The 40,834-nt window shown below is 63.3% G+C and carries 34 protein-coding genes, 1 tRNA gene and 2 pseudogenes; 12 read left to right on the top strand and 25 right to left on the bottom strand.

Annotated elements, in window-relative coordinates; translation table 11 throughout:
- Positions 1-68 precede the first annotated feature (68 nt).
- A tRNA-Met gene (locus AC1DIN_RS28100) sits at positions 69-145 on the top strand.
- Here the strand turns inward: AC1DIN_RS28100 and AC1DIN_RS28095 are convergent.
- The 4 genes from AC1DIN_RS28095 to AC1DIN_RS28080 form a co-directional block, all read right to left on the bottom strand.
- Positions 102-1,826 carry a recombinase family protein gene (locus AC1DIN_RS28095; RefSeq protein WP_476812145.1) on the bottom strand — a complete coding sequence of 575 codons (1,725 nt, stop codon included), beginning with the start codon at positions 1,824-1,826 and terminating at the stop codon, positions 102-104. The two genes, AC1DIN_RS28100 and AC1DIN_RS28095, sit on opposite strands and share 44 nt — an antisense overlap.
- Before the next feature lie 398 nt (positions 1,827-2,224).
- Entirely contained in the window at positions 2,225-2,695 is a 471-nt protein-coding gene (locus AC1DIN_RS28090; protein WP_476812142.1) for a hypothetical protein, read from the bottom strand.
- A gap of 97 nt (positions 2,696-2,792) precedes the next feature.
- On the bottom strand, positions 2,793-4,544 hold the full coding sequence (locus AC1DIN_RS28085; protein ID WP_476812141.1) for a hypothetical protein: 1,752 nt from the start codon (positions 4,542-4,544) through the stop codon (positions 2,793-2,795).
- Positions 4,545-4,648: 104 nt separating this feature from the next.
- Positions 4,649-5,149, bottom strand: a complete 501-nt coding sequence (locus tag AC1DIN_RS28080) for an RraA family protein (RefSeq protein ID WP_476812140.1) — start codon at positions 5,147-5,149, stop codon at positions 4,649-4,651.
- 320 nt (positions 5,150-5,469) lie between these two features.
- Between AC1DIN_RS28080 and AC1DIN_RS28075 the strand changes: the two genes are divergently transcribed.
- On the top strand, positions 5,470-5,682 hold the full coding sequence (locus AC1DIN_RS28075; protein ID WP_476812139.1) for a hypothetical protein: 213 nt from the start codon (positions 5,470-5,472) through the stop codon (positions 5,680-5,682).
- Positions 5,683-6,191: 509 nt separating this feature from the next.
- Positions 6,192-6,923: a hypothetical protein gene (locus AC1DIN_RS28070; RefSeq protein ID WP_476812138.1), complete on the top strand. Its 732-nt coding sequence runs from the start codon at positions 6,192-6,194 to the stop codon at positions 6,921-6,923.
- Between the two features lie 378 nt (positions 6,924-7,301).
- Here the strand turns inward: AC1DIN_RS28070 and AC1DIN_RS28065 are convergent, their stop codons facing one another.
- The 11 genes from AC1DIN_RS28065 to gabT all read right to left on the bottom strand — a co-directional run bounded on the left by AC1DIN_RS28065 (position 7,302) and on the right by gabT (position 19,409).
- Positions 7,302-8,201 (bottom strand): hypothetical protein, encoded by a 900-nt coding sequence (locus AC1DIN_RS28065; RefSeq protein ID WP_476812137.1) that lies wholly within the window; start codon positions 8,199-8,201, stop codon positions 7,302-7,304.
- Between the two features lie 53 nt (positions 8,202-8,254).
- Positions 8,255-9,199, bottom strand: coding sequence for an AAA family ATPase (locus AC1DIN_RS28060; RefSeq protein WP_476812136.1), 945 nt, complete (start codon positions 9,197-9,199; stop codon positions 8,255-8,257).
- A gap of 278 nt (positions 9,200-9,477) precedes the next feature.
- The gene (locus AC1DIN_RS28055; protein WP_476812135.1) at positions 9,478-10,419 is read right to left on the bottom strand and encodes a hypothetical protein; all 942 of its coding nucleotides are present in this window, start codon (positions 10,417-10,419) and stop codon (positions 9,478-9,480) included.
- A 122-nt stretch (positions 10,420-10,541) separates the two neighbouring features.
- Positions 10,542-11,492, bottom strand: a complete 951-nt coding sequence (locus tag AC1DIN_RS28050; RefSeq protein ID WP_476812134.1) for a hypothetical protein — start codon at positions 11,490-11,492, stop codon at positions 10,542-10,544.
- A gap of 177 nt (positions 11,493-11,669) precedes the next feature.
- Positions 11,670-11,897, bottom strand: a complete 228-nt coding sequence (locus AC1DIN_RS28045; RefSeq protein ID WP_476812133.1) for a helix-turn-helix domain-containing protein — start codon at positions 11,895-11,897, stop codon at positions 11,670-11,672.
- Positions 11,898-12,034: 137 nt separating this feature from the next.
- Positions 12,035-13,051, bottom strand: a complete 1,017-nt coding sequence (locus AC1DIN_RS28040; RefSeq protein WP_476812132.1) for a hypothetical protein — start codon at positions 13,049-13,051, stop codon at positions 12,035-12,037.
- A gap of 115 nt (positions 13,052-13,166) precedes the next feature.
- On the bottom strand, positions 13,167-14,168 hold the full coding sequence (locus tag AC1DIN_RS28035) for a hypothetical protein (RefSeq protein ID WP_476812131.1): 1,002 nt from the start codon (positions 14,166-14,168) through the stop codon (positions 13,167-13,169).
- A 122-nt stretch (positions 14,169-14,290) separates the two neighbouring features.
- Complete coding sequence (locus tag AC1DIN_RS28030; protein WP_476812130.1) at positions 14,291-15,697, bottom strand: exonuclease domain-containing protein; 1,407 nt, start codon at positions 15,695-15,697, stop codon at positions 14,291-14,293.
- Between the two features lie 13 nt (positions 15,698-15,710).
- Positions 15,711-16,172, bottom strand: coding sequence for a hypothetical protein (locus AC1DIN_RS28025; protein WP_476812129.1), 462 nt, complete (start codon positions 16,170-16,172; stop codon positions 15,711-15,713).
- Positions 16,173-16,562: 390 nt separating this feature from the next.
- A complete protein-coding gene (locus tag AC1DIN_RS28020) occupies positions 16,563-18,092 on the bottom strand; it encodes a malonate--CoA ligase (RefSeq protein ID WP_476812128.1) in 1,530 nt (509 codons plus the stop codon).
- Positions 18,093-18,131: 39 nt separating this feature from the next.
- Positions 18,132-19,409 (bottom strand): 4-aminobutyrate--2-oxoglutarate transaminase, encoded by a 1,278-nt coding sequence (gene gabT, locus AC1DIN_RS28015; RefSeq protein ID WP_476812127.1) that lies wholly within the window; start codon positions 19,407-19,409, stop codon positions 18,132-18,134.
- Positions 19,410-19,778: 369 nt separating this feature from the next.
- Here gabT and AC1DIN_RS28010 point away from each other — a divergent pair, with 369 nt between their 5' ends.
- Positions 19,779-20,975, top strand: coding sequence for a CaiB/BaiF CoA transferase family protein (locus AC1DIN_RS28010; RefSeq protein WP_476812126.1), 1,197 nt, complete (start codon positions 19,779-19,781; stop codon positions 20,973-20,975).
- A gap of 102 nt (positions 20,976-21,077) precedes the next feature.
- Here the strand turns inward: AC1DIN_RS28010 and AC1DIN_RS28005 are convergent, their stop codons facing one another.
- The 8 genes from AC1DIN_RS28005 to AC1DIN_RS27970 all read right to left on the bottom strand — a co-directional run bounded on the left by AC1DIN_RS28005 (position 21,078) and on the right by AC1DIN_RS27970 (position 28,686).
- Positions 21,078-21,878: an enoyl-CoA hydratase gene (locus AC1DIN_RS28005; protein ID WP_476812125.1), complete on the bottom strand. Its 801-nt coding sequence runs from the start codon at positions 21,876-21,878 to the stop codon at positions 21,078-21,080.
- Between the two features lie 36 nt (positions 21,879-21,914).
- On the bottom strand, positions 21,915-22,979 hold the full coding sequence (locus AC1DIN_RS28000) for an ABC transporter ATP-binding protein (protein WP_476812124.1): 1,065 nt from the start codon (positions 22,977-22,979) through the stop codon (positions 21,915-21,917).
- Complete coding sequence (locus AC1DIN_RS27995) at positions 22,976-24,667, bottom strand: ABC transporter permease (protein ID WP_476812123.1); 1,692 nt, start codon at positions 24,665-24,667, stop codon at positions 22,976-22,978. Before AC1DIN_RS27995 ends, AC1DIN_RS28000 begins: the two co-directional genes overlap by 4 nt.
- 172 nt (positions 24,668-24,839) lie before the next feature.
- Entirely contained in the window at positions 24,840-25,871 is a 1,032-nt protein-coding gene (locus AC1DIN_RS27990) for an ABC transporter substrate-binding protein (protein WP_476812122.1), read from the bottom strand.
- 49 nt (positions 25,872-25,920) lie between these two features.
- Positions 25,921-26,676, bottom strand: coding sequence for an SDR family oxidoreductase (locus AC1DIN_RS27985; RefSeq protein ID WP_476812121.1), 756 nt, complete (start codon positions 26,674-26,676; stop codon positions 25,921-25,923).
- Positions 26,673-27,125, bottom strand: coding sequence for a MaoC/PaaZ C-terminal domain-containing protein (locus AC1DIN_RS27980; protein WP_476812120.1), 453 nt, complete (start codon positions 27,123-27,125; stop codon positions 26,673-26,675). Before AC1DIN_RS27980 ends, AC1DIN_RS27985 begins: the two co-directional genes overlap by 4 nt.
- A 2-nt stretch (positions 27,126-27,127) precedes the next feature.
- Positions 27,128-27,526: a Zn-ribbon domain-containing OB-fold protein gene (locus AC1DIN_RS27975; RefSeq protein ID WP_476812119.1), complete on the bottom strand. Its 399-nt coding sequence runs from the start codon at positions 27,524-27,526 to the stop codon at positions 27,128-27,130.
- A gap of 8 nt (positions 27,527-27,534) precedes the next feature.
- On the bottom strand, positions 27,535-28,686 hold the full coding sequence (locus tag AC1DIN_RS27970; protein ID WP_476812144.1) for an acetyl-CoA acetyltransferase: 1,152 nt from the start codon (positions 28,684-28,686) through the stop codon (positions 27,535-27,537).
- Between the two features lie 141 nt (positions 28,687-28,827).
- On the opposite strand from AC1DIN_RS27970, the gene AC1DIN_RS27965 reads away from it, so the two are divergent.
- Together AC1DIN_RS27965 and AC1DIN_RS27960 are read left to right on the top strand one after the other, a co-directional pair.
- Positions 28,828-29,799, top strand: a complete 972-nt coding sequence (locus AC1DIN_RS27965) for a LysR family transcriptional regulator (RefSeq protein WP_476812118.1) — start codon at positions 28,828-28,830, stop codon at positions 29,797-29,799.
- A gap of 62 nt (positions 29,800-29,861) precedes the next feature.
- Positions 29,862-30,287, top strand: coding sequence for an acyl-CoA thioesterase (locus tag AC1DIN_RS27960; protein ID WP_476812117.1), 426 nt, complete (start codon positions 29,862-29,864; stop codon positions 30,285-30,287).
- A 1,058-nt stretch (positions 30,288-31,345) separates the two neighbouring features.
- On the opposite strand, the pseudogene AC1DIN_RS27955 reads toward AC1DIN_RS27960, so the two are convergent.
- Together AC1DIN_RS27955 and AC1DIN_RS27950 are read right to left on the bottom strand one after the other, a co-directional pair.
- A pseudogene (locus tag AC1DIN_RS27955) lies at positions 31,346-31,738 on the bottom strand (transposase); the annotation flags it as partial.
- Positions 31,666-32,175, bottom strand: a complete 510-nt coding sequence (locus AC1DIN_RS27950) for a tyrosine-type recombinase/integrase (RefSeq protein WP_476812143.1) — start codon at positions 32,173-32,175, stop codon at positions 31,666-31,668. The gene AC1DIN_RS27950 and the pseudogene AC1DIN_RS27955, both read right to left, overlap by 73 nt.
- 498 nt (positions 32,176-32,673) lie before the next feature.
- Between AC1DIN_RS27950 and AC1DIN_RS27945 the strand changes: the two genes are divergently transcribed.
- The 6 genes and pseudogenes from AC1DIN_RS27945 to AC1DIN_RS27920 form a co-directional block, all read left to right on the top strand.
- Complete coding sequence (locus AC1DIN_RS27945; protein ID WP_476812116.1) at positions 32,674-33,567, top strand: hypothetical protein; 894 nt, start codon at positions 32,674-32,676, stop codon at positions 33,565-33,567.
- A gap of 45 nt (positions 33,568-33,612) precedes the next feature.
- Positions 33,613-35,331, top strand: coding sequence for a DUF4236 domain-containing protein (locus AC1DIN_RS27940; protein ID WP_476812115.1), 1,719 nt, complete (start codon positions 33,613-33,615; stop codon positions 35,329-35,331).
- Between the two features lie 15 nt (positions 35,332-35,346).
- On the top strand, positions 35,347-37,059 hold the full coding sequence (locus AC1DIN_RS27935; RefSeq protein ID WP_476812114.1) for an ATP-dependent nuclease: 1,713 nt from the start codon (positions 35,347-35,349) through the stop codon (positions 37,057-37,059).
- On the top strand, positions 37,052-38,467 hold the full coding sequence (locus AC1DIN_RS27930) for a UvrD-helicase domain-containing protein (protein ID WP_476812113.1): 1,416 nt from the start codon (positions 37,052-37,054) through the stop codon (positions 38,465-38,467). The genes AC1DIN_RS27935 and AC1DIN_RS27930 overlap by 8 nt, the downstream gene beginning before the upstream one ends.
- Positions 38,468-38,479: 12 nt before the next feature.
- A complete protein-coding gene (locus AC1DIN_RS27925; protein WP_476812112.1) occupies positions 38,480-39,127 on the top strand; it encodes a hypothetical protein in 648 nt (215 codons plus the stop codon).
- Between the two features lie 332 nt (positions 39,128-39,459).
- Positions 39,460-40,680 (top strand): annotated as a pseudogene (locus AC1DIN_RS27920) (IS1182 family transposase); the annotation flags it as partial.
- Between the last annotated feature and the right edge of the window lie 154 nt (positions 40,681-40,834).

Genomic DNA, 40,834 nt, shown 5'->3' with positions numbered 1-40,834 from the left:
TTTAAAGCCCAAATCGTCCCTGGAAACGCCTCACCGCAAACCCAGGACGCCTAAGGCCCAATCGTTGACGCGGGGTGGAGCAGCCCGGTAGCTCGTCAGGCTCATAACCTGAAGGTCGTCAGTTCAAATCTGGCCCCCGCAACCACTGATGCAGACACTCCCGCGAGCCCAGCTTCGGGAGTGTTTGTGTTTTTACCGCCAAGGCCTTGGCGGGCGGTCCATTCCATGATGGTCGCCAGCTCGCCGTGCAGGGTCGCGAACACCTCGCCGCGGCCAAGACCGGGCACCAGCACGATCTTCTCGATCAGCAGGCGCAGCGCCTGCGCGGCCTCTGGGCGCTCCTCCGGCCGGTTCAGCGCTTCTGCCAGCCGCTCGACCTTCTGGGCATAGATCGCGGCCGCGTTGGGCAGCAGATCCAGCTTGTCATCAGGCACGTCCGCCAAGAGCCTTACCAGCTCGGTCTTGCGGCTCTCGAGACCGGTCATCTTGTCCTTCATCGAGGCGTGATACATGCCATCAGTGATTGCCTCGACAATCTGCGCGATCTGCTTTTCGATCCTGACGAGTTCAACGTTCCAGCCGTCGGCATTAGAGTGTCTTTCCCGGTTCAGGCGGTTGGTCTCCAGGGCGTAGGCCCGCATGGCTTCCTCGACCACATCAGGTGCCATCAGCCGGTCCTTGAGCCCTGCCAGGACGCGGGCTTCGAGATTGGCCCTGGGGATGGTCCGTGCGTTATTGCAAGTGCCCTTGCCGACATGGTTCCCGCAGGCGAAGCGGTCGGCCCCGCGCAGCGCGTACGGGCCACCGCAGCACCCGCAGGTGATCAGGCCCGAAAGCAGTGACCTCGGCCGCCTGGCGCGGTTGAGGCGATTCCGACGGTGATGCTCGCGCACCCCGGCCGTAACATTGGCAAACTTGGCAGCGATCTCCGCTTGCCTGGTGCGGACGGCTTGACAGAGCTCGTCGTCGACGATGCGCAGGTCAGGGACCTGCTTGACGATCCAGTCCGTCTCGGGGTTGAGGCGGGAGACCCGCATGCCGGTCGACGGGTCCTTCACATAGCGCAGCCGGTTCCAGATGAGGACGCCGGCGTAGAGCTCGTTGTTGACGATGCCTGTACCCCGCTTCACATGGCCACGAATGGTGGTGTCGCCCCAAGGCTTGCCGCCGGGACCGGGGACGCCCTCTTCGTTCAGCGTGCGCGCTATGGTGCGGGGAGCGACCCCGGCCGCGAACAACCGGAAGATGCGGCGCACCGTCTCGGCTTCCTTCGCATCAATCGTTCGATCCCCTCTGACGGGCTGTCCGTGACCATCAAACTGCTTCACGACCTTGTAACCGTAGCAGAGGCCGCCGCCGGACTTCCCCGCCTGTACGCGCCCGCTCATACCCCGCCGGGTCTTCTCGGCGATGGCCTTCAGGGCAAGCTCGTTCATCGTGCCGGTCAAGCCGACATGCAGTTCGCTGATTTGCCCCTCAGATAACGTGACGATCGGAACGCCGGCGAACTTGAGGCGCTTGTAGAGCGCGGCGACATCGGCTTGGTCGCGCGAGATGCGGTCCAGTGCTTCGGACAGCACGAGATCGAACATTCCGGACTGCGCATCTTGCAGAAGGATCTGGATGCCAGGTCGCAGGATCATGCTCGCCCCGGAAATCGCGGCATCCTTGTAGGTGCCGACGACGTTCCAACCCTCGCGCTCGGCTCGCTCCCTGCAGATCCGGAACTGGTCGTCGATCGAGGCCGCACGCTGATGATCCGACGAATAGCGGGCGTAGATCACCACGCGCGGGGTTGGGACAGCTTTGTCCGGGTTCTTGGTCATCATCTGGTCTCTGGGGTCATCCAACATCTCAGCGCAATCGGAGCGTCAACTAGGTTCCTTCTTCTGGTCCTTCGGCATCTGCTCGCGCGCGATCTGGCGGCCGACCAAGCGGGCAATCTGGTTCACCGACGCGGCGACGTTGTGTCTGTCGCCTGGAGCTCTACTCCCTCGGCCTGTGCCAGATCCGCCGCGACGTGGCACCTCTGTATCCCGAGCGACGCGAGATTCGTCGGGCACGTGCGCAGGTTCAGGTGCACAAGGGCTTCCGCCCACAGGGTTGGAGACAGTCGGATCGCGATGATGCTTCGGCCGTTTGGCCATGGTGGCCTCCATGTGGGAGGCCAACCAAGTTCACCAGAATGCTGCCAGAATCCACAAATGGAATCGGGGCATCGCAGTTAGTGCGGCATCGGAAGGCCCGACGATAGAGTCGGCGGGGTGACCAGAGGGAGCGGAATTTCGACGGTTCTGACGACGATGTCGTAGTAGTCGCGCATTGCCGCCGCTGCGGCGGCGTCCTGCTCCGGCGAGATCTGAAGGCGGAGCCGTCCGCCCTGCTGCGGGAATACGTGCTTGGGCTCGAATCCGATAACTCGCCAACCCGTATTGGAACGGCGCAAGGTCACGATGCTGCCGTTGACCGCAAACCCATAGGCCCGTGCGGCTGGGCCCTTGATGGTATGGGTGGCGATAACGCCCTTGCGCTTGCCCTTCGGCATGCATATCCGGTCCAGCCTCCTCTCCGCGACGTCGGCGAGGTCAGCGACCTGATCGGTGCTGTGCGTCCACTTCCCGGTCAGGGACGAAGTGACCTCGAGCAGCGCATCTCGATTGGTAACGGCGACATTCAGCGTTCTCGGTTTTGGCATTGATCACTCCATTGGACGGTGGGATGACGACGGTCAGGAGCGTGGTGAGGTAAAACCCAAAATACCACCGATTGAATCGGGTCAAACGGTCCAAGCGTTAGAATAGGAGGATCGGGGTTTCCACCTCGAAGGCGCGCTCACCCTTAAGCGGTTCGACGTGGAACATCGCGCTCGCTGTCGCCTGGCGCGAAACGATCATGGCGTAGCTGCCAGCCATCGCTCCAGCGCAGAGGCCGGCCAGATCGTTATAGGCATGCTCGAACTCATCGCCAGCATCGAGGCTTGAAGCCAGTATGGCATCGAACACCATCCAGCCGGCATCGATGCTGCGGCCCATCCTCCTCTCACGGTCGACGAGGATGAACTCCTGCGCCATCAAGAGGGAGATGATCATCTTGCCAGTCCGAGCCCAATCGCCGATGGCAACTAACCATTGGTGCATCAGGGTCTGGTGAGCCTTGTCTCTCCAGATCTTGGCTGGATTCGTGCGACCGAGCACCGCCAGCATGAAACGGTCAACTTCATCGACCTGATGGCTCTCGCCAATGCTCGGGTTAGGAACACCATCGATGGTTTGATTGATCGTCCCACGCTTCAGAGGACGAGGGTTGCCCGTGTAGAGAGCTTTGTGAAGCTTTCGAAGATTGGGAGTCTGTCGGTCCGCGAGGTCGAGGGCCTTGAAGGCGGCCTTGATGAGATGGAAGAGAAAGGCCTCGCGTTGAGCGAATGTCGGCTTCTCGCAGCCAAATTTCAGGGAGGCGCAGGAATTAAACAAGGTGTCCGGAATGGCCTTGTTCCAGAATCCATTGCTGCAGGTCAAAAGCCATCGTCGGGTATCGATCCAGTTTTGAAATGACCTTGGTGAGCCCGGCCAATGGCCGTTGCTACCTTTGTCTTTCAACCTCTTATCTTCCGCGATGCTATGGCCAGAGCGGCGCTGGTCGTCGATCAGCGCTTCCTTTTCGACGTGATCGAAGAGCCGAAGAAGGAGATGAGTTAGGGCGAACTCATGAAGGCTTAGACCAGGCCTGCCAGCTTCTCGCGGAATGGAGACGATCTGGATATCTAGGTTACCCGGCTGCTCCGGAGATACGGGCTCTGGAGCGGTAGCGAATTGGTCGACGTTATTGGCACGGACGACGACCCGTCCATCCTCCACGGTCGTGGCATGAACCGCCAGAGGCAGATACAGGTTAGCGCGAGGATCCAGGCCTTTGGTTATACCGCTCAGGCTCACCGCCGGCCTGACCATCCTCGGCGGCTTTTTGCGGATTTTCTTTCCTTTGGTTGGCTGTGCGTTATTTGTTGGCTCATCCAGAACGGCTTCGGAAGGATCTTTGATGACATACGACTGCTTGATGTAGTGCGGCGACGGTATCGTCGCCGCGAACGCAGGCTGCCCATTCGGCATAGTGCCGTACTTTCGGAAAATATACTGGCCGATGTGGATTGCGTTATCATGGGGGATAACGACGCAATCCAGATGGTTCATGCCGGCTGAACTTGCGGCATGCAGGAGGTCGCAACCTGCAACCAAAATATATGCGCCGTTCTTGGTCGGGTGAGTAACGACGAGGGGATGGGGTCGGTAGCGACCCTGGCGATTTTCCTTGGACCACCACTGATATTGGAGAAATTCGGGCACCTCCACGGCGTCAAGTGCGAGATTCTCTAGGGCTTCGCCCATCAGCTTCTTGCCAGTTGCGATCCCCTCGTTCAGAGCGCTGTCGATGTCGCAGAGGCGCACCACCTCCGAGCCGACCCAGCCTAATTCCGCAAAATTGGCAGGGTGGTATTCGGCGGCCTTGGAAACCGCAGGCTGACGTGACTTCGGGATCTGGCAGCTCATGTGACGACGCTCTCGTTCGAATCAGTTGTTCGAACAAAGGGTGAACTGCATTCCGTTTGCCGCAACTGGAGTCATCAGTGATAGTTAATGGATGGCCAGCAGGGCTACTTCACCGCCATTTTCTCCTGATACCTTGCACGCTCGACTACGACGGCTCCGTCGGCATCCCCGACGATATAATGCTCACGCGTGATCCATCCGCACTCGCTGTCAACCGCGGCGGCACGCGCGGTACCCTCTGACGCCGGGAGAAGGAAAGGCGTCGTGCCACGGGCCATGATGGGGTAGGTTTCTTTTCGAAGCTCGGCCGATTGCGCGACCAAGCCCAGAATGATCACGGCTCGAGCACCCCCAGCCCTGGCGCTGGCGGCCTCATCACGGCCGAACACAGCGTAGTTGCCATGGTGAATCCCGTCGATCACCACGACATGGCCCTTTGCCTCGCGCTGGAGCATCTGGTTGAGTTCCTGTCGTCCGGCCTCCGCGATCAGGGGCAGAACGGGACCTTCGAACCGGTCGTGGTTGGGATAATGGCCGACCGAGGACAGAAACCTGGCATGCATGCCTAGTTTCGCACAAACGGCGTAGGCGCGGGGAGCGGGCATCGTGACCTCCGATGATGAGCCGGCCAGCGCGGTGGTGGGCCGGAGCTGTTGTGAAGGTCAACTGACTGATCGCATCGCGGCACGAAACACCACAGATAGAATCGGGGCAAAGCAACTTTTTTGGCTACGGGGGGTGAGACCCAGCTTCGTATCCCGCTAATTGGCGCTTACGTTATCCGTGCGCCGATCTCGGCAGAATCCGCCCGTAGAAACCCTGTCCTCGACATTTGAAGTTGACGGGCGTCGTGCGCGAGGCAGGATTGGTGACTGAATCGTGGATTATGATCTCGGCGATCCGCACAAGCTGATCGGCGTCGCGCATGCCCGATGACGAAAACCTTGTGCAGGCTCACGAAGAGACGCTTCGCGACGCCCGGCAAACGACTGGCAACCGCTGGATTGCGGTGATCCTGGCCGCAGCCACAGGCATGGATGAAGACAAGCTGGCCCGCCACATAGTGCGCCAGGACGGCGGCCTGCGAAACGGCGTCACACTGAAGGGACAAAAGCTCTTCCCCGCCGACCTGCGGTGACTATACCTCCCTTCGCCGGCTGACCACGCCGCTGCCGTCGGGCACGATATACGTACCTGGAGCCATCTTGCTGTGCTTATTTCCTTGCGGCCCAACAACATGTTTCGTCGTTAACTTCTTTTCAATCTGTTCGTGAGGAGTGAGGCATTCCGCGCCTCGCGTTTCTCTTCCCCTTTGACCTAAAGGTACTCTACGACCCGTTAGGGTCGTCAGCACATCCGTCTTGATTTGAGTTTCCGTCCAAGCCCGCGCTTACCAATCACACGATCATATCTACGCTGAAGGCTCGAGCGAAGGCGGAGGGTCGTAGGGCAGGCATAGTGCCATATATCAGTAGAGCGAATATTTTATACATAATGTCATTTAATAATAAAAATTTCAGTATTTGCTTCCCTTCATAAAGCGTCACGCGCGGGGCGGGTTAATATTAGTGTGCTTAGCGAATCGAACATCTCCCAAGCAAGGTGTTGGCATCATTGATGCGGCGATGGGTAAGCTTGGGAGATGATATGGAAAGAGAATTCTCTGCTCGTGTCACTATGAAGGACGTTCGCGACAGCTTCACCGTCAGAGAGCGCCTCTTCCTAGGGTTGGCAGCATTAGAATGCGAGGTCCGTTCGACACGGGATTTCGCCGTGTCGATCTACCTTGCCTTATCCACCAGCGATTATCTGCTGGGAGAGGCTCGTAAATTGAGCATCATCCCTGCCGTGCTCTCCTCGAAGGTCGGCACTCTCTCAATGCCGACCGGGCGGCTGCTCCTGAAAGTGCTTCGCGATATTTCTGGCACTCACACGAGCGATCTTGCCTACAAGGGCGGATTTCAGGACGTGCTGCGCCTTCACGGCCTCCTTGATGTTCCCGAGCAGGCCTCTATCGGACTGGCGGTCGTCCGCCTTCCGAACGGCGACGTCGTAGAGTCTGCGCTGGATCGGAGAACCTATCGCCTCGCCCTGTCTCGCACCTCGCCGTTCGACATAATGGGTGCGAGTTCTCAAGTCTTCAGCATCGCGCGAGAGGCATTGGAGGGAACAGCGCCGCCGAGCAAAATGAAGCACATGAACATCCTGCTGCACTTAATTGCAGCGGAGAATGAACTGCTCCTTCTTCGGCTTGAAGAAGGAGACCGCGACTTCCGGGTTATTCCACTCGATGAGAGAGCCCTCCGCTACGACCTGGTAGAGGGTGTCGAACGCCGGTACTTTATCGAGGGAGTCAACGCTCCCCTGTTTAACAAGTGACCTGACGCAGTTTGCGTCAGAGGCGGCACGTGAGTTCCCCGGGCGTCGCCTCGGCCACACCGTACCGCAGCGTGACACAGCACTCGAACATGGCGTTGGGGATAGCCTATTCCAGAATTTGTTGCTGCAGGCGAAGAGGTCCTTTCGCGTCTCGTCCCAGATCTGGAACGAGCGAGGCGAGCCGGCCAATGACCGTTACGCCTCCTGTCCTGAGCAATACTGACCCGGCCCGGCACCGGTCATGGGTCGGGGCCAGCATCCTGAGGTGCTGAAGCCAAGCGCCGGCGCGGGAAGCGCCGGCCTTGGCCCTGGAGGTCACCCAGTGATCGCATCGTGGCCGAAAAGACCATCGATGGAATGGGGACAGGAGCCGATTTTCTACGCCACCGGGCGGAACGCCTGCCCGTAGCCTTGCGCCCTGGACTTCCAGCTCGCGGTGACGGGGGCCCTCCGGTTAACGACATGGTCGTGGACGATGCGCTCGGCGATGCGGATGAGGCGGTCGGCATCGAAGCCCTTCGGCCGGAAGACGTAGAACTCCTGCGCCCGGCTGGGGCGCATGATCGCGCCGAAGCCGTAGGCCGTGGCGCGCATGGCCTCCTGCGGCGCGATCCCGAGCAGGGCGCAGTGGGCTCGCCCGGCCGGGCTCTGGAGCCAGGGATTGAGCGCGGCGTTGCGCATCTGGTGGTGCAGGCGCTTGTCGAACTCGCGGATTGAGAGGTCGTGCGGCAGGCGGACCGCGAGGCAGCGCTCGGCGAGCGCGACCGGCGAACCCTCGAGCGGCTTGTCGTTCGGCAGGATGTGCTGCGCCATCCAGTTGTCGTAGCCGAGATCGGAACAGGGCAAGCCGTCCGTGCTGGTGGTCAGCGCGCCGTAGTGGTCGGCATTCAGCTCGCGCAGCCGATCACGCAGATTCACCTGCGCGGTGACCGAGACCTTGTGGATCGGCATCCTCAGTCGTCGGGCGAGACCGAGGAGACCGGTCGCGACCGTCGGACTGCTGTGGTCCTCGCCGCAGCCGGCGACGTAGATGAAGACCAGCCGCCCCGATCGATAGGTCCTGGTGAAGAGCTCGTCGGTGAAGTCGTCGTCCGCCAGGGGCAGGAGCGCCTTGCCGCCGACGCGGGGCCAGCGCGTCGGGAACCAGTGTGTCACGGCGCCGGCGGAGCCCTCCGGCAGCAGCGCGCTGCCGATCAGGCGGTTCGGTCCGGTGGCAGGCCCGGTGCCGGTGGTCTTGTTGTTGGGGGTCTTGGTGTCTGTGGTGGCTTCCGTCTTCATGGTCTTGCTCTTTCTGTCGTGTCGGGTTTCCGGGGGCATTCCCGTTCTCACCCTCACTCTCGTCTCCTTTCTTTGGTTGCGACCGATCGGATGAACCCGATCGGTTCCCTCGCGCCCTGCTTGCCGGCCACGGCCTCCGCATCGGCGACGTCGTCGACGGTGAGATGACGCCGCCCGGCCTGCGCCGCGAATCCGAGCGCCAGGGCGACGAGCCGCCGAATGCCGCGCGGATTGGAGCTGGCGAGGCGTGCGATGACCGCGGCGTCCGGCTGCGCAAAGGCATCGCCATGCACCGCAAGGATCTCGGCGGCGATGTGGTCGGCAATCGCGCGCAGCGTGGCGCCGTCTGGCGGTGTCACCGCGACGACGAGAAAGCGGTCCTGGATAAACGGGGGCAGCGCCTCAAGATCGTTCGCGGTCGCGATGATCAGGCAGTGTGACAAGTCGAACGGGACGCGCAGATATTCGTCGACGAGCGCGCGGGCGTTTTCCGGCTCGAGCAGGCCGAGAAGCGCGTTGTAGGGCTTCTCGGTCGAATGGGTGACGAACTTGTCGACCTCGTCGAGAACGATCAAAGGATTGCCGGTTTCACCGCCGAGCAGCGCTTCGGTCAGCACGCCCATGCGCGCTCCACGCCAGGTGGGCGGGTGACCGACGAGGAGCGCCTGTGCATCGGAGTTGGTCGCGCAGCTGAAGGCATGCTGCTCGACACCGAGCGCCTCGGCGAGGCGGCGCGAGAAGTGGGTCTTGCCAAGTCCCGGTGGCCCGACCAGCAGAAGCGGTGGGAAGGCGATACTGGTGCCCGATACGGCGGAGAGTGCGACGGCGCGCTCGACCAAGGCAATGACCTCGACGAAGCCTGGGCACTCCTGGCGCAACCGTCTGAGGCGCTCGCCCATGGTCGGCTCGGCGACGACGAGGCGACGCAGCGGTTCATGGCCAGCGAGCGAACGCAATTGCGCCAGCCGCGGCTGCTCGTCACTGGAAACGGAGGTCACGGACGGTCCGTCCTCGCTAGATGCACCGCCATCGGCAAGCCTGATCTGCTTGAGCAAAGCGGCCCTGTCGAAGATCGCGACCGAGCGCCCGCCCGTGGAGCTAGCTGCAGCAGGCTCTTGCTGGCCAAGCTCTTCCTGAGAGTGAGACATCGCCCCATCGGCGCGTTGCCGGCGCAGATGGCTGAGCAGGATGTGACACTCGTGGTCGCGCCAGCTCTGCTCGAACTCTGCCTCGGTGTACTCGGACGAGACGGCTGTCGGAGTCTTCATGTCCCGTCTCACAGCTCGACGCCGCCGAGGATGGTCACGAAGGGTGGTCCTTGCCGGGCGATCCGACGTCCGACGCTGAGCGCAATCTCGACCAGTGCCCGCATCGGATCGGGATCGGCGGTGCGTTCGGTGATCAGCCGTTCCACCTCCATCTTGACGATGAGATCGTCGGAACTGCGGGCCGGCCACAGCCCGATCCGGCAGAGCTTGGCATAGGCAAGGATCAGCGCGCCGCGGCTGGCGCCGTACCAGAACGCAGGCGTTGGCTCGGCCTGTGACCAGGTCTCGATCGCCGCGAACAGCGTCCTCGCCTCGTCCAGGAGAAGAACGAGATCGGGCGGATCGAAGAAGAACGCTTCCAGCGCCGGCCCATGCTCGACATGATAGACGCCAGGTTCGCCAGCGGTGCCGTCGCCCGGCTTCGGCAGGACGGCGCCGCTGAAGCGCAGGGCCACGTCCTCCATGCCGGGCGGAAGGCGCTCGCCGATGACGAGACGCGGATGGCGGTCGGCGAAGGGCGGACGCAATGCCCGGTTCATCAGCGCGGGATCGTGGACGCCTTGGCCGGACTGATACAGCTTGCCCCGCTCCTTGACGAGCATGGCCCTGGCGAAGCGATCCTCGGACGTCACCGCCGGCACCAGCAGCATCGCGATCTCGCTGGCATGGGACAGAAGCGCGAGCGCGTTACCGATGTCGACCAAGTGCTCAAGCGCCGACGGATCGGCTTCGGCGAACGTGAGGAAGCGCTCGTATTGCTGCGCATGCACCAGCGCGCGATCGCGCAGGCTGAGGATCTGCGGGAGCCGTTCGAGCAGCCCAGCATGGCGCTCCAGCTCGTCCGGCGTCTCCGGCATGAGTTGATCGAGCGCAGCGAGGTCGTCGATGACGGGCGTGCCGTTCGTCGTGAACTCGAGATCGCGCAAAGACGCTGTGATGTTATCGGTCATGGTCTGCTTGGTTCCCGAGGGGCGGCCTGTCCGCCCTTTCACCCCTCGGTCTCCGCCATGACGAAAGGCGCGCCTTGAAAGCGCGCCTTTCCGAGTTCTAGGTTCCGATCGCGACGCGGCTGTCAGTCGTGTTCGTCGACGTTGATGAAGCGCGAGCTCTGCCCCGCCACCGTCTCGCCCTGCCCGAAGGCGATCTCCCAGAGCGCGCCGAGCCGGGCCGGATCGGCATCGCGCGAGCGGACGAGGTCACGTGCGGCGATCTTGACGCCCACGTCTGTCTTCGACCGCGCCGGCCACAGCGCGATGCGCAGGAGGCGGGCGTAGGCGAGGATCAGCCCGCCCTCGATGATCTCGGTCCCTATGATGCCCGGCCGACCACGCGCCAGCGTCTCGTCGACCAGCGTCAGAGCCTGACGGGCGCTGTCGAGCAGGCCGCCGAGATCTGGCACGGCGGCGAAGTAGGCCTTGAGGCTGATGGCGTCTTCCAGCCGGTACATGCCGGGTTCACCCGGCTCGTTTTCGGCCGCGAGCTTCGGCTCCAGGGCTCCGACCCGGCGCGCCATCGTCTTGATCATCGCCTCGATCGCCTGAGCGCCTTCAGGCATCGTCAGATGCATGGGCTGGCGATCGAGCTCGCCGACGGCCCGGCGGGCCAGCGCGACGTCCTCGCCGTCGCCGTTCTGATGAGCGTGGCGGAGCAGGCTGCGGCCGAACTGCTCTTTCGCCCAGGCATCATCCTCGGATCCCGTCGGAAGCAGGAGGAGCGTCAGGTTCGAGGCATTGGTCAGGATCGTCAGAGCATTGGCGACATCGATCCACTCTTCGACCTGCCCCGGCTCACGCGCGATCAGCCCGATCAGCCGGCGAACCTGCTGCGTGTGGGCCTGGCCCCGGCTGCGAACCGGGAGCAGGCTCGGTGCATGCTGCCGGAAGATGATCAGTTCGTCGATGTCGGACGATGCATGCGTGGGGACGAGCCGCTCCAGAGCGGCGAGATCGTCGAGAACAGGTTGTGAGATCGGGTCGAGGGCGATGGTGCTGAGAAGCTCGTCGCGCAGGGTCTTGGTCTTCATGGTCTTTCCTTCGAGTCCTTAGGGGTGACGGTGTCGTTCCGTCGAAATTCCTCCTCTCTCCTGGTCCCTGGCCCACGCCCTGCCAGCGTGGGAACGCAGCAGGCAGCGCCGGTGAGGACGCTGCCTGCTTGATTGCCCCTATGCCAGGTCACGGTCACACGCCTCGGCCGAGCCCGCCTATTCCGCGTCGAACAGAGCGGCGATGCGCACGCCGAGCCCAAGCGCCAGAAGGCTGACCTCGTCGAGGTGGGCGTAAGCTGTCGCGCCTTCGATTGCCTGAAGGCGGCCCCTGGCGATACCGGTGGCGCGGCCAAGATCGTCGATCGTCAGGCCACGCTCTGCGCGCAATCGTCGTAGATTGCGGGCAAGGAGCTCGGCAGGCTTCAGCGGTTGAGATGGATTCATGGGGGTTCCTTTCCAAATGGATCGGAAGGTCCCTTTTGCGATCGAAGCCTGAGGCCTCTTCGCAAGCCGCTAACACATCAAAGACAGCGCCCGAGAAGGCGCTGCCCTGATGGTTTGAGGGCCTGACCGTCAGGCGCTCAGACGAGCTCGCTCCACTCGAAGACGAGCCTGTCGCGGGCCCCATCCGGCAGCGACTTGACCCAGGCGGCATCGGCGGTGACGTGCCTCACGGCCGCCTGCATGTGCACCGGGTCGCCGATGATGCCGCGCAGGTTGACGAGGTCGACAACCTCTCGCTTCGTCGCCAGGCTTTCCCGGTTGTGCACCGGCCAGATCATGGCCCGCGCTGCGGCGAGGTAGCCGGCGATGCGCGCGCCTTCCGCCGCGACCATCAGATCGGCGCCGTTCTCCGGCCCCCGCGCCGCGAGCGCGATCAGCCGGTCGCAGGTCGCGAACATCTGGCGGGCTCGCGCGAGCAGATGATCAAGATCGGGGGCGGATTGTGCGAAGCCGACCCAGCTCGCGATCTGGTTGTGCGCGAAGGTCGGCGGCCCACCCCGGAGCGCCAAGCCGGCAGTGAGATCCCAGCGCTCGAGCGGCCAGGTCGCGAGACCCTGGCTGGAGCCCTGCGGCGTGGCAGGCGCGGGCGGCAACATCAGCTCCGGCACGGCGAAGGCCGCGCGCTTCCAGCGCAGGCGCCGGGCGAGCGACGGCTCCATCGAGACGGCATAGTCCGGCTCATGCCGGTGATGCAGCGCGCCGGTCTTCTCGGCCAGAGCGAGCTTCGCCTCGGCCTGGTCGAGATCGTCGGCTGGCCAGATCGCCGTGAGGGCGACGAAGCTGAGGCCCATGATCTGCAGGCCGGCGCAGGCGAGCTCGCCGTCCCGGTTGCCAGCCTCCTTGGCCAGGAACATCCGGAACTCCTCGGACTGCAGCGCCTTGGCGTTGCGGGCGGCGGCCTTGAGGTCGATGGGATGGCGCCGGAAGGCGACGAGCTCGTCCAGGCTGGGATCGTCGCTCGCGATGAGATGGGTCACGAGGGCGATGGGATCGGCGAGCGCGGTGCCGCCGGGCTCAACAGGGAGCTGATCGCTGAGCGGCGCGAGCGAGCGCCCGTTGCCCTGGTCGTTCTTGGTCATCTTGAGATCTTTCATGTGGGTACAGCCCTATCGGCTGCGCTTTCCCCTCCGTGCTTCCAGAATCGAAAGAGGCGCCCGTTCAGGACGCCTCCTCATCGCGATGATCTGTGTTGGCCCGCCTGGTTGTCGATCAGACGATCGGGATCCAGTCGGGATGCAGTTCGAGCGTGGCGCTGAACCTGAACGCCCTCGCGATCCAGTTGGCCTGCGAGATCACATGCCGGATGGCTGCCTGCTGATGAAGCGGATCGCCGCGGCAGGCCCGGTCATTGATGCACGTGACCAGCCTGAGCTTGGCCTGCGCATCCGCCGAATGCAGCATCGCCGGCCAGATCGCGGCGCGGGCCGCGGCGAGATAGGCCAGGATGCGGGCGCCCTGCGCCCCGCGCCGCAGGTCAGACGCATCTGCGGTCTCATGATCGGCCAGCTCATCGAGCCGGTCGGCGATGGCGATCATCGCCATGAAGCGATCGACGCAATCCGAGATGGCGGGATACGCATCGGTGAAGCCAGCCCAGCGGGCCACCTGAGCATCCGTCAGCGTCATCTCACCTCCGCCACGCGGGAGCCTATCGCCGAGGTCGAACCGCGACAGTGGCCAGCTCGCCAGTCCCCGGTCATTCGGTGACGGGGGCGGCGGAGCCGGCGGCACGATCCCTTCGCCGACCGCGAAGGCGGCCCGGTGCAGCCGGATGCGGGCCGCCGTCTCGGCCGTCAGCATCGGAGCCACGCCGTAAGCGGTATCCTCGCCATGCATCCGCGTCTCCCGAGCCAAGCCCTGCTTGGCGTCGGCCCCCTCGATCGTGTCCGTCGGCCAGATCGTGACGATCGCGGTGCAGCTCAGGCCGAAGATCTTCAGCCCCACCTGGGCCATCTTGTGCTCATGGGTCTGATCCAGACCGAAGGGCAACCGCGAAGCCTCGTCGTCGCAGCGCTTCGCCTCCCGCGCGAAAGCCTTGAGATCGGGCCGGCTTTCGCGGAAGGCGAGGAGCTCGGCGAACGTGGGATCCCCGCCGGCCTGCCCGCTGATCCAGGCAAGCGGATCTCGGAGCGGTCCAGACGATCCACCGCCCTCATCTTGCGCATTGCTGACCGACGGCACGAGGCCGCGGTCCTGGTTGGTCTTGGTCATCTTAAGTTCTTTCATGTGGGTACAGCCCTATCGGCTGCGCTGTCCCCCGCTCTTCTCAGAATCGACGAAGGCGCCGTCGCCAGCCCCTTCGTCATCATCGTCACTGTCTTTGTCGGCGTGGCTCAGGCCGCACAGGCGAAGCTCTGGCTGCGCTCGCCGAGCCAACGCTCGATCGCATCGAGCAGGGCATGGCGGGCAGCATCCTCGACCGGCAGCGTCTGGCGCAGGGTCGCGACCTCGGCGAGTGCCTTCGGCAGCGTGAGCCAAGGCACGTCGGCGTCCGTCATCAGCCGCTGGCGCAGCCAGGCCTGGCCCTTCTGCCAGGCCATTGGCGATAGCGACTGCGGCGCCTCCATCAGCATGAGCCGATTGGCGAAGGCCTTCAGCCGTTCGTCAGAGAAGACGGCCGCGATCTCGGGGCGCTGATCCCAGGGCGAGGCATGCCAGCGGGCGCAGGTGCGGGCGTCGTCATGCGAGAGGAAGCCGCCTGAGTAGAGCGTCGCCTCGTGATGCGGGGACGGCTCACGGTCGGCGAAGCGAGCCAGCATTGCAGCTGCGAGGTTGGCCCGGAACCCGGCATGCTCGCGGATGCGGGCGGCGCGCTCGTGGTAGAGCGCAAGATCCCGCTGATCGTCGGGCAAAGCGTGGCAGCCCTGCTCGTAACCGACCAGGATCGGCTGGGCATTGGTCTTGACCGTCCGGATCGGTCGGACGCCGCGTGCCGAGAACAGCGCCACGATCTCATCGATCGGCAGATCGAGATAATCAGCCGGATCGACCATCAGATCGACGGCAGCCCAGGACGTCGCGATCTCCGGGTGCGGCGTCACCCCGACCACCGGGGTCAGCCTCGACAATCCTCCGAGGAGGACGACCTCCCGGCCGGCGAGCATCCGGCTCGGTACACCCTTGTCGGCGAGGCTGAGCAGCGTCGCCACGGTGGTCGGCGCGACCTCGCGCAGATGCCGCAGCAAGGCGAGTGTCGCCCTGGTGTCGGCCATGGCGTCATGCGCTTCGTCCTCGGACAGCGCGATGCCATTGGCGCGGCAGATCTCGCCGAGCTTGAAGCTGGGCTTGCCCGTCGCGCCAAGTGGAATGGCGATCGCATCGGGCTCGAGCATCGCCACCGCCCTGACCATCGTCAGCAGGTCGGCGCGGCGATGACCGCTGAGCGAGGTCGCATAAGGCGGCATCAGATGCGTGAAGAAGGCGTGCCGCAGCATCTCCTCATCGAACTTCAGGGTGTTATAGCCGATGATGGTCGCTGGCGACCAAGCCTCCAGCGCCCTGGCGATGATGCCGAGCATCTCGCAGCACGACAGCGGCGCCTGCTCGAGCTGTTCGGGACGGATGCCGGTGGTCAGGAGGGCGGCGGGCGCCGGCACGATATGAGCCGGTAGCCGACAGCGCAGCGAGAGCTCGCCCAGCGGCTTCAGCTCGGCATCGGTGTGGATCATCGCCGCCTGCAGCGGCACGTTCCAGGCCGGTTCCAGACCTGAGGTCTCGAGGTCGTAGATCACGAAGGACATCGCTTCTCAGTCCTCAGTGACGGCTCGGCGAGCCGCCGGGCTCGACCGCGATCTTGTTGAGGTTGATGCCGAGCTCGCGCGCATCCTGCTGCATCGCCGCCTCGACCATCACGGCGGTGCGGGTCCGGGCGATCTCGTCTGCGTCGAAGGCCATGGCCTCATAGACCATGATCTTAGTCTCGAGGTGCCTGGTCTCGCGTGCTGGCGCTTCCGCCAGCAGGAAGGCGAAGAAGCGCGCGGTCGCCCGCGCGCCTTCCGCCAGCTGTAGAGCGGTCAGCCCGCCATGGTCCGGGAAGCCCCTGTCCGTCTGCTGCTCGAGCAGCAGCGCATGCGCCATCGCTTCCTGCCAGAGCCAGTAGAACCGCTCTGGCCTGTCCGTCGTCATCCGGTAGCTGCGCGCATACCGCGCCAGGTGGTCCGCGCTCGGGCGCGCCTCGTCCCGGGCGGTGTCGCCGCCCTCGTTCATCGTTTTCATTGCCAATAGTCCGGGCTCGCTTCAACCCGGAACGGCACGGCGGCTCACTTCTCGGGGGTTCCCTTGATTGGGTTCCGCTTCTCCGCCTGATCTTGTTCTCGGCAGCATCAGAGGCGCGGCAACGCGCAGGTGTGGCCCTTTTCGGACGCTCAGGATGTCCGGTCTCGGGAAGCCTAACCCGCATGCAGCGCGAACCACGGGCGGGCGCACCATTCAGCTTGCCGCAGGCAGCCTGTCGAATAGCTCGTCGAGCGTGATCGGATATCCGCGCAGGAACCGCTCGCCCTGGCCGAAGCCGAGCCTTATCCCAAAGGTCGCGCAGAGGTCGCGGATCGTGTTGTCGAGCCGGACGCACGCCTCAACCGGATGCCCCCGAGCAGTGATGCGCGCCTACTCCCCCGCCTTCATCTGCCTGGCGTAGATGTCCTTGTAAGTGTCGCGCAGCAGGTTCTTCTGGACCTTGCCCATGGTGTTGCGCGGCAGGTCGTCGACGATGAAGACCTGCTTGGGCAGCTTGAACTTGGCGAGGCGCTGGTCGAGCGCCTTGGAGATCGAGGCTGCCGTGATGTCGGCGCCCGGCTTGACCACGACCACGGCGGTGACGCCCTCGCCGAAATCGGGATGCGGGCAGCCGATCACGGCGCTCTCGATCACGCCAGGCATGTCGTCGATCTCGGCCTCGACCTCCTTGGGATAGACGTTGTAGCCGCCGGTGATGATCAGGTCCTTGCCGCGCCCAAGGATGTGGACGTAGCCGGCCAGGTCGATCTTGCCGAGGTCGCCGGTGATGAAGAAGCCGTCGGGGCGGAACTCGGCCGCGGTCTTCTCAGGATTGCGCCAATAGCCCTTGAAGACGTTGGGGCCCTTGACCTCGATCATGCCGATCTCGTCGCGCGCCAGCTCCTTGCCGGTCTCCGGCTCGGTGACGCGAGCGGAGACGCCGGGCAGCGGGAAGCCGACCGTGCCGGCGACACGCTCGCCCTCATAGGGGTTCGAGGTGTTCATATTGGTCTCGGTCATGCCGTAGCGCTCGAGGATGGCGTGGGAGGTAGCCTCGCGCCATTCACGATGCGTCTCCGCCAGCAGTGGCGCCGAGCCGGAGACGAACAGGCGCATATGGGCAGTCGTCGCCTTGTCCAGGCGCTTGTCCTGCAACAACCGGACATAGAAGGTCGGCACGCCCATCATGCTGGTCGCCTGCGGCAGGTATTTGAAGACCTGGTCCGGATCGAATTTCGGCAGCAGGATCATCGCGGCGCCGGCAAACAGGACGCAATTCGTGGCGACGAAGAGGCCGTGGGTGTGGAAGATCGGCAAGGCGTGCAGCAGCACGTCGTCCTTTGTGAAGCGCCAGTAGTCGACCAGCGCCAGCGCGTTCGAGGCGAGGTTGTCGTGGCTGAGCATGGCGCCCTTGGAGCGCCCGGTCGTGCCCGAGGTGTAGAGGATCGCCGCGAGATCGTCCGGCCCGCGCGCGACATCGCTGAAAGCCGTCGCGGCCGCAGCCGCCTTGTCGAGCAAGCTGCCGATCGAGACGCCGAGCGTCTCCAGTTTCGCGCCGGCCTTGTCGGCATAGGGTTTTAGCGCCTCCGTCTTGGCGGGATCGCAGACGAAGACGGTGGGTTCTGCGTCACCTAGGAAATACTCGATCTCGGCGGGGGTATAGGCTGAGTTCAGCGGCAGGAAAATCGCACCGGCACGGACCGTGCCGAGATAGAGCATCAGCGCCTCAAAACTCTTCTCGACCTGGACGGCGACGCGATCGCCGGGCTTGACGCCGAGCGCGACCAGCACATTGGCGAAGCGAGCCGAGGCGTCGAGCATGTCGGCATAGGCATAGCGGCGGCCGTCATCGAGCAGCGCGAAAGGAGCCGAAGGCGCGGGGATGCGCGCGCGGACGAGGTCGAACAGGTAGTTGCCCATGATCACGATATTCCGATGAAGGATTGGGTGCTGTCGCGTTCAGGCGACCAGAATTGCCTCGAGGATGGCGAGACCCTCATCGACGATATCGTCGGACGCCGTCAGGGGGACCAGCAGACGCACGGTGTTCGCCGTCGTGCCGCAGGACAGCAGGATCAACCCGTTCTGGTAGGCGCGCTGAAGAACACGCGCGGTCTGTTCCGCATCGGGTATATTGGAACCGTGCTCCTTGACGATATCGAAAGCGATCATGGCGCCAAGACCGCGAGACGGCGAGATCGGCAGCAGGTGATTGGCACGCGCCATCCTGTCCACAGCGCTGCGCAAGCGTGCACCGATTGCGTTGGCGCGCTCGATCAGGCGCTCGTCCTCGATGACATCGAGCACGGCAAGCGCAGCCGCGCAGGCAAGGGGATTGCCGGCATAGGTTCCACCGAGACCGCCGGGCTCCGCCGCATCCATGATTGGCGCGCGCCCGGTGACCCCCGAAAGCGGAAAGCCGCCCGCCAGGCTCTTGGCAACGCAGATCAGGTCCGGTTCGACATCATAGTGTTCCATCGCGAACATCGCGCCGGTTCGGCCGAAGCCGGTTTGCACCTCATCCGCGATCAGCACGATGCCGTGCTCGTCGCAGATTGCGCGCAGCCCCTTCAGAAGCTCCGGAGGCGCCTGATGGAAGCCGCCTTCACCCTGGACCGGTTCGATGATGATGGCCGCGACGCGGGCGGGATCGACGTCGGCCTTGAAGATGAAATCGAGATGACGGAGTGCCATGTCCGTCGAGACGTCTGAACCCGCGATCGGGAAGGGCACATGCCAGACGTCCGGCAGGCTCGGTCCGAGGTTGCGCTTGTAGGGTCTGACCTTGCCGGTCATGGCCGAAGCCAGAATCGTGCGGCCGTGGAAAGCGCCGGTGAAGGCGATGATGCCCGGGCGCCCGGTCGCGGCGCGGGCGATCTTGACGGCATTCTCCGTCGCCTCGGCTCCCGTCGTAAAAAAGGCGGTCTTGACCGGCCCCGACACGGGAACGAGCCCGTTCAGGCGCTCCGCAAGCGCGACATAGGGCTCGTAGGCCAGAACCTGGAAACAGGTGTGCGTGAACCGATCGAGCTGGCGGCGCACCGCCTCCATGACGCGCGGATGCCGATGGCCGGTATTGAGGACGGCGATTCCTCCGGCAAAGTCGACGTAGCGCTTGCCTTCGACATCCCAGATCTCGCTGTTCAAGGCCCGCTCGGCGAAGAGCGGTGTCGCGTGGCCGATGCCGCGCACGACAGATGCGTTGCGGCGGGCAAGCAGTTCGGCGTTCGTCGACATCTGCATGAATCTCCTTTGAGGCCGGCGGAACCTACGGGGGACTCAATAGTCGATCCATCAGCTTTATCGCAGCGATTGGTCTGATTGATGCACGAATGATGCGAATAGGCCGCGCATCGGGGCTGCGGCCCGCCGATGATGCTGCGGATTGCACAGGCCGGAATGCAGATACGCAGGCGATCTACTCTCCGAAATCTCAGATGAAGCGCCTGCAATGCGATCGCGCGAGCAAATCTCTCAGCCCAAACCGTCAATGGTGCATTTAAGGTATCGAACGTGTCCCAAATTGCTGATTGTTCCCTGCGGCGCATTCCGGGACAGTCATGCCCGCCGAACCGGCTACAGATCGATCCAGGGAGCTTTGCCACCATGAGCGCAGACGACGCTTCGCGCGGCCCGTTATCCGGCATTCGCGTGATCGACGCGACGCATATGCTTGCCGGCCCCTATTGCACATGGCTGCTGGGAGCCCTTGGTGCCGACGTGATCAAGATCGAGCGGCGCGGGGCGGGCGATTTCACCCGCATCATCGCTCCGTTCCGGGATGAGAAGAGCATCTATTTCATGAGCGTCAACCGCAACAAGCGGAGCCTGACGCTCGACCTCAAGAGCCCGCGCGGGAAGGAAATCTTCGCGAAGCTGCTGGCCGGCGCCGACGTGTTCGTCGAGAACAACCGCGCCGGCGTCATGGATAGGCTCGGCTTCGGCTATGATGCCGCCGCGAAGATCAACCCTCGGCTGATCTATGCGTCGATCTCGGGCTTCGGCCAGACCGGGCCCTACAAGCACAAGCCCTCCTTCGACGCCATCGCGCAGGCCCTGTCGGGCATGATGAGCATCACGGGGGAAGAAGCGGGGCCCCCCGCACGCGTCGGCGCGTCGATCGGCGATATCGGATCGAGCCTTTTTGCGACGATCGGGGTGCTCTCGGCGCTGCAGCAGCGCGAGCGGACGGGGCGCGGCACCTTCGTCGACGTCGCCATGTTGGACTGCCAGCTCGCGCTGATGGAGAACGCAATCGCGCGCTATCTGAACGCTGGCGAGGAGCCTCGCCGGCTCGGCAGCCGCCATCCGCTAATCGCACCGTTCCAGGCCTTCGCCACGGCAGACGAGCCCATAGCGGTCTGCGTCGATACCGACGAGCAATGGCAGCGACTCTGCGGCGCCCTCGAACGGCCCGACCTGCTTACCGACGCCCGCTTCCCCAACGGTTCGACCAGGGCCGCCAACCATGCCCAATTAGAGCCCGTTCTCGCCGCACTCTTCGCGACGCGGGGCAAGGCGCAGTGGCTCGCCATCCTCGACGAGGCGGATGTGCCGGCCAGCGCCATCAATTCCGTTCCCGAAGCGCTCGCGGATCCGCAGGTTGTCTCGCGCAACATGGTTGCCGAGGTTCCCGCCGGATCGGGCCGGCGCTTCGTCGGCGTTCCCATCCAGATGCCGAAGACGCCGCTCCCCGAGGAGACGGCGCCACCGGAGCTGGGCGAGCATAGCGACGCTATTCTGCAGGATCTGGGATTTTCGCTGGAAGACATCGAGGCTCTGCGTGCCGAGGCGGTCATCTGAGGTTCACGCAAGAGTTCATTCGCTCACGCAACGCGCCGTCATACGAGAAGAGGCCGGACATCTTGTCCGGCCTCTTCTATCCAGCTCTCCGGTTCCCGAACCTCAGCGGCCGAGCCATTGCGGCTCGCGCTTGGCGAGGAAGGCGGAGATCGCTTCCTGCATGTCCTGGGATCCGTAGCAGGCGGCGAGAATATCAGCGTCGGAATCCGGCGGGACGCCGTGATTGCGCAGCCGCAGAAGGGCCTGGCGCGTGGCCCAAAGCGTGAGGGGTGCGAGCCTGGTCAGGGCCTCGGCAACCTCCTGGGCCCGATCGTTGATCTCATCGTCGCCGACGACGGCGCGGATCGAGCGGGTGGCCAGCAGATCGTCGGCGCCGAGCAGCTTGGCGCTGAAAACCATCTCCTTGGTCGTCGTCTCGCCCAGCATCGAGATCAGGCGGGCATAGTTCATCAGGCTCAGGCAATTGCCGACGGTGCGGGCGATGGGAAAACCGAACCGCAGCGACGGCGCAGCGATGCGGACATCGCAGGCCGAGGCCAGCAGGGCGCCCTGGCCGACGCAGGCGCCCGCCATGGCCGCGACGGTCGGAATCCGGAGCGCCTCGATCGCCACGATCAACGTCTCCGCCTCGCGCTCGAGCGCGATCGCCTCCTCGGGATTGGCAGCCTTCGCCAGCGCGCCCATATCCGCGCCCGCCATGAAGGCAGGCTTTTCGCCGCGCATGCCAGTGAAGACCACCGCCTTGGCGCTGCCGTCCCGCGCGATCGCGTCGACCGCCTCGATCAAGGCCTGTTCCATGGCCGAGGACAAGGCGTTGCGAACCTGGGGTCGATTAAAGATCAGCCATTCGACGTCGCCCTTGCGTTGCCTCAACAGAGGTGCGTCTTCGTGATGCTTCGTCATGCGTGAAATCCAATTGAGCTCGAATGGTCTTCGCCGCTACTGGGGCGTATCCAGGATCTGGCAGGCGGTGGGCGGCAGGTGCACGGAGACCGGTTCCCCGATCGACGGCCGCAGATGAGGCGCGACGAAGGCCCTCAAGGTTCCTCCGTCGGCGAGGTCGATCAGGACGTCACGATATTCGCCCAGATAGGCGCTTCGCTTCACGATGCCGTCCAGTCGATTCTGGGGCACTGTCGCGTCGCATAGCTGCAGCCGGGACGGGCGAATGCACAGAACCGCCGGCTGGCCGGGCGCCGCACTGCTGCGGTCCTCCGCGCGAAGGGTCGTCGCACCGACGCGGATCGCGCCCCCGGCTTCCTTCACGCCCGCGATCTCATTGTTGCTGCCAATGAAGGAGGCGACGAAGGTGTTCGCCGGCTTTTCGAAGATGTCCTCGGGCGAGCCAAACTGCTGAACGACGCCCGCTCTCATCACGGCAACCTTGTCGGCCGTGACCAGCGCCTCGCCTTGGTCGTGCGTCACATAGACGGTGGTAATGCCGAGTTCGTCATGGACGCGCCTGATCTCGAAACGCATCTCCTCGCGCAGATGCGCATCGAGATTGGACAGGGGCTCATCAAGCAGGAGGATTTTCGGCTCGACCGCCAACGCCCGTGCGAGGGCGACGCGCTGTTGTTGGCCCCCCGACAGCTCGAAGGGATAGCGATCGCGCAAGGCGCCGAGGCGGACCGTATCCAGCGCCTTGTTGAGCCGGGCCTCGACCTCGGACCGGCTCAGCTTTCGCAGCTTCAGGCCGAAGGCGACGTTCTCGGCCACGGTCTTGTGCGGCCAGACCGCATAATTCTGGAAGACCAGCGAGATCCCGCGATGCTCGGGCGGGATCACGTTCTGAGGGCTGGAAAGCAGCTCCTTATCGGCCCAGATCTCGCCGGAACTCGGCGTATCGAAACCCGCCAGCAGCTGCAGTGTCGTCGATTTCCCGCAGCCTGACGGGCCGAGCAGTGCAAGCAAGGCTCCATCGGGAATGACCAGATCGCAAGACTTCAGTGCCTGGTAGGTGCCATAGGACCTGCTGAGTTGCCTGATGTGGATTTCGCTCACTGGACTTCTCCGAGGCTGGCTGCATTGCGCCTCCGGCGAGCGGCTCCCTCCGTGATGAAACGGGCAAGCAGGACGATCATGAGGGTGGCGGCGAGGAGCAGGGTGCTCGCAGCACAGACGGCTTCGTAATTGCCGCCGTCCTTGTAGTTGTAGATCAGGGTGGTCATGACGTTGGTCTTCGGCGACACGAGGAAGATGGCGACCGAAAGTTCGCGCATGATCGGGATGAAGACGAGGAGCCATGCCGCGACGAGCCCGCCACGCATCAGCGGCACCGTGATCGCGGTGAAGGCGTGGCCTTCGCTGGCGCCGACGCTGCGCGCGGCGCGCTCCAGGTCGGGGCTGATCCCCTTGAGGATCGAGCCCGCCTGCGAATAGGCGATCGGCAGGAAGGTCGCGACGAAGGCGGCGATGACGATGGTGCCGGTGCCGTAGAAATTCAGCGGCGGGCGGGTATAGGCGGAGAAGAAGCCGACCGAGAGCACGATGCCGGGAATGATGATCGGGATCGTAACCAGCACGGCGAGCAGGCCCGCGCCGCGAAGCAGCCGCCGCTCAACGATATAAGCCACGATGACGCCCAGCAGCACGCAGACGCTCGCCGCAACTCCGGCATAGAGCAGCGAATTGACGATCGCATGCTGGGTTTCGGCGTTCTCGATGATAGCCCAGCGATACCAGTGGAACGTCAGATTGCTCGGTACGGGGCCGAGACCCCAGGCCTTGCTCAGCGATACGAGCACGATCGCGACATAGGGCAGCAGAACGGCCGTGACTGGCACGATCAGGGCGAAGGCAAGGGCCGGCAGGCGCCATGTCTTCAGCCGGATCAGCCGGCCGGCCCTGCCCTTTCCGCCCACGGTGACGAATTGCTTGCGGCCCAGGATCTTGTGCCTGGCATAGAAGAGGCCGCCCGTGACGATGACCAGGGGCAGGCAGTAGGCTGCCGACAGGAACAGGGCGGGCGGGAAGAGCTGGTAGAATTCGGCGAGCTTCGTCGTGACCACGAGCGTGCCACTCGGCGTCAGCAGGAAGGCGGGCACGCCAAACAGCGTCATGCCCTGAATGAAGGACAGGATGAAGCTGACCAGCACCGCTGGCATCACCAAGGGGATGGTCACGGTGATCATGGTCCGCACGACGCCGGAACCGAGCGTGGTCGCGGCGTCCTCGAGTTCGACCGCCATTTCGTCGAGCGCGCTCGACACCATGGTGAAGGTATAGGGCACGGTGTAGATCGCACAGACGAAGATCGTGCCGGTCATTGTGTAGATGTTCATCAGCGGCGCCTGAGCGCCCGTGACCGCCCGCCAGCCGACATTCAGCCAGCCGGAGTTCGGCGCGGCGAGCAGGATCCAGCCGAGCGCCCCGATGAAGGACGGCGTGACGAAGGCAGCCAAGGTGAGCACGCGGATGAACCCGCGGCCCGGCAGATCGGTCCGCGCCACCAGCCAGGCCAGGGGCACGCCGAGAAGCGTCGAGAGAACGGCGACGGCGCTCGCGAGCAGAAGCGAATTGAGGACGGGCTTCATCAGCGCCGCGGAGGCGAAGATCTGTCGATAGTTGCCCAGCGTCCAGAGGCCGGTGTCGTCGTCATGCAGGCTGTTGTAGAGAATCCAGCCGAGCGGCTGGACCACCAGCAAAAGCAGCGCCACGAGAAGTGCCGCAAGAACGATCCAGCGCAGCATGTGATGGCGCTGGGACCCAATGGACGCTGACCGGACCGGCATCGTGGGAAACGACAAGGTCATGGATACTCTTTTGACTTGAACATGATCAAAGCCGGTTGCGCCCCAAAGACGCAGCCGCTGCAGATGAATCTCGGTCGAGAACTCAGGCGCCGCCGGCGCTCGGCGATCGTCAGACGACGATCTCCTTCCACTTGGCGATGCCCTCGGCAACCTCGGCCGCGAGATTGTCGACCGGGTTGCGATACCACTTGATCGATTGCAGCGTGCGGCCCTCGGCCCAGGGCACGTCGGTGCGCAGCGTCGGCCAGAAGTTCTTCGACAGAATTTGGGACACCTCGGCCGAATACAGGAAGTCCGTGAAGAGCTTGCCGGCATTCGGATGGGGCGCCTTGGTCGGCACGGCCACCAAGCCGAGATTCAGGATGGCGCCATCCTCCGGAACGGTGACGTCGATCGGGTTTCCGGCAACCTTCTGCGCGAGCGAGTAGCTGAAGGGAGCCCCCGAACCGACGGATCGTTCACCCGAGAGGATGTCGGTCACGGTGTCGACATTCGACTGGCCGACCTTGGGCTTCTGCTTGGCGAAGGCCTTCAGATAGTCGTCTCCGTATTTCTTGCGGATCGCGACGACCCAACTCGCGACATCGCCCGAGAAGGCCGGGCTGCCGGTGGTAATCTTGCCGGCCCAGGGCGCGTCGAGCAGCGCCTGCCAGGATTTTGGCGGGGACGCGACCTTCGCGGACTGGTTGATCGTCGTCAGGCTGATGGCGCCGACAGTGAAGGCGTTGTCCGGATCGAGGTTGCGGAAAGCCTCTGGCACCATCTCGATATTGGCCGGCTTGTACGGCTGGATCGCGCCGATCTTCTTCAGATCGATGTAGTGGAGCAGGTTGGTTGTTCCCAGCGAGTCGCACTGGACCGCGTTGTTCTGAATCTCCAGGCGCAGGCGCGTGTAGACCGTCTGGGACGCCTGCCGCAGCAGGTTTACCTCGATCCCGGGGTACTTGGCCCTGAACGCATCGCGGATTTCCTCGATCGTCTTCTGCTCGTATGAACCCCAGTAGAGGTTGAGCGCGCCCTCCTTTTTCGCTGCTGCGTAGAGGGCGTCGTCCGCGGCGCTGGCTGGCACGATACGGGTGGCGGAGGCGGCGATGCCTGCGGCACCTGCCAGCAGGACATGTCTTCTGTTGAACGTCGTCATCGGCTGGTTCCCCTGTTTGATTTTGAAGCGTCTTCTTTTGAAGCCTTGATCAGTAGTCGCCCGTCGTCGCGCCTCCATCGACGACGATCACCTGGCCGGTGACGTAGCTCGCATCATCGGAGGCCAGGAACGCGGCGACCGAAGCGATCTCGGAAGGCTGGGCCGTCCGCCCAAGCGGCATCTTCGCGATCCAGTTCTCCCGGAGCGTGGCCGGCACATCTGCCAGAATGGCAGTCTCGACGATGCCAGGAGCGATGGCGTTCGCGAGAATGCCGCGTTTGGCGCCCTCCAGCGCCACCGTATGGGTAAGTCCGACGATGCCTGCCTTCGCAGAGGAGTAATTGGCCTGGCCGAAGGATCCGAAGATCGCCGTCGAGGCGGTGTTGACGATCCGGCCCCAGCCCTTCTTGCCGATCAGGGCAAAAGCGGTCTGGCAGCCGAGCCATGTGCCACGCAGGCTCACGTCGATGACCTGATCCCATTCGCCGTCGGTCATTTTTGTCAGCGACCGGTCGCGGACGATACCGGCGACATTCGCCATGATATCAACCTCTCCGAATGCGGCCGGCAGGGAGGCTATAGCGGTGTTCCAGCTGTCGCGATTTGTGACATCGATCGCAACCGCATGGGCAGGATGGCCCTTTGCGACTAGGCGCTCGGCAACCTCGACGGCCTGGTCGAGGGCCAGATCGGCGACGACGACGCGCGCGCCCTCGCTGGCGAAGCGCTCGCAGATCGCGGAGCCGATCCCGCCGGCGCCACCGGTGACGAATGCGGTATGACCTTCGAGACGGCTCGATATCATGGCGCGTCTCCCTGTTCGCCGGGGCCGACAAGCAGCACGTCCTCGCCCTCCTGAACGGTCTCGCCACGCTGGTTCTTGAGCGTCATGGCGACCCGGACGATCCCGCGTCCCGGCTTGGAGCGACTCTCGCGGGTCTCCGTGACCTTCGCCTCGTAATGGATCGTGTCCCCGGCGAAGATGGGCCCGACGAAGCGGCGCTGCGTCTCGAGGAACGCCTCGATCGCCCAGTCATCGATGACCGAGCGCAGGCCGGTGCTGAGCGAGTGGCCGAGCATGCCATGGGCGATGCGCTTGCCATAGGCGCTGTCAGCCATGAACGCGGCATCCATGTGCAGTGGGTTGAAGTCGCCGGTCAGGCCCGCGAAGAGCACGATATGGGTCTCCGTCACGGTGACCCGCGCCGATGTGGCGGCCCTCCCCGCCTCGATTTCAAGAAAGGGGACGGTCATCGTCATGTCTCCCGGCGGCGAAAGAGCGGCAGCACAGCGCCGTCCGGCAGCGACGTAAAGGCGACCGCAACCGGCATGCCGACATGGACCTCGTCCTCGGCGATGCCGTCCAGCCGCGACAGCATGAGCACCCCCTCCTCGAGCATGACCAGGGCACAGGTATAGGGGGCGTCGATCGGCCCGTTCCCGCGATGGATGGTGGAGAAGGAAAAGACCGTGCCGCGCCCGCTGGCCTCGACCCATTCCGGCGTCGCTTCGGGCGCGTATATCGAGTGCGCGCGGGGATACCATTGGTGGCGTCCCGTCACCGGGCAGCGCTGGATCAGCAGCTTTCCAGCTTGCGTGCCCTGCCAGAATGGATCGGACACGATATCGGTGATGGGAGAACTCAGCGCTGTCATGGTTCCCCCTAGACTGTCAGGATCGCTGTCGCGGCAGCGCAGAAGGTCCCACCCAGACCGTGCACGAGGGCGACTTCGGCATCGGGGACCTGAACGCCCGGCCCCTCGCCTCTCAACTGCCTCACGCCTTCGATCATGGCGAAGATGCCGCGCTTGCCGGGATGGTTGGAGGACAGGCCGCCGCCATCCGTGTTGCAGGGAAGCATGCCGCCGAGAGCCAGGTGCCCGTCATCGACAAAGGCGCCACTTTCGCCCTTCGCGCAGAATCCGAGATCTTCCAGCGCCAGCATGGGCGTGATCGTGAACGCGTCGTAGAGCTGGGCGACGTCGATATCGGCATGGCCGACGCCTGCCATGGCAAAGGCGCGCGGCCCGGAAATAGCAGCCGGCGTGGTCAGATCATGGTCGATCTGGCTGATCTGAGTCCTCGCGACGGCCGTCCCGAAGCCTGCCAGGTGAACGGGCTTGGACCGGCAATCGCGCGCCCGCTCCCGGCTGGTCATCACGATGGCGCCTCCGCCATCCGTGACCACGCAGCAATCCAGCTTGCGCAGCGGCGACGCGATCATCGTGGAACCGAGAACGTCGTCGACTGTCAGCGGGGTGCGGAAGCGCGCGTCGGGATTGTTCGCGGCATGCTGCCGGAAGGTGACCGCGACCTTCGCCAACTGCTCGGACGTCGTACCGTAGAGGGCCATGTGGCGCTGCGCGAACATCGCGTAGGCGGAGATCAATGTCGGCCCATAGGGCAGCTCGAACTGGCCGGGACCGGCTGGAAACACGAACGGGTCGAAGGAGGGCGTGGTCAGCGGCCACCAGCGCGGGCAGGAGGCGTAGCTGATGACGACGACATCGGCGAGCCCGGTTGCAATGGCCGCCGCGGCATGGCCGGCGTGAACGATGTAGGAGCAGCCACCGACATCGGTGCTGTCGAAATAGGTCGGCTTGATGCCGGCATATTCGGCGAACTCAGTCAGGCTGCTGACGCCGCCTCCCTCGGCCCAGTCACCGGCCGCCACGCACAGGCCGTCGACGTCGGACAGGCTGAGGCCGGCATCCGCCAGGGCACCCGATATGCATTCCATCTGCAAAGCGAAGGGGTGCAGGCGGGGCGCTTGCCTGCGAGGCGACTCGTACGCCCCGACGATCGAGGCCTTCATCGACGTGTCGTTCACTCATAATGACCCCGGTTTCAGAGACTTGGAGCGTATGGCGTTCCCTCAACCCGACAAGCAGTTTGAAATACCCAGATTGGTGCATAGGACGCACCGAATTTTGCTTGACGGCCCTGCCGGATTTGCTTGATCTGGGCGCAAATCAGCGCCCGCTATTGCTGGTTGGTGCAACTGCTGTCACTGGAGTTCACGATGCGACGCCGTCTTCCGCCATTGCTGGCACTGCGTGCGTTCGAGACGTTCGGGCGGACAGGTACAGTGAGGGCGGCGGCCGACGAACTGGCCGTCTCGCATACCGTCGTCTCGCGTCACATCCAGAATCTCGAATTGTCGATTGGGATCAAACTCGTCCAGAAGTCAGGGCGTGGCCTGGCGTTGACGCGGGAGGGCAAGCGCTATGCCGCCCAGATGCGGCATGCGCTGGATCTCATCGCAGACGCGACAGGTGAGTTGTGGAGCGGCAGCAGCGATGCTCTCCACATCTGCTGCATGGCTGGGTTCGCATCAAGGCGTCTGCTCGCCCGGCTGCACGAGATCGAGGAGTTCCTGGGTGGTCGCGAGATTATTCTGCAGCCCATTTCCTCTCGCCCGGACTTCAGCCAGGGCGACGTCGACGCCGAGATCAACTATCTGGAAAATCCGAGCTTTCCCGACGAGCTTCGCGGAGAGATCTTCTTCCGCCCCCGGATTCTCGCTGTCGCCAGCCCTGCGTTCAAGGCGCAGCATCCCGAGACGACAAGCGTCGCGAGCCTGATCCAACTGCCCCTGATCCATGAGCGATCGACGCGGCAGTGGGAAAACTGGTTCGATCATGCCGGCATTGCAGACCCCCCCCGGTTGCGCGGGCCGCGACTCTGGCACGGCCATCTGGCCGTCGAGGCCGCGCTTCTGGGACAAGGCGTCACACTCGTCAGCGATCTGATGGCCAGCGAGCTCCTGATGCGAGGCGAGCTGGAGGAAATGGTGCCCACCAATATACATCTCGGTGGGTACTACTTCATCACGCAGGCGCGGCGCTGGAACGAGAACTCGATTGCGACGCTACGCAAGTGGCTGCTCCAGACCTTCCCGGACAATCGGGCCATCACGAGCGAATAACGCACCAGACAGGAGCCAATTAGCTGCTGGTTGGTCTGCGACCGGCAACCTATCATCGTATCATGAAAACCATGTCGACTTTGCCCAGCAGCACCCGAAGCGCCCATGTCGACCCGTCATGGATCGACATATACGGCCATATGAACATGGCCTACTACGTCAAGCTCTTCGATGATCTGGGGCATGACATCCTGGCCGAGTACGGGCTGGGCGAAGCCTATACGCGCAGGTTCGGCTTCGGACTATTCACCGTGAAGGCGACGATCGCCTATGTCAGGGAAGTCACGGCCAACGCGCCGCTCACGGTCAGTCTGTCAATCGACAAGGCTGACGACAAGAGGCTCTGGACCAGTCTCGAGATGCGACATTCGGAGCACGGCTACATTGCCGCGACGATGGATCAACTCGCTGTCAATGTGAGCCTGGTGGCGCGGCGGGCCGCAGCCTTTCCAGCCGAGCTGAACGAAATTCTCCACCACTACAGGTGATTCAGGCGACGCGACAGTCGAGATCTTGACTAGCTACACAGCTGAACCTCGCCTCGCCGAGGTGACGAAGGAGTTGGGCCCACTCCTGGTCTTTGGTCCCTCGATCGCTCTGAGCACATGCGCCAGCGACTGACCATCAGCCGTTGCTGCCTCTTGATTTCCTCACCAAAGGCACCTCCTCGTGCAAACCATCAGACGACACGCCGTCCGCCACGAAGGGGCCAGAGCAATTTTTCACGGGTGATGTGACGGTCGAGATGCTCTTCCAATCGCCCGAGCCATCGCGTTTATCCGCCGGCTTGGTCACGTTCAGCCGGGCGCACGCTCGGCTTGGCAACCCATCCACTCGGCTAGGGTCTAATTGTGGTTTCCGGCATGGTTGGACGCAATGCGAAGGTAGTCCGAGGAAGGAAATTCGAACCGGTGGTGGTGTGGCGTGCCCCTGCGGCAAGAGTCACTACGCGATCCAGGAAGCGCTGGAGGGCAAGGCGGCCAAGTCGGATGGAGAAGGTCAATGAAGAGGCCTATTTGACCAAGGTCACTCAGGGCTGATCGCACGCGATCTCCGGCCCGCCCGCTTTAGCGGGTCGGTCGTGGAAGAGCAGGACCACCCCGCCGGTCAACCAGTCGTCGCTCAATCGGACATCAACGGGGATCGCAAGGGGGCGGTACCGGAAGCCGGCCGACCAATCGTGGATGTCCGCATCTGGGCAACCGTCCAATGTCCGTTCATGTGAAGGGTCTCAGATGCGGGCCCTTGCGCAGCGCTGATGGCGAGGCTCCTGGGCCMGCGTCTGAGAGCCTCCAAGGGAAGAACCCGCGGCCCGAGGCCGTGCGCTATGGGGATTTCGCCRCGCGGCGTGGTCTGCGGGAGCGTTCGAGGCGTGGGTCGGGTGTGCTATGCTCCGTCCGGGATGCCCGGGAGCCGGCGCTTGGCTTCGCATGGGACGGATTCGGGCCCGCCGCAATCTCCATTTCCGCCATCGGACCGAAGGGGATCGCCCGCTCTCTGGGCGAGGCCGGCAGTGCTTCCTCTGGGTGCCGCCGCGTCGCCATCGTCATGATGTGTCGATCCTGACGGCGACAATGGTGCGTGGCGCCGCGCCCGGCGCGAAGCGCTCGACGAGGATCATGCGGCCACCGCAGCATGGGCATGGTGGACGATGGTCATCCCGTGGCTCGTCCGTCTCGGCACGACCATTTGCGTCGTGTTCTTGGGGCGCTGCCGCTGGGATCTGCGCCGCAATGATCTGCCTGATGCGTGCGACGGTGTCGGCGCGCCGGCTGGAGGCGAGCAGGCCGTAATGGCGGATGCGGTGGAAGCCGTCAGGCAGAACGTGGAGCAGGAAGCGGCGGATGAACTCGTGCGCCGTCAGCGTCATGGTCTTGCGCCAGACTGTACCGGCGGAGCGGGCGCGATAATCCTTCCAGCGGAACGTGACCCCGTGCTGACCCGGATCAGCATGCGGGCGCTGTCGATGTCGCAGACCTTGAGGTTGGCGATCTCCGAGACGCGCAAGCCACAGCCATAGGCGATGCTGAGCGCCGCCCGATCCTTCAGGCTCGGCGCGTGCGCGAGCAGCAGCGCGACCTCCTCGGTGCTCAGGACCACAGGCAGCCGCTCCGGCGTCGGGATCCGCGCCATGCGGTCACCGAAGCCGGTCCGACCCAGCGTGACGTGGAAGAAGAACCGCAGCGCCGTGCAGGCCAAGTTCATGCGGGCGTAGCTGGCGCCGAGCGAAGCCAGATGAAGCTGATAGCGCCGCAGATCCTCCGGCTCGGCCCGATCCGGCGACAGGCCGAGGAAGGCCGTGAACTCACGGATCTGCCGGACATAATCGCGCTGCGTGTGCTCGCCAAACTGGCGGATCGTCATGTCCTCGATCATCCGCTGACGCAGCGGACTGACGGTGACGGCATCGATCATGGAGACCTCCAGGGATCAGGGGAAACGACCCCGAAATCCTCGGATGCAGCGCCTCACATGGCGAAATCTCGCTGCTGACTACGCTGCAGCGCCCTCCCGCGAGAGCGGGTTAGTCCAATGGCGCATCTCGCCCGGGCGAACGGCTGGCGGTTTTGGCCCACTGCTGACATCCGGAGTGTCCGGTTTCGGGCTGTCTAGCTACTCTTTTACCGTCAAACTAGCCCTTTGATCGCTAGTGCGGGACTAGCCCATCGGCCGACGTAGGGCATGTCCTAATCGGAAATTCCGCTTGAGGACGTGGGGGCGTACCCGTTGGGAGGCGCACCCGGTTCGAAACACGCGCTCACGGCCGCCCGGAGCACTCCTGCAGGGCCATTCTGCGGTCTTAACCGAAGCCAAAGGTCTGACTCGACTTGCAGTTAAGGATTGGTAAAACGCACACGCTGTGGGGGAAGGACTATGCGTGCGTTTCTTGTGCTAGGTGCATTGTTGGCATCGGCTTTGCCGACCCTGGCGCAAAGCCCGGCGCAGTTAGAAGCACAAAAGCGAAAGCAGCACGTACCTTATGTTCGCGCCGCCACTGATTGCGTAGCTGCGGTCGTCCGCCGCGACGATGGATTTGACGGCGCGGTCGCATACGACAGCTTTCAGCCCCTTATCAATCGCGCTCTATCGACTTGCGCGCAGTCGATTTCAGTGATGATTTCGACCCACGACGCCATCTACGGCTTTGGCGGCCAAGGCTTCTACACCGGCCCCTATCTCACCGACCTAGAGCGAGCCGTGCGCGTGCGCTTGGCCAGCCAGATCGCAACCTCCCGAGCGGACGCTGACCGCAGGATAGCCGAGCGGCAGGCCAATGAGGAGCGGGAACGCGCCGAGCGGCAGGCCAGGCTGGAGAGAGAGAAGGCCGAGCGCGAGGCAGCCGCTGCGCATGCAGAGGCTCAGCGGATCGAAGCTGAAACCCGGGCTAAGACTGCTCGGGCCGAAAGGACTGAGCTCCTAGAGAAAACCCGTGACCTTATCCGGACGAAGGCGCTCGCCTGCATCGGCAAGGAAGGCGCGACGATGCTGCTGACTGATGAGAAGGCCGAGGTCGTCGCGAAGGCGGCCATGATCTTCTGCCAAAGCGACATCGACGCGCTCGTGAAGGTCACCACCGAGCTGGTGGAAAACGAATCCGGTGGGCCGTCCGATCGCTCAATGGTGAGAAAGATCGCTGAGGATCGCGTTCGTGATGTCGTCACCGCTTACGTCATCCGGTCGCGCGGCGATCTGATCGGAAAGAACCTGAGGGAGCAGCAGGCGCCTTCGAAGCCAGCCGAGAGTTCCAGAAATTCCCCAACCCTCTAGCTCTGCTGCCGCGGCGGCCTGATCAGGACGGCGAAAGGGGGAATCGTGGGATTCAGGTTTAGGCGTTCCGTTCGTCTCTTTCCCGGTGTCAGGGTGAACTTCAGCCTCAGCGGCGTGAGCGTTAGCGCCGGCATGCCCGGAGCGATGATCAACATCGGTCCGCGCGGCAGCCGTCTAACCATGGGCCTGCCCGGCACCGGCATTTCCTACACTCACAATCTGAGTTCACCGCGCCCCGCAAAACGCACTACGTCCCACGCCGAAATCCATCTGGACCCACCGGCACCGTCTCAGCCGATGCGCCCAGAGGCCGCGACGCAGCCAGGGCCACTGGTTGGGGAGATTAAGAGCGCGGAGGTAGCAAGCCTGACCAGCCCCGACCTCGAGGGCCTTAAGAAGCTGATCAACGATGCCGCGCACCAGAAGGCCTTGCTCCAGGCGGATATGACGGAAGCGGTTGCAGATCGACGCCGCGCCTGGCGGAAACTGCGACGCCGAGAACAGTTGCCGCTGCGTATTGTGATGAAGTCCTCGATCCCAGCGGCGCGCGCTGTTTTCGAGGAAGCGGAAGAGGAAGCGTTGAAGGTAGCCGCGGCGATCATGGCGACTGAGATCAGGGTGGAGATCGATCTCGACGATCAAGCCTGGTCGGCGTGGGCGGAAGTGAGGAAGACCTTCGATCGGCTCTCGCAGGTCGCTAAATTCTGGGACGTCACATCGTCCGTCGCTGTCGATCGCTTCCGCACCCGGTCTGCCGCGCAGGAAACCGTTACTCGCACGCCTGTCGGTTTGAGGACAGTCATCGACAGCATCGTTGCTACTGCCGGCGGTGGGCACCGGTTTGAAAACGCCAACGGTGGCGATCTCGACATCTTCCCGGGCTTCATGCTCATCAGGGACAAGGCGAGCAGTGATTACGCCCTGATCGACCTTCGCGACCTGACCGTTGAGACTTATGGCTGCCGCTTCATCGAGCGCGAACCTGTTCCGCCTGACGCCGAGATCGTTGGGCACGCCTGGCACAAGTCGAACAAGGACGGATCGCCCGACCGTCGGTTCTCAGAGAACTTCCAGATCCCGATCGCTCTTTACGGCGAGATCAGGTTCAGGACGAGGAACGGGGTCGAAGAAGCATACAATGCCAGCCACTGCGGCTCTGCGCTCGCATTCGGGAATGCGATCTCCACCTTCCAGGGCGCACTTCGACGGCAGGCAAAGGGCTCGAAATCGGTCGTTGGGCCAGCGGTTGCGAGTGAGGAGCCCCGAAAAGATCCCGACGCATTGCTGCCCTCCTTGCCGAAGGTGCTGGGTGCATACGAGGTTATTGCGATTCCGGTGCTGCTTGCCGGACTGATTGCATACGGCCCCGTCTCCAACTTTGCGCAGCCGAAGCCGACTTCTGCTCCCATGGCCGTGATCTCGTCGACGCCGGCTGTGTCGATAGTGGGTGCCGAACGTCCGAGCACTAGTTCGGCGCCTCCATCCACGCCGCCCCAGGTCGCTCCCACTCCGTCAGGAATGCCACCATCGCCCRTACCAGTTTCCGAGCCCGCTCTTGCTCCAGCAGCGCCGACCGCGATCGAGAAGATGGTATTCAAGCAAACCGCTAACGTTCGAGTTGGCCCGGATCGATCCGCTGCGTTGTTCAAGGTCGTGCCGACTGGAACCACTGTCAGCGTGTTCGAGAAGCGCGGCAGTTGGATCAAGATTGGTGACACTGCTGCGTGGGGGTGGACACACGCCAGCCTATTGCAGAAACCGTAGTGGGGTGGAGAGGCGATGGCTCGGATTCGGCGCGTTGAGATTGATAACTTCCGTTGCGTGCAGAAACTGCGTTGGAACCCCACCGACGGGATAAATTGTCTCATCGGCCCGGGAGACGCCGGCAAATCGTCGATTTTGGACGCGATTGATTACTGCATCGGGGCTCGTCGCGTTCTCCAGTTCACAGACGCTGATTTCCACCTTCTCGATGTTTCGAAACCCATCACCATCACGGTGACGGTGGGCGAGCTGGATGATTCCCTCAAAAGCCTAGAGACCTATGGCAGCTATCTGCGTGGATTCACCGCCAAGGGAACCGTAGAGGATGAGCCGGAGGCGCAATCTGAAACCGTCCTTAGTGTGCGACTGACGGTGCAGAGCGACTTGGACCCGGTTTGGACGCTGTTTTCGGAACGGGCGGAGGCTGCTGGCCAGTCACGGTTCCTGACGTGGTCCGACCGCGCTCGAATTGCTCCGACGAGGGTTGGGGCTCTCGCTGACCACAATTTGGCCTGGCGCCGCGGTTCCATCCTGAATCGACTGTCCGACGAACGCCCCGATATGACCGCCGCATTGGCAGAGGCTGCGCGTACAGCTCGTTCCGCTTTTGGAGAAGTTGCTGACGGCCAGCTGGGAGGGACGCTTCGCCTTGTCGAAAAGACTGCGAAGGAGTTGGGCATTTCTCTAAGCGACGGCATCAAGGCGACTCTGGATGCCCACTCGGTCTCGTTTACGGGGGGAACGATCGCGCTTCACGACGCAGACGGGGTGCCTTTGCGCGCTCTTGGAACCGGATCGACGCGCCTATTGTTGGCTGGGCTTCAACGTCAGGCGTCCGCACAGTCGAGCATTCTTCTCATTGATGAGCTCGAACATGGGCTCGAACCACACCGGATCCTACGCCTGCTCGGCTCTATTGGCGCGAAAGAGGAGCAGCCTCCTCTCCAGGCATTCATCACGACGCATTCGCCGATAACGCTCCGCGAGCTGCGTGGCGATCAGTTGCATGTCGTTCGCAAACTCAAAGAGGAGCACTCTGTCGCAATCGTTGCGGGCGATGACGCCGTCCAGGGCACGATGCGGCTTTATCCTGAGGCTTTCCTCGCCCCCACGGTGGTAGTCTGCGAGGGTGCCAGCGAGGCGGGCCTTCTCAGAGGGCTAGATTTGTTTCTCGGCGATGAGAAGGTCAAAACTCTCACAGCAAGCGGCATAGCGTTGGTGGATGCGAAAGGCGTGAGCCAGATTTATGCTCGCGCCCGCGCATTCCAGTCACTCGGCTATCGTGTAGCCGTATTGCGAGATGACGACGTCCAGCCCGATCCTGCTGACGAGGACGCGTTCACAAAGGGGGGTGGTGCCGTCTTTAAATGGCGCGCAGGATGCGCACTCGAAGACGAGTTGTTCATCGGCCTCTCAAGCGAAGTTGCGGGTAAACTTCTCCAACGCGCAGTGGCTCTGCTCGATGCGGACACCGTCAACGAACATATTCGCTCCGCCTCGAACGGACAGCACACGCTGGCCCAATGCACCAGCGCAGAAACGCTAGATGCTGATCTGCGACGCACACTCGGCGTTGCATCCCGTTCAAAACGGGAGCCTTGGTTTAAGTCTGTGACCCGGATGGAAGGCATCGCGCGCGAGTTGGTGTTTCCAGATTGGGAAAGCGCCGACGAGCAATTCCAGGCGACGGTGACTGCTCTGTACAGATGGATGTTTGAAGGTGCCTGAGATCGACCTTCTCTCGATAGACAGAGGTTCGGTCACTGCCCCCGCGGGCTGCGGAAAAACGCATCTAGTTGCCGCCGCCCTAGCCAATCATCGCGGCGCCAAGCCAATTTTAGTTTTAACGCATACGAATGCCGGTGTTGCCGCTCTCCGGGGACGACTGACTCGCGAGAACGTTCCTTCCTCATCTTACAGGTTGGCCACGATCGACGGTTGGGCGATGCGGTTGCTAGGCACCTTTCCTCAACGTAGCGGCCACGATCCGGCAATACTATCGGTTTCCAATGCTCGAAATGACTATCCGGCCATCCGGGAGGCGGCCAGAGGCTTGTTGGCCGCTGGGCACATCCACGATGTGCTTGCAGCGACCTATGACCGCCTGATCGTCGATGAGTACCAAGACTGCTCTGTACCTCAGCACGAGATTGTCACCCACGCCGCCTCTTCGCTTCGAACCTGCGTATTGGGCGATCCCTTGCAGGCGATCTTCAATTTCGCTGGACCAGTGGCAGACTGGGAAACACAGGTAAGAGCTACGTTCCCGACCGCAGGCGAATTGGGCACACCGCATCGATGGATCAACGCCGGCGAAGAGAGGTTCGGGCGCTGGCTGCTCGACGTCCGGCAGACTTTGATGGCTGGCGGCCCGATCGATCTTGGAGATGCGCCGCCCAACGTTCGATGGATGCGTTTGGATGGCGCAAACGACCACCGAGATCGAGTGCGCGCCGGGTCGATAGCCCTCCCTTCCCCAGACTCTCGCGTACTCATTTTGGCGGATTCGACCAACCCGTCCGCACAGCGAGACTTCGCCGGCCAGATCCCATTGGGGGTCGTGGTCGAGAACGTGGATATGCGGGATCTGATCTCGTTTGGGGAGGATTTCGATCTGCGCTCTCCGCGTATTGCCGAGCATGTCATTAGGTTTGCGGGGAGCGTCATGACGAACGTTGGCGCAATGGCACTGATCGAGCGGCTCCGCATTCTCCGAGCAGGCCGCGCGCGCGTCGCAGCGACAGAGATTGAGCAGGCCGCACTCGATTTCGCGGATAACCCTTCATATGCGGGAGCGGCGGACTTCCTGGAGAAAATAAACTCGCAGCCCGGCGTCAGGGCTCACAGGCCTGCCATATTGCGAGGAGGCTATGACATGCTTAGGGCATGCCGTGGGCAAGAAGGCATGGCTCCTGCCACCGCGGTAGCCACAATCCGTGAGCGGTCGCGTCTTATAGGGCGGCCGCTGGCCAAGCGGACTGTTGGCAGCACTCTGCTTTTAAAGGGTTTGGAGGCAGACGTTGCCGTAATTCTCAACCCTGCTCCGATGGACCGACGGCACCTCTATGTTGCTATGACCAGAGGTGCGAAGCAACTGGTCGTCTGCTCACCCCATCAAGTTCTTAACCCGCAATAAGGCGCGACTAAATTGGACCTGCCAGAAGAGATCGCGGGGGCAGACCCGCTAAAGATGCGCGACCTATTCGTAGCTTTTCTCGACCGCGAGCCCGACTATCAGGAAATCCACGGCCTGAAAGTACCGATGGTCCGGCGTATGACTGTCGAAATTATAAGAGAAATTCTGGCGACCACGGATGTTTTGGCTGCCGAAATTCAGGGCAAGCTGATTTCCGAGGGCTGGCTGGAAGCAGAGAATTTCACGCCCACCTCCAAAGGCATGGCGCTTTCTCAATACACTGATCGTCCGAAAATCACTCGCATCGAAGCCGAGGATATTCTCGCCAAGATACTGGCTTGGGCAGCGGAGACAAATGCAGTCCCGAACGCCCGAGTGAAAGTGAAGGCCATCGACCTGTTCGGAAGCCTGGAGCGTGGTCAGTCGCTTGTTCGCGATATCGACATTTTCGTCGAGTTCACGACCATGGACTTTCTAACCGACCTGGAGCCTGAGGACGCGGACCGTGAAGCGGAATTGCTAGAGGAGCTCTCGCAGATCTCCGAGTATGTGAGCCCCTCGTCCGCGCTCGACCGGGAGCTGATGTTTGACGTACCCAAGCGGCGCGTCTTTCCGGGAGATCGGCAGACTGAGCAGGTCACCGAAAATCCCGCGCCTTGACTTTGATAGAGTCGAGCTGCTGATCGGGAATATAGACGCCCCGCGTTCGGATGCCTTTTGGCGGCAGATCGCGTGGGTCAAAGGTTGGCGAGCCACAATGAAAATAGCCGCCGCGACCGTGCGGCATGCGGCAGGGGAATGGACTATCTCGCTACCCAATAAAGTCGCGTTCTGATCGATCCAATCGTCGTCAGAATTTGGCTGCGAAGCTCACCAAACAATGCAGGTCTGGAGGTCCGCAACTTCTGCTAGTGGCGGATACCGTTGAAAAAGTCGGCATTGCTTGACACTTGAAGTCCTGATTCAGTCGTCCTCGTGGGGAGGGCAGCGCGATGATGGGTGAGCGGCAGGTGGCGCAGGAGGCGCTGTTCTACGAGTTCAGCCTGGAGCGTCACGTGCCAGCCGGTCACTGGGTGCGCGCCATAGATAGCTTCGTCGATCTCTCGGAGATCCGCGCGCATCTTCGACCGTTCTACAGCGAGACAGGTCGGCCTTCGATCGATCCAGAGCTGATGATCCGGATGCTGCTCATCGGCTACTGCTTCGGCATCCGCTCCGAGCGGCGGCTCTGTGACGAGGTCCATCTGAACCTGGCTTATCGCTGGTTTTGCCGGCTCGGGCTGGAGGGCGCCGTTCCCGATCACTCGACCTTTTCGAAGAACCGGCATGGCCGTTTCCGCGAGAGCAATCTCCTGCGCGAGCTGTTCGAGACGACCGTCCGGCGCTGCATCGCGGAGGGTCTCGTCGGCGGCGAGGGCTTCGCGGTCGATGCCAGCCTGATCAGGGCGGACGCCAACAAGCAGCGCTCGGCCGAAGCTTCGGAGATCGTCGACTGGAACGATCTCGCCCGGACACGTCGCTCGGTCCGCGAGTATCTCGATACGCTCGATGAAGCCGCCTGGGGTGCGGCCAGCGAGGCGAAGCCGAAGTTCGTCTCGCGCTCCGATCCGGCGGCGCAATGGACCGGAGCCCTGAAGGGCCATGCCTTCTTCGCCTACGCCACCAACTATCTGATCGATCTCGACCATGCCGTCATCGTCGATGTCGAGGCCAGCCGCGCCATCCGCCAGGCCGAGGTCGGCTCAGCCCGCACCATGATCGACCGGACGCAGGAGCGCTTCGGCTTCTGGCCAGCCAGGCTCGCCGCCGATAGCGCCTACGGCTCGGCCGAGAACCTCGCCTGGCTGGTCCATGAGCGCGGGATCGAGCCGCATATCCCGGTCTTCGACAAATCCCAGCGCAGCGACGGCACCTTCAGCCGCTCCGACTTTGCCTACGACCACGACCGCGATCTTTACACCTGCCCGGGCGGGAAGGAGCTGAGGCAGCGCCAGAAGGTGTATCGAACAGAGCGCCCGCTCGTCGATGAGAACGGCCTGATGCGCTACCACGCCAGCAAATTTGCCTGCGACGCCTGCTCGCTGAAGCCGCAGTGCTGCCCCAACACGTCAGCTCGCAAGATCCTGCGCTCGATCCACGAGGGCGCCCGCGACATGGCCAGGGACATCGCCGCGACCGATGCCTATATCGTCTCACGCCGCGAGCGGAAGAAGGGTAAGCGGTGTCCCGATCTCACCTTCTTCGACGGGGTCTGAGCGGTCAGTGTGACGATCCAGATTTGGAGGGTCGTTTTGTGTCTAGGCTTGACCATAGACTTGAGCCGGAGGGCGAAGTCCGGCGCTTTGAGGTGATCAACGGACGGTGCGA

The sequence above is a fragment of the Allobosea sp. 05T438 genome, from assembly GCF_056396025.1.
Note: the sequence above shows the minus strand (reverse complement) of the source record. Positions and strands in the feature narration are given on the sequence as shown.

Bases quoted from the DNA above. Each gene is read 5' to 3' on its own strand.
- AC1DIN_RS28095 (WP_476812145.1), bottom strand. From the start codon at position 1,826: ATGACCAAGAACCCGGACAAAGCTGTCCCAACCCCGCGCGTGGTGATC.
- AC1DIN_RS28090 (WP_476812142.1), bottom strand. From the start codon at position 2,695: ATGCCAAAACCGAGAACGCTGAATGTCGCCGTTACCAATCGAGATGCG.
- AC1DIN_RS28085 (WP_476812141.1), bottom strand. From the start codon at position 4,544: ATGAGCTGCCAGATCCCGAAGTCACGTCAGCCTGCGGTTTCCAAGGCC.
- AC1DIN_RS28080 (WP_476812140.1), bottom strand. From the start codon at position 5,149: ATGCCCGCTCCCCGCGCCTACGCCGTTTGTGCGAAACTAGGCATGCAT.
- AC1DIN_RS28075 (WP_476812139.1), top strand. From the start codon at position 5,470: ATGCCCGATGACGAAAACCTTGTGCAGGCTCACGAAGAGACGCTTCGC.
- AC1DIN_RS28070 (WP_476812138.1), top strand. From the start codon at position 6,192: ATGGAAAGAGAATTCTCTGCTCGTGTCACTATGAAGGACGTTCGCGAC.
- AC1DIN_RS28065 (WP_476812137.1), bottom strand. From the start codon at position 8,201: ATGAAGACGGAAGCCACCACAGACACCAAGACCCCCAACAACAAGACC.
- AC1DIN_RS28055 (WP_476812135.1), bottom strand. From the start codon at position 10,419: ATGACCGATAACATCACAGCGTCTTTGCGCGATCTCGAGTTCACGACG.
- AC1DIN_RS28050 (WP_476812134.1), bottom strand. From the start codon at position 11,492: ATGAAGACCAAGACCCTGCGCGACGAGCTTCTCAGCACCATCGCCCTC.
- AC1DIN_RS28045 (WP_476812133.1), bottom strand. From the start codon at position 11,897: ATGAATCCATCTCAACCGCTGAAGCCTGCCGAGCTCCTTGCCCGCAAT.
- AC1DIN_RS28040 (WP_476812132.1), bottom strand. From the start codon at position 13,051: ATGAAAGATCTCAAGATGACCAAGAACGACCAGGGCAACGGGCGCTCG.
- AC1DIN_RS28035 (WP_476812131.1), bottom strand. From the start codon at position 14,168: ATGACCAAGACCAACCAGGACCGCGGCCTCGTGCCGTCGGTCAGCAAT.
- AC1DIN_RS28030 (WP_476812130.1), bottom strand. From the start codon at position 15,697: ATGTCCTTCGTGATCTACGACCTCGAGACCTCAGGTCTGGAACCGGCC.
- AC1DIN_RS28025 (WP_476812129.1), bottom strand. From the start codon at position 16,172: ATGAAAACGATGAACGAGGGCGGCGACACCGCCCGGGACGAGGCGCGC.
- AC1DIN_RS28020 (WP_476812128.1), bottom strand. From the start codon at position 18,092: ATGGGCAACTACCTGTTCGACCTCGTCCGCGCGCGCATCCCCGCGCCT.
- gabT (WP_476812127.1), bottom strand. From the start codon at position 19,409: ATGTCGACGAACGCCGAACTGCTTGCCCGCCGCAACGCATCTGTCGTG.
- AC1DIN_RS28010 (WP_476812126.1), top strand. From the start codon at position 19,779: ATGAGCGCAGACGACGCTTCGCGCGGCCCGTTATCCGGCATTCGCGTG.
- AC1DIN_RS28005 (WP_476812125.1), bottom strand. From the start codon at position 21,878: ATGACGAAGCATCACGAAGACGCACCTCTGTTGAGGCAACGCAAGGGC.
- AC1DIN_RS27995 (WP_476812123.1), bottom strand. From the start codon at position 24,667: ATGCTGCGCTGGATCGTTCTTGCGGCACTTCTCGTGGCGCTGCTTTTG.
- AC1DIN_RS27990 (WP_476812122.1), bottom strand. From the start codon at position 25,871: ATGACGACGTTCAACAGAAGACATGTCCTGCTGGCAGGTGCCGCAGGC.
- AC1DIN_RS27985 (WP_476812121.1), bottom strand. From the start codon at position 26,676: ATGATATCGAGCCGTCTCGAAGGTCATACCGCATTCGTCACCGGTGGC.
- AC1DIN_RS27980 (WP_476812120.1), bottom strand. From the start codon at position 27,125: ATGACCGTCCCCTTTCTTGAAATCGAGGCGGGGAGGGCCGCCACATCG.
- AC1DIN_RS27975 (WP_476812119.1), bottom strand. From the start codon at position 27,526: ATGACAGCGCTGAGTTCTCCCATCACCGATATCGTGTCCGATCCATTC.
- AC1DIN_RS27970 (WP_476812144.1), bottom strand. From the start codon at position 28,686: ATGAAGGCCTCGATCGTCGGGGCGTACGAGTCGCCTCGCAGGCAAGCG.
- AC1DIN_RS27960 (WP_476812117.1), top strand. From the start codon at position 29,862: ATGAAAACCATGTCGACTTTGCCCAGCAGCACCCGAAGCGCCCATGTC.
- AC1DIN_RS27950 (WP_476812143.1), bottom strand. From the start codon at position 32,175: ATGATCGAGGACATGACGATCCGCCAGTTTGGCGAGCACACGCAGCGC.
- AC1DIN_RS27945 (WP_476812116.1), top strand. From the start codon at position 32,674: ATGCGTGCGTTTCTTGTGCTAGGTGCATTGTTGGCATCGGCTTTGCCG.
- AC1DIN_RS27935 (WP_476812114.1), top strand. From the start codon at position 35,347: ATGGCTCGGATTCGGCGCGTTGAGATTGATAACTTCCGTTGCGTGCAG.